Annotated in this window: 49 protein-coding genes, 1 tRNA gene and 2 pseudogenes (1 of these 52 running past the window's edge); 24 read left to right on the top strand and 28 right to left on the bottom strand. The window is 59.3% G+C overall.

Annotated elements, in window-relative coordinates; translation table 11 throughout:
* The 10 genes and pseudogenes from ACR0AI_RS07740 to regB form a co-directional block, all read right to left on the bottom strand.
* Positions 1-7 carry the start of a Lin0512 family protein gene (locus ACR0AI_RS07740; protein ID WP_480672954.1) on the bottom strand. The gene continues 356 nt to the left of window position 1, outside the view, so 7 of the gene's 363 nt are visible here — the first part of the coding sequence; the start codon lies at positions 5-7; the stop codon falls past the left edge of the window.
* Positions 4-354 (bottom strand): Lin0512 family protein, encoded by a 351-nt coding sequence (locus ACR0AI_RS07735; protein WP_480672952.1) that lies wholly within the window; start codon positions 352-354, stop codon positions 4-6. Before ACR0AI_RS07735 ends, ACR0AI_RS07740 begins: the two co-directional genes overlap by 4 nt.
* 70 nt (positions 355-424) lie before the next feature.
* Positions 425-766: pseudogene (gene trxA / locus ACR0AI_RS07730) on the bottom strand (thioredoxin); the annotation flags it as partial.
* Between the two features lie 39 nt (positions 767-805).
* Positions 806-4,165, bottom strand: a complete 3,360-nt coding sequence (gene addA / locus ACR0AI_RS07725) for a double-strand break repair helicase AddA (protein ID WP_480672950.1) — start codon at positions 4,163-4,165, stop codon at positions 806-808.
* A complete protein-coding gene (gene addB, locus ACR0AI_RS07720) occupies positions 4,162-7,086 on the bottom strand; it encodes a double-strand break repair protein AddB (RefSeq protein WP_480672948.1) in 2,925 nt (974 codons plus the stop codon). Before addB ends, addA begins: the two co-directional genes overlap by 4 nt.
* A complete protein-coding gene (locus ACR0AI_RS07715) occupies positions 7,079-7,765 on the bottom strand; it encodes a nucleotidyltransferase family protein (RefSeq protein WP_480672946.1) in 687 nt (228 codons plus the stop codon). The genes addB and ACR0AI_RS07715 overlap by 8 nt, the downstream gene beginning before the upstream one ends.
* On the bottom strand, positions 7,762-8,766 hold the full coding sequence (locus ACR0AI_RS07710; protein ID WP_480672944.1) for an aminoglycoside phosphotransferase family protein: 1,005 nt from the start codon (positions 8,764-8,766) through the stop codon (positions 7,762-7,764). The genes ACR0AI_RS07715 and ACR0AI_RS07710 overlap by 4 nt, the downstream gene beginning before the upstream one ends.
* The gene (tsaE, locus tag ACR0AI_RS07705) at positions 8,763-9,236 is read right to left on the bottom strand and encodes a tRNA (adenosine(37)-N6)-threonylcarbamoyltransferase complex ATPase subunit type 1 TsaE (RefSeq protein ID WP_480672942.1); all 474 of its coding nucleotides are present in this window, start codon (positions 9,234-9,236) and stop codon (positions 8,763-8,765) included. Before tsaE ends, ACR0AI_RS07710 begins: the two co-directional genes overlap by 4 nt.
* A gap of 41 nt (positions 9,237-9,277) precedes the next feature.
* On the bottom strand, positions 9,278-10,786 hold the full coding sequence (locus ACR0AI_RS07700; RefSeq protein WP_480672940.1) for a PAS-domain containing protein: 1,509 nt from the start codon (positions 10,784-10,786) through the stop codon (positions 9,278-9,280).
* Between the two features lie 66 nt (positions 10,787-10,852).
* A complete protein-coding gene (regB, locus tag ACR0AI_RS07695) occupies positions 10,853-12,250 on the bottom strand; it encodes a sensor histidine kinase RegB (RefSeq protein ID WP_480672938.1) in 1,398 nt (465 codons plus the stop codon).
* A gap of 90 nt (positions 12,251-12,340) precedes the next feature.
* Here regB and ACR0AI_RS07690 point away from each other — a divergent pair, with 90 nt between their 5' ends.
* Positions 12,341-12,967 (top strand): SCO family protein, encoded by a 627-nt coding sequence (locus ACR0AI_RS07690; RefSeq protein ID WP_480672936.1) that lies wholly within the window; start codon positions 12,341-12,343, stop codon positions 12,965-12,967.
* Between the two features lie 81 nt (positions 12,968-13,048).
* The gene (locus ACR0AI_RS07685; RefSeq protein ID WP_050604676.1) at positions 13,049-13,603 is read left to right on the top strand and encodes an ActR/PrrA/RegA family redox response regulator transcription factor; all 555 of its coding nucleotides are present in this window, start codon (positions 13,049-13,051) and stop codon (positions 13,601-13,603) included.
* Between the two features lie 44 nt (positions 13,604-13,647).
* Here the strand turns inward: ACR0AI_RS07685 and ACR0AI_RS07680 are convergent, their stop codons facing one another.
* The gene (locus tag ACR0AI_RS07680) at positions 13,648-14,136 is read right to left on the bottom strand and encodes a CHAP domain-containing protein (RefSeq protein WP_480672934.1); all 489 of its coding nucleotides are present in this window, start codon (positions 14,134-14,136) and stop codon (positions 13,648-13,650) included.
* Between the two features lie 197 nt (positions 14,137-14,333).
* Between ACR0AI_RS07680 and ACR0AI_RS07675 the strand changes: the two are divergent.
* Positions 14,334-14,438 (top strand): annotated as a pseudogene (locus tag ACR0AI_RS07675) (two-component system response regulator); the annotation flags it as partial.
* 527 nt (positions 14,439-14,965) lie between these two features.
* Here the strand turns inward: ACR0AI_RS07675 and ACR0AI_RS07670 are convergent.
* Positions 14,966-15,562 (bottom strand): HD domain-containing protein, encoded by a 597-nt coding sequence (locus ACR0AI_RS07670; protein WP_480672932.1) that lies wholly within the window; start codon positions 15,560-15,562, stop codon positions 14,966-14,968.
* A 201-nt stretch (positions 15,563-15,763) separates the two neighbouring features.
* Here ACR0AI_RS07670 and ACR0AI_RS07665 point away from each other — a divergent pair, with 201 nt between their 5' ends.
* The 3 genes from ACR0AI_RS07665 to ACR0AI_RS07655 all read left to right on the top strand — a co-directional run bounded on the left by ACR0AI_RS07665 (position 15,764) and on the right by ACR0AI_RS07655 (position 18,332).
* Positions 15,764-16,078, top strand: a complete 315-nt coding sequence (locus ACR0AI_RS07665) for a hypothetical protein (protein WP_480672930.1) — start codon at positions 15,764-15,766, stop codon at positions 16,076-16,078.
* 105 nt (positions 16,079-16,183) lie between these two features.
* Positions 16,184-17,572 (top strand): adenosylhomocysteinase, encoded by a 1,389-nt coding sequence (ahcY, locus tag ACR0AI_RS07660; RefSeq protein WP_480673343.1) that lies wholly within the window; start codon positions 16,184-16,186, stop codon positions 17,570-17,572.
* Between the two features lie 13 nt (positions 17,573-17,585).
* Positions 17,586-18,332, top strand: a complete 747-nt coding sequence (locus ACR0AI_RS07655; RefSeq protein ID WP_480672928.1) for an extensin-like domain-containing protein — start codon at positions 17,586-17,588, stop codon at positions 18,330-18,332.
* Between the two features lie 35 nt (positions 18,333-18,367).
* Here ACR0AI_RS07655 and ACR0AI_RS07650 read toward each other — a convergent pair whose 3' ends face one another.
* Positions 18,368-19,444, bottom strand: coding sequence for an L-dopachrome tautomerase-related protein (locus ACR0AI_RS07650; protein ID WP_480672926.1), 1,077 nt, complete (start codon positions 19,442-19,444; stop codon positions 18,368-18,370).
* Positions 19,445-19,535: 91 nt separating this feature from the next.
* Between ACR0AI_RS07650 and ACR0AI_RS07645 the strand changes: the two genes are divergently transcribed.
* Together ACR0AI_RS07645 and ACR0AI_RS07640 are read left to right on the top strand one after the other, a co-directional pair.
* Positions 19,536-20,426 (top strand): LysR family transcriptional regulator, encoded by an 891-nt coding sequence (locus ACR0AI_RS07645; RefSeq protein WP_170643396.1) that lies wholly within the window; start codon positions 19,536-19,538, stop codon positions 20,424-20,426.
* A 115-nt stretch (positions 20,427-20,541) separates the two neighbouring features.
* A complete protein-coding gene (locus tag ACR0AI_RS07640; protein ID WP_170380170.1) occupies positions 20,542-20,883 on the top strand; it encodes a DUF2853 family protein in 342 nt (113 codons plus the stop codon).
* 219 nt (positions 20,884-21,102) lie between these two features.
* Here ACR0AI_RS07640 and ACR0AI_RS07635 read toward each other — a convergent pair whose 3' ends face one another.
* Genes ACR0AI_RS07635 through tsaD form a run of 4 tightly spaced genes read right to left on the bottom strand, consistent with a single transcriptional unit; the run spans position 21,103 to position 23,852 of the window.
* A complete protein-coding gene (locus ACR0AI_RS07635) occupies positions 21,103-21,525 on the bottom strand; it encodes an EVE domain-containing protein (protein WP_170667519.1) in 423 nt (140 codons plus the stop codon).
* On the bottom strand, positions 21,525-21,794 hold the full coding sequence (locus ACR0AI_RS07630; protein ID WP_170667517.1) for a YciI family protein: 270 nt from the start codon (positions 21,792-21,794) through the stop codon (positions 21,525-21,527). The genes ACR0AI_RS07635 and ACR0AI_RS07630 overlap by 1 nt, the downstream gene beginning before the upstream one ends.
* 1 nt (position 21,795) lies before the next feature.
* Complete coding sequence (locus ACR0AI_RS07625) at positions 21,796-22,758, bottom strand: NAD(P)H-dependent glycerol-3-phosphate dehydrogenase (protein WP_480672923.1); 963 nt, start codon at positions 22,756-22,758, stop codon at positions 21,796-21,798.
* On the bottom strand, positions 22,755-23,852 hold the full coding sequence (tsaD, locus tag ACR0AI_RS07620; RefSeq protein ID WP_480673341.1) for a tRNA (adenosine(37)-N6)-threonylcarbamoyltransferase complex transferase subunit TsaD: 1,098 nt from the start codon (positions 23,850-23,852) through the stop codon (positions 22,755-22,757). Before tsaD ends, ACR0AI_RS07625 begins: the two co-directional genes overlap by 4 nt.
* Before the next feature lie 97 nt (positions 23,853-23,949).
* Between tsaD and ACR0AI_RS07615 the strand changes: the two genes are divergently transcribed.
* The 4 genes from ACR0AI_RS07615 (at position 23,950) to ACR0AI_RS07600 (ending at position 28,108) form a co-directional block, all read left to right on the top strand.
* Complete coding sequence (locus ACR0AI_RS07615; protein WP_480672921.1) at positions 23,950-24,663, top strand: uroporphyrinogen-III synthase; 714 nt, start codon at positions 23,950-23,952, stop codon at positions 24,661-24,663.
* A gap of 54 nt (positions 24,664-24,717) precedes the next feature.
* Positions 24,718-26,001, top strand: a complete 1,284-nt coding sequence (locus ACR0AI_RS07610) for a COG4223 family protein (RefSeq protein ID WP_480672919.1) — start codon at positions 24,718-24,720, stop codon at positions 25,999-26,001.
* Between the two features lie 10 nt (positions 26,002-26,011).
* Complete coding sequence (locus ACR0AI_RS07605; RefSeq protein WP_480672917.1) at positions 26,012-27,499, top strand: heme biosynthesis HemY N-terminal domain-containing protein; 1,488 nt, start codon at positions 26,012-26,014, stop codon at positions 27,497-27,499.
* Between the two features lie 192 nt (positions 27,500-27,691).
* Positions 27,692-28,108 carry a hypothetical protein gene (locus tag ACR0AI_RS07600; RefSeq protein WP_170470608.1) on the top strand — a complete coding sequence of 139 codons (417 nt, stop codon included), beginning with the start codon at positions 27,692-27,694 and terminating at the stop codon, positions 28,106-28,108.
* Between the two features lie 170 nt (positions 28,109-28,278).
* Here the strand turns inward: ACR0AI_RS07600 and ACR0AI_RS07595 are convergent.
* A tRNA-Leu gene (locus ACR0AI_RS07595) sits at positions 28,279-28,365 on the bottom strand.
* A gap of 201 nt (positions 28,366-28,566) precedes the next feature.
* On the opposite strand from ACR0AI_RS07595, the gene ACR0AI_RS07590 reads away from it, so the two are divergent.
* The gene (locus tag ACR0AI_RS07590) at positions 28,567-29,550 is read left to right on the top strand and encodes a complex I NDUFA9 subunit family protein (RefSeq protein WP_480672915.1); all 984 of its coding nucleotides are present in this window, start codon (positions 28,567-28,569) and stop codon (positions 29,548-29,550) included.
* Here ACR0AI_RS07590 and ACR0AI_RS07585 read toward each other — a convergent pair whose 3' ends face one another.
* Positions 29,551-30,354: an undecaprenyl-diphosphate phosphatase gene (locus ACR0AI_RS07585; RefSeq protein WP_480672913.1), complete on the bottom strand. Its 804-nt coding sequence runs from the start codon at positions 30,352-30,354 to the stop codon at positions 29,551-29,553.
* A gap of 228 nt (positions 30,355-30,582) precedes the next feature.
* Between ACR0AI_RS07585 and ACR0AI_RS07580 the strand changes: the two genes are divergently transcribed.
* From ACR0AI_RS07580 to ACR0AI_RS07555, 6 genes are all read left to right on the top strand, one after another.
* The gene (locus ACR0AI_RS07580) at positions 30,583-32,016 is read left to right on the top strand and encodes an NAD(P)-dependent oxidoreductase (protein WP_170720426.1); all 1,434 of its coding nucleotides are present in this window, start codon (positions 30,583-30,585) and stop codon (positions 32,014-32,016) included.
* A gap of 120 nt (positions 32,017-32,136) precedes the next feature.
* On the top strand, positions 32,137-36,669 hold the full coding sequence (gene gltB / locus ACR0AI_RS07575) for a glutamate synthase large subunit (protein WP_480672911.1): 4,533 nt from the start codon (positions 32,137-32,139) through the stop codon (positions 36,667-36,669).
* A 152-nt stretch (positions 36,670-36,821) separates the two neighbouring features.
* Positions 36,822-37,562, top strand: a complete 741-nt coding sequence (gene mtgA / locus ACR0AI_RS07570) for a monofunctional biosynthetic peptidoglycan transglycosylase (protein WP_480672909.1) — start codon at positions 36,822-36,824, stop codon at positions 37,560-37,562.
* 58 nt (positions 37,563-37,620) lie between these two features.
* A complete protein-coding gene (gene fzlA / locus ACR0AI_RS07565) occupies positions 37,621-38,286 on the top strand; it encodes an FtsZ-binding protein FzlA (protein WP_170380156.1) in 666 nt (221 codons plus the stop codon).
* A 75-nt stretch (positions 38,287-38,361) separates the two neighbouring features.
* Complete coding sequence (gene queG / locus ACR0AI_RS07560) at positions 38,362-39,399, top strand: tRNA epoxyqueuosine(34) reductase QueG (RefSeq protein ID WP_480672907.1); 1,038 nt, start codon at positions 38,362-38,364, stop codon at positions 39,397-39,399.
* Positions 39,400-39,470: 71 nt separating this feature from the next.
* Positions 39,471-41,474 (top strand): hydantoinase/oxoprolinase N-terminal domain-containing protein, encoded by a 2,004-nt coding sequence (locus tag ACR0AI_RS07555; protein ID WP_480673340.1) that lies wholly within the window; start codon positions 39,471-39,473, stop codon positions 41,472-41,474.
* A gap of 31 nt (positions 41,475-41,505) precedes the next feature.
* On the opposite strand, the gene msrA is transcribed toward ACR0AI_RS07555, so the two are convergent.
* Both msrA and msrB read right to left on the bottom strand, forming a co-directional pair.
* Positions 41,506-42,015: a peptide-methionine (S)-S-oxide reductase MsrA gene (msrA, locus tag ACR0AI_RS07550; RefSeq protein ID WP_480672905.1), complete on the bottom strand. Its 510-nt coding sequence runs from the start codon at positions 42,013-42,015 to the stop codon at positions 41,506-41,508.
* Positions 42,012-42,461, bottom strand: a complete 450-nt coding sequence (gene msrB, locus ACR0AI_RS07545; RefSeq protein ID WP_170380153.1) for a peptide-methionine (R)-S-oxide reductase MsrB — start codon at positions 42,459-42,461, stop codon at positions 42,012-42,014. Before msrB ends, msrA begins: the two co-directional genes overlap by 4 nt.
* 146 nt (positions 42,462-42,607) lie before the next feature.
* Here msrB and ACR0AI_RS07540 point away from each other — a divergent pair, with 146 nt between their 5' ends.
* Positions 42,608-43,129, top strand: a complete 522-nt coding sequence (locus ACR0AI_RS07540) for a glutathione peroxidase (protein ID WP_480672902.1) — start codon at positions 42,608-42,610, stop codon at positions 43,127-43,129.
* On the opposite strand, the gene ACR0AI_RS07535 is transcribed toward ACR0AI_RS07540, so the two are convergent.
* From ACR0AI_RS07535 to ACR0AI_RS07515, 5 genes are all read right to left on the bottom strand, one after another.
* Positions 43,105-43,992: a DMT family transporter gene (locus ACR0AI_RS07535; protein WP_170462798.1), complete on the bottom strand. Its 888-nt coding sequence runs from the start codon at positions 43,990-43,992 to the stop codon at positions 43,105-43,107. The genes ACR0AI_RS07540 and ACR0AI_RS07535 overlap by 25 nt on opposite strands.
* Positions 43,993-44,199: 207 nt before the next feature.
* Positions 44,200-44,487, bottom strand: coding sequence for an HU family DNA-binding protein (locus ACR0AI_RS07530; protein ID WP_050605937.1), 288 nt, complete (start codon positions 44,485-44,487; stop codon positions 44,200-44,202).
* Between the two features lie 130 nt (positions 44,488-44,617).
* On the bottom strand, positions 44,618-46,078 hold the full coding sequence (locus ACR0AI_RS07525) for an AMP nucleosidase (RefSeq protein WP_480672900.1): 1,461 nt from the start codon (positions 46,076-46,078) through the stop codon (positions 44,618-44,620).
* Positions 46,075-47,877 (bottom strand): adenine deaminase, encoded by a 1,803-nt coding sequence (gene ade, locus ACR0AI_RS07520; RefSeq protein ID WP_480672898.1) that lies wholly within the window; start codon positions 47,875-47,877, stop codon positions 46,075-46,077. Before ade ends, ACR0AI_RS07525 begins: the two co-directional genes overlap by 4 nt.
* Before the next feature lie 153 nt (positions 47,878-48,030).
* Positions 48,031-48,891, bottom strand: coding sequence for a LysR family transcriptional regulator (locus tag ACR0AI_RS07515; protein WP_480672896.1), 861 nt, complete (start codon positions 48,889-48,891; stop codon positions 48,031-48,033).
* Between the two features lie 114 nt (positions 48,892-49,005).
* Between ACR0AI_RS07515 and ACR0AI_RS07510 the strand changes: the two genes are divergently transcribed.
* Positions 49,006-49,761, top strand: a complete 756-nt coding sequence (locus tag ACR0AI_RS07510; protein WP_170765320.1) for a class II aldolase and adducin N-terminal domain-containing protein — start codon at positions 49,006-49,008, stop codon at positions 49,759-49,761.
* A 23-nt stretch (positions 49,762-49,784) separates the two neighbouring features.
* On the top strand, positions 49,785-50,774 hold the full coding sequence (locus ACR0AI_RS07505; RefSeq protein ID WP_480672894.1) for a sterol desaturase family protein: 990 nt from the start codon (positions 49,785-49,787) through the stop codon (positions 50,772-50,774).
* A 21-nt stretch (positions 50,775-50,795) separates the two neighbouring features.
* Here ACR0AI_RS07505 and ACR0AI_RS07500 read toward each other — a convergent pair whose 3' ends face one another.
* Complete coding sequence (locus ACR0AI_RS07500; RefSeq protein WP_480672892.1) at positions 50,796-51,428, bottom strand: class I SAM-dependent DNA methyltransferase; 633 nt, start codon at positions 51,426-51,428, stop codon at positions 50,796-50,798.
* 88 nt (positions 51,429-51,516) lie between these two features.
* Here ACR0AI_RS07500 and ACR0AI_RS07495 point away from each other — a divergent pair, with 88 nt between their 5' ends.
* A complete protein-coding gene (locus ACR0AI_RS07495) occupies positions 51,517-52,371 on the top strand; it encodes an SDR family oxidoreductase (RefSeq protein ID WP_480672890.1) in 855 nt (284 codons plus the stop codon).
* Here ACR0AI_RS07495 and ACR0AI_RS07490 read toward each other — a convergent pair.
* Positions 52,355-53,971, bottom strand: a complete 1,617-nt coding sequence (locus ACR0AI_RS07490) for a GMC family oxidoreductase (protein WP_480672888.1) — start codon at positions 53,969-53,971, stop codon at positions 52,355-52,357. The genes ACR0AI_RS07495 and ACR0AI_RS07490 overlap by 17 nt on opposite strands.
* Positions 53,972-54,329: 358 nt before the next feature.
* Between ACR0AI_RS07490 and katG the strand changes: the two genes are divergently transcribed.
* Complete coding sequence (gene katG / locus ACR0AI_RS07485; protein WP_480672886.1) at positions 54,330-56,531, top strand: catalase/peroxidase HPI; 2,202 nt, start codon at positions 54,330-54,332, stop codon at positions 56,529-56,531.
* The last annotated feature ends 354 nt before the right edge of the window (positions 56,532-56,885 follow it).

Genomic DNA, 56,885 nt, shown 5'->3' with positions numbered 1-56,885 from the left:
CACTCATAGCGCGGGCTCCATGTCGAAAGAGACGATGATGGCGGCGTTTGCGATCACTGTGTGGCCATCGGCGTGCGGTTTTTCGATGTCTAGCCCACCGCGGGTGACCGTGATGTTCGGCTGACCATATGGGAACACGGCCTTCAACGCCTCACGGTCCACTTTATCGGGTTGCTGCACGCCGATCTCGGCATCAATGATCATCGCCTCTTTGGGAAAATCGAACAGCTCAGCCATATTGACCGAGTTGTGCCACAGCGCATCCTTGATCGCGCGCAAGGCGGCCTCGGTATAGTCCTCACGCCGCAGGGACGTGCCCATACCAAATTCCACAAGTACTCGTGTTTTTGCCATCAAAATTCTCCGGGTCATAAAAAAGGCGCCCGGTTCGGGGCGCCTTTGATCATTCGCATTCCAATCCGGATCAGATGGATTCGTCGATCCAGCTTTGCAGCGCAGCTTTGGGTGCCGCGCCCGCGCGGTTCGAGACAACCTGGCCGTCCTTGAAGATGAACAGAGCCGGAATACCGCGCACGCCCATCGCAGCGGCTGCGTTCGGGTTGCTGTCCACGTCCACCTTGGCGATTTTTACCTTGTCACCATACTCAGCGGCCAGTTCTTCCAGTGCGGGGCCGATCTGTTTGCAAGGACCACACCATTCCGCCCAGAAGTCCACAACCACGGGAACGGTCGAGTTCTTGACTTCGGCATCAAAGGTATCGTCGGTAACGGCTACGGTCGACATATTCTGTCTCCTGAATGGGGTAAACTCGGGAAAGGAACGTAGGTGCCGCGTCGGGTAAGGTCAAGATATCTGAGCGCGGGTCAGCGATTGCGTCACAAGATCGTGTGGCAGCCACATCAACGCAGCCGTCCGCGTCCACAGGATGGCGGTACGGATGGTCTTGTCCGGGTAAATCTGACTTAGCGCCTGCGCATAGGCTCCCATCTGCCGCAGCAAGCCTTCCGGGCAGGCTTCAGTCTCGTCGGGCACCGTGGCATTTGTTTTAAAATCAACCACATGCACCTCGGTATCCGTTATGATCAGCCGGTCGATGACACCATGCATCCGCCGCCCGTTCAGTTTGGCTGAAACAGGGACCTCGGCCAACGCATCCGACCCGAAGACTGGTTGCAGGTGATCCGCTGTCAGGACCTTGGTGACCTCAGACAACAACTCGGCCCTAGTCTGATCTTGCATATCGGGTAGAACCCGCGCGCACAGCATGGGCCAGTCATCCTGGGGCGCGGTGGGAAGATGTTCCAGCAGCAGGTGCAATCGGGTGCCGCGCAGCTTTGCGGCCTCTTCATCCTGCCCCGCATCACCGGGCAACGCTTTTGCCCCGCCAAGATCTGAGGGGCTGAGGGTTTCTGGTTCCGAGGGTGGATCCTCGACGGGATGCAGGAAGTACGCAGGCAGGTCCTGACTTGGCTCGGCGTGTTCGCTGCGTTCGACCAGCGGCAACCCCTGCCAATCGCCATGGGCCAGTCGCCGTGTCAGCGATCCCTCCATCAGTGTCGCGCCCGCGTGCTCCATCGCGGCCTCGACCATCTGATACCAGCTGGTTCCATCCTTTCCAACATCCCCAGCAGCGGCCACGATTAACCACTTTTCCGCACGTGTTAGAGCCACATAGAGCAATCGAAGGCGTTCATTCTCCTCACGGTTTCGGGCCTCCTCGCGGGCGCTGGAGATCAGCTTGGGCGAGACATCGGCGGGAACCTTCCACAGGGGCGTTCCATCAGACACCATGATCTCGGCATCGCGCGGGGCCTGCCGTTTGCCGGTATCCGGCAGGATCACGATCGGCGCTTCCAACCCTTTTGAGCCATGCACGGTCATCACGCGGATCATGTTGCCCACGCCGCTCATCTGGCGTTTGATCTCCAGATCGTCGGTCTGCATCCAGACCAGAAAGCCGGTCAGGCTGGGAATATCGGTCCGCTCATAAGCCAAAGCCTGCGAGAGCAGCGCGTTGATCCCATCCTCGGCCTCGGCCCCCAGCCGACTCAGCAGTTTTCGCCTCCCGTCATGACGGGTCAGGATACGCTCGATCAGGTCAAACGGCCTCAGAAAGTCGATCTGTCCACGCAGATCGTTAAGGATTGCAAGCGTCTCGGGAAACTCGTCCGAGCGATTGCGCAGCGCGGCCCACAGGAATTTCTCTTGCCGGCGATGGGCCAGATCGAACAGCGCCTGCTCGGACCAGCCGAACAGCGGGGATTTCAGGACCGTCGCCAGCGACAGGCTGTCTTCGGGCGTGGCCAGAAAGCTCAGCAATGCCGCGAGATCCTTGACCGCCAGCTCGGCTCCGACTTTCAAACGGTCGGCCCCGGCGATGGGCAGATGCAGGGCTTTGCAGGCGCGGATGATCTCAGCAAACAGGTCCGAGCGGCGCTGGACCAGGATCAGGAAATCCCCCGGCTGAACTTTGCTGCGCACGAATGTGCCGGGCGTTTCGCCATCTTCGGGAATTGTGGCCCCAGTGTCGATCATGTGCTTGATCGACTGCGCCACCTGCTCGGCCAGAATGACGGTGTGGTGGCGCGACCCGGGCCGATCCACCGGATCAGTCCAATCGCCATCCTCGTCATCCTCGACCTTTTCCACCACGGGCCAGAGGTCTACGCGTCCCGGCAGGTCTGCCTTGAAAGCACGGTGCTGGCTTTCCTTGTGAAACCCGGCCTCGGCCTGATTTTCGAACAGAAGATCAACCAATGACAGGATCGCACTGGAGGATCGGAATGAGTATTCAAGCGTCGAATCCCACAGTTTAGAGCCTGATTCATCAAGCTTTCGCCCAAACTCGGCCTGCATCCGGTCAAAGGCCTGCGGGTCGGCGCCCTGGAAGGAATAGATCGACTGTTTCTTGTCGCCGACCACAAAGATCGTGCGTTCAACCTCGGATCGGGCCCCTTCCCCGCTGGTAAATTCTTGCGCCAGCTTCTCGACCACGTCCCATTGGTCCGGGCTGGTGTCTTGCGCCTCGTCCACCAGAATGTGGTCGATGCCGCCGTCCAACCGGTACAGAACCCATTCCGCGACCGCCGGGTCGTTCAAAACCTGTCGCGCGCGCAGGATCAGATCGTCAAAGTCCAGCCATCCGCGCAGCTGCTTACGGCGTTCATATTCCGGCAGGAAAGCTGCAGCGAAGCGATGCAAAACAGTGGTTTTTTGCGCAGCGACCAGAGCCAGCCGTTGTTCGCGCGCAACCTCAACCCGCAACATCAGCGATTCCAGCTGTGGCATGCGATCCGCCAGAACCCCTTCGCGCAAGGCTTTGGTCGGGAAGCCGTTGATCTTGGCGGTGAACGGCTCCTTCGCGCCCTTGCCCGTCAGCAAGACGCCTTCCAGCGTAGGTAGATGAGCCAGTTTTGCCTCAGTGAACGCTGCGAGTTTTGCGGCGGCCTTGGCGTTGTTGCCGCCGCTTTCGATCAGCGCAGGCAACATGGATTGGATCAGATCAACCTCACCGCCCAGAAACACCTGCCCCGCAAGGGTGTCGTCGTCAAAGCCCTCTGGCAGGCCAAATCGCTGCAGCAGGTCCGAGCGCTGCAAGGGCTGCGCGAACAGGTTCCGCTTTTGAGTCACTGCTGCGGTCAGCCTGTCGAACCCGGTATCAGTGATGAACCGCGCAATATCCTCGATCAAACCGGCCTGAGGGCCCTCGGCGAAATCCTCGATGATCTCTTCGCGCAGCAATGCGGCGGCGCGGTCCTCCATCTCGGCAAATTGAGGGCTGACACCGGCCTCAAGCGGGAAGCGGCGCAGCAGTGAGGCGCAGAAAGAGTGGATGGTTTGGATTTTTAGCCCGCCCGGGGTCTCAATCGCGCGGGCAAACAGGGTGCGGGCCTGCGCAAGACGGTCCGAATCGATTGCGCCTTCTACGCCCAAATCCGTCAGTTGAGCCAGCAACGGCGCGTCCCCCAGCATCGCCCATTCCCCAAGCCGCTTGAACAGCCGGTTCTGCATCTCGCTGGCGGCGGCCTTGGTGTAGGTCAGGCAGAGGATGTGCTGCGGCTGCACTCCGCTCAGCAACAGACGCGCCACGCGGTCGGTCAGCACGCGGGTCTTGCCCGACCCGGCATTCGCCGCCAACCAGGTCGAGGCATCGGGACGCGCGGCCTGCACTTGCCGCTCGGTGGCGTCGTTGCGGGCGGTCATGTCAGGTCCTCAGGGAGGGTTTCGGCGGTGCGGTCCCACTCCCCGAACCGGGCCAGATGATCGTAGTCGCCGATATCGGTGTCCTTGTGTAGCATGCGGCGCGAAGAGAAGCCCTGATCAGGCTCTAAATAAGCAGAAACCAGCTCTTTCAGCTCAGCCAACACCTTGTCCGTGGGTTCTTTGGCAAGCGGAGCCGCGACCTCTTTGTAACTGCCGCCCATACCGATGAAGATCGCCTCGGCCACGTCGGTGGGGTCGATCCCTTCGATAGCGCCCTGCTCGGCCATGGCGGCTTCGATCAGCAGCTGTTTGTCGAACTTTGCCTGTTGGCTTTCGGTCGGAGGCGCGCCGGTTTTGTAGTCCACAATCCTCAGCGCCCCTCGGCTGTTGCAATCGATCCGGTCGGCACGTCCGGCGATGGTGAAATCCAGAGGCTCCAACACCAGTTTCATCGCGGCTTCAAAGGCCACCGGGCCACCGTCGCCCCGGCGATTGAGCTCGGCACTCAGAAAGTCGTCGGCGATCCGTTCCAACCGCGCCAGCCACAGTTTGCGGGCGGTCGGCCATGCGACGTGTGTTTCTAGCAGGTCATGTGCGCGTTTCAGGAAGTTCTCGCGGGTTAGCAAGGCGGTATCCAGCACGCTGTCCTTGACGAAATGCTCCAGAATTTCATGGATCACGATTCCGCGCAGCAACGCATCCGGAGCCTGCACAAGTGGATCAATCGGTTTCAGACGCAGCACATGTTTGGCGTAAATCGCATAAGGGTCGCGGATCAGGCGTTTGATCTCGGTGACTGAAAGGCGGCGCGGTCGGGCGGCAACCGGAGGTTTGGGCGAGGGGCGATGCGCTGCCTCAATCCGAGGGGCTTGCTCCAGTGTTTTGGCCCATTTCAGATAGGTCCGACCCCGCGCGCGCATATCTGATAGCGCCGTTTGGCCGCCTTGGTCAGGCAGGCCTTGCAACAGGTTCGTCAGACGGTTCAGCCAACGCGAGGGCACGGTTTCCGCATCGTCCGAGCGGGTGGCGCGGGTCAGCCAGACCTCGGGCGCGCCGATGGCCTGTTGGAAGTCATGCGCCGAAAGCCCAATCCGCCGCTCGGGCAGCAACAACCCCGCCTTGTCGCGCATCTGGCGGTTCAGCCATGGGTCCGGCGCTGGGGCTTCGGGCCAGCTGCCCTCGTTCAACCCGCCGAGGATCAACAGATCCGCACCCTGCACGCGGGCCTCGAGCGTACCCCAGATCATGATATGCGGGTGCGGAGCGTCGCGGTCGCGGACCTCTTCTCCGGCCAGAAGCGCGCCTAGCAGATCGGCGAAGTCATGGGCGGTCATGGGGCCGCCGTGATGCGCTTCATCCCGCAGATTGGTCAACACCGACAGGGCCTTTTGGCCCGCGTTCTTGTCCCACAGGGTGCCTTGGTCACCCGCATGTCCGGCCGAGATCGACTCGGCCAGAGACAGCAATCGGTCGACCCATTCGGACAGGAGGAGTTCCCCGGTGATTTGCTGATCGCAGAAATGTGCGCTGACCCAGCTCACCCATCCCTCGGGCGCTTCGGTGCGGTTCGCGGATGCGGTAAGGCTGGCTTGGTCCGGGAATGGAGGGCCATGCCGGCGCAGGTCCAACTCCAAATCGCGGGTATGCAGCAGGTGGGCCCCCCGTTCACCCCCGTCATGGCACAGAGGATGTTTCAGCAGCGTCAGCAGCGCCTCACCCTCCAGACGGCGCGCAAACAGGCTCGCCACATGACGCAGAAACCGGCCGGGCGGAGACAGTTGCAGCGGCAGACCGGCACTATCATCGGGTAGGATGTTCCAGCGATCCAATGCCGCGCTGACCTGCCGGGTCAGCATCCGGTCAGGCGTGATCATGGCGGCGGTCTGGCCCGTTTCAGCCGCCTGCCGTAGTCGAAGAGCGATGGCAAGGGCCTCGGATCGGGGCGAGTCTGCCTCGACCAGTGTCAGGTCACGCGTGGCCTGGTCCAACTCGGTCAGACGTGGACCTTCGGACATCCACGCGTCGGTGATGGGGGCAGGGCGCAAAGCCAGCGAAACCAATCGGTTACGCGCGGGTGAGGGTGGTTGTTCGTCCGTCCAGGGCAGGATCTGATCATGCTCTAACCCCAGCTCTCGCATCAATTTGCGGAACCGATATTGCGGGTGATCCTCAGAGGTCAGCGCCTCGTCCAGACGGTCCCAAACGGCGCGCGGCTGGTCGAAATCATAGCCCGGCAGGATCAAGGCCCCTTGCGGCAGGCGCGCGACGGCTTGCATCAGCATCAGCGTGGTGCCGCGTGATCCCGTCGAGCCGGCCAAAATGACGGGATGTTGCGGCGGAGCCTCCTGCCAGCGGTCGATCAGGTTCTCGACCACGCGACGTTGCCGCGCCTGTGCATCCATCGCCTGATCGCTTGCATCAACAAAATGATCCGCGATGCCGATAAACGCCTGTGCGCGGGCCCAATGGCCGGACATATCGCTGACATCCAGTTGGCGGATCGCCTCTGGCGACACGCCCTCGCCCTGCATCTCATCAATCAAGGCGGCCAGGCTGTCGGACAGGTCGAACAGGGAGGCCCTTGCAGCCAGATCAGGCTGCTGGTCCAGCAGTTTTGAGATCAGCTGGGTCAGCTCCAACCGCCGCCTCAGCGGGGGGATTGCGGGCGGAATCTGCGCCAGATCAACGCTTTCGCCCAGACCGGTGACCAGAGAAAGCCGAGGCAACAGGCAGGGCGGCCCCTGATCGAACAGGTCACGCACCCGCCGGGCCATGCGGCGTGTGTTGACCACCAATTGCACGCGGGCCAACGCCTCGGGCGGGCCGGAGGCGCGCTGCCGCAGCCCGGCAACCAGCGCTTTGGGGAAATCCGTACCCGGCGGAACGGCGAAAACCCGTGGATGCGCGCTGGGGTCAAACATCCGCCAGCATCCCCTCAGCCAGAGCGATCCCGTCGGGGCGTCCGACATCACACCAACGGCCGGGATATTCCAGTGCGAACAGGCGTTGCCGGTCGTGCATCTGGTTCCACAACAGATTTAGCGAGAAAGCCTTCTGCGGAATGTGCTGCAGCCCGTCGGTTTTGAGAATCTGCACGCCGCCATACACCAGACCTGGCCCGCGCGTGATCCGACCATCGGCATCGGCGGTAAAATCCCCTTCGCCCGCATGCCCGATGGTTTGACCAATCGGGACGCACATCAAAAGAGCATCCATCCGGTCCGGGTCCCATGCCTCTTGCAGCAGGCTCAGCGGGTTGGGTCCGGCCCAGATTGCATCGGTGTTCATGGTGAAAACCGGGCCTGCGCCCAGTAGAGGCAAAGCCGCCCGCAAACCGCCGCCGGTTTCCAGAATCTCGGGCGTTTCATGTGAGAGCAGAATGCCTTTAGGCGCTAAATGCGCCTGCAACTGATCGGCGTGATAGTGCAGGTTTGCAACCACACGGGCTGGTTGAACGGCATCCACTAGCGCAAGCGCGTGGTCGATCAGCGGGCGTCCGGCGACCTCGATCAGAGGTTTTGGCAAGTCCTTCGTCAACGCACCCATCCGGGTGCCGAACCCGGCGGCAAACAGCATCACGGCGTCGGGAGATTGGCTCATGACGCTTTCAGCCTTGCAAGGTTTTCTGCGGTTGGTTCAGGCAGGGCGTCGCGCAGGATACCGGCAACCGGGATCAGCGCGGGATGCTCCAGATCGCGCATCAGATGCGCCCATGTGGCAGGGATCAGATCGACGTAATGTGGCTTGCCGTAATCCGTGGCCAGTCGGGCAAAAACACCCAGAATACGTAGGTTTCGCTGCGCGCCGAGAACGCTGTAGGCGGTGCGGAAGTCATGGTCATCCATGCCGGAGGCCACGATATAGCGATTGACCATTTGCATTTCGATCCCGGTCGGCACGGTCCTACGCACATCTTGCAACAGCGACACCAGATCGTAAGCCGGGTGCCCCAGCATCGCCAGTTGGAAATCCAGAAGCCCAACGCGCTGCACGCCTTCACGTTCCGGCAGCCAGATCAGGTTTTCGGCGTGGTAGTCCCGCTGCACGACGACTTTGGTGCCCGAGGTCTCCTGCAGCAGGATATCGGCAAAGCGTAGCTCGAACCTCTCTCTCGCGTCTGCATCGTGGTCGCCCAGAATGGCCTGCGCGTATTTAGTAAAGGCCAGAGCGGCCAGCTCGGTCATCAATGTGGGATCGTATGAGGGCAGGGTTAGGATCGGGGCCTCATGCAGGTGCAAAAGAACATCCGTTGCCGCTTCATATAAGAGGCGTTCCTGGCTCGGGTCCTTGGTCAGAACGCGTGAAAATAGATCATCGCCCAGATCCTCCAGAACCAGAAACCCGTTCTGATTGTCTTCGGCGTAAATCTCGGGTGCGCTGAGGCCCACCGCGCGCAGATGGTTCGCGATCCGGACGAAGGGTTCGACATCCTCTCCCCGATCCGGCGGCGCATCCATCAGAACCGCCGTGCGACCGGTCGCCGGATCTGTCAGACGCTCATACCTGCGGTTCGAGGCGTCCCCGGCCAAGGGCGCGCGCGTGGCATTGGCCCAAGGCGTCTGTGCAATCAGGGCCTCGGCCAGCACAGTACGATCTTTCATAGGGTATTCTCCAGTTTCCCAAGCCATTTCGGATCAGACCAAGACAGGGTCAGATGGCGTGTCTCGGTTTCGACTGGGTCGGTTTGAAAGGCAAGCGTCAATGCAGTGTCGGGGGTCAGCGGCCCAAGTTTGTCGGGCCATTCCACAAGACATAGCGCGGAGTCGAAGGCTTCGGTCAGGCCCAGCTCGTCAACCTCATCCACCGAGGTCAGCCGGTAAAGGTCGCAATGCCAGATCTCGCCGATCTGCGTGTCATAAGCCTGCACCAGTGTGAAGGTCGGTGAGGGCACATCCTCAGGCGGGTTCATCAGAGACTGGATGAGGCTACGGGCAAAGTGGGTCTTGCCGCTGCCGATCTCACCTTGCAGCAGCAACACATCCGCAGGTCTCAGGGTCGCGCCAAGACGCGCCGCAAAACCTGCGGTGTCCTGAGGGCTTTGCAGGGTGAGAGAAACAGGTGCCGAAGTCATGGCGCCACAATGGACCTGCGCCCAAGCGGCTGCAACCCGGTTCAGGCGCTGATCTGGGCCATGGGTTCGGCGGTCAGAGAATTGCTTGCCGTCGCAAAGCGCACGATTGTGGCACCGTTCTGCATGGGCATAACGGTACAATCCAGCGCGGTGCCGTTGCGCATCTGCATCTCGGCGCTCCATTCGGTGCGGTCATCACGCATATCCACGAAATCGCGGATCTCGCCCAAGACCGGGGTGGCGACGCAATGATCCTGCCAGATGCGCGTGACCTCGGTCACTGTCTCACTGTGAAATCCGGCCTCGTCCTGCGTTCCCCAAAGCCGCTGGTAGGCGTAGTTGGTCAGAGCCAATGTGCCGTCTTCCGAAAAAACCGCGATTGCGTCGGCCAGCTTGTCGAGGATGGATTGCATCAGGTCCATCTCGGACCGAAAGCGCCGGGTCAGGGTGATTTCGGCGGTGATGTCTTCGAATAGAAACGCCACGGCGCCATCGGGATGCGGGCGGCCGCTGACCGAATAGACCGAGCCCGAGGGCAGGGACCACGTTTCCTGATAGTTCCCGTCCTCAGCCGCCTCGAGCAGATCGTTCATCTGATTGCGCCATGACCGGTAGTTTTTAGGCTCGGGCATCATGTGCTGATCCCGCAGCCGGTCAAAAAAGCTGGAAATATTGGGGCGGCAGCTGAGGAAATCCGGCGGCAGGGTGGTCAGGTCGATCAGTGCCGGGTTAAACAGGGCCAGTTGACGGTTGCGGTCGAAAATAGCCAAGCCGATCGACAGCTGCGCAAAGGTCTTGGTCATCGTCTGCACGAATTTGCGCTGGGCGGTTTCGGCTTGCACAATCGCATTGATATCAACCGCATAGAACAGGCGGCCTTCCGTGTGATCCACCTGAGTAAGGTCGAACCACAATTTGCTGTCGCTTCCGGCCACGTCGATCGAGACGCGGGATTTCCCGCCGCGTAGCGGCTCGGCCCCGATGTCCGGGAACAGCGATAGGGTCAAGTCAACATCCAGCCCGCGCGCCTTGCGAACAAGGGCGACATAGGCCGCGTTGCACCAGCGCACGCTTGCGTTCTGATCCAGCAGCCAGACCGGATAGGGTGCCTGATCCATCGCCAGCCGGATCGGATCATTCGGATCCCGCAGCTTGGTTTTCTTTTCTCTCGTCGGTTCGTGCAGTTGGATTCGAACGATCCCATCAATCCATTCGCATAGAACCTCACGCTCAACCGTGCAGTCGATGGCCGAGACAACCAGATTGCCCTGATCGCGCACGAGGTCAGGCGTTTCCGGGAAGGTCGGAAAGTCGCGCTGCAACAAGCGTCGAAGATCGCTCCAATCTGCAACATGTTCGAAACCGGCCAACGCTATATCAGAGTGGCTGATCAGGCGGTCGCCATCGAACAGAAAAACCGCGTCGAACAGGGAGCTTGCAGTGAACATGCCATAGCTGTTGTCCCGCCGGGCACGACGGGGCAGTAGCCACATGACCGCAAAACAGCACGAGACCAAGCTGATCGCGGCCAGAATGATCCAGTCTGCCATCTTCTCCCCTTGCGACTACGGAACCCCGACGCAAACTATGGCGAAAATGGTTAACGGTGTCTTAACTCAGACCTGGATAGGCTGGTTGCGCCCGGATGGTACCGGGGTATCGCCCTGTTGCGCGTCGATGCGATTGCGCGGCCATTCGACCTTGACGATAGCACCCCGGCGGTCAGGCTTGTCGGAGAGGTGCTGATACGGGTCTGAGCCGTTGGCAAATTCCAGATCCGCCCCGCTGCGTTCCAATAGGGTTTTGGCGATGAAAAGGCCCAGACCCATACCCTCATACTCGGGGCGCGCGCGCTGGTCTGTTTCGGCCCGTCTGCGCCGCATCAAGGGGTCACCAATCCGCCCAATCAGATGCGAGGGGTAACCGCGCCCGTCATCCATGATACAGACGGTGATCTTGTCCGAGGTCCATTCCGCCTCGACCCAGACATTCGCGCGCGAGAAATCCACCGCATTCTGGATCAGGTTGCGCAGCCCGTGAATGATCTCGGGTTTGCGCAGGATCGAAGGTTGTTGCACATCGCCATCCTGCACTGGGCCTTCGGCGAAATGCACGGTTTTGCCCCGGTCGATATGTGGCTCGGCCGCTTCATGGACCACTGTGGACAAGGGCGCCTGACGCAGATGCAGATCGTCTTTGCCAGCGCGTCCCATATCGCGCAGGATGTCCCGGCACCTGTCCGCCTGCTCGCGGATCAGGGCGGCGTCTTCTTTCAGTTCGGGGCGGTCGTCGAGTTCCTCGATCAACTCGGAACTGGCCAGTTTGATCGTCGCCAGAGGGGTCCCCAGCTCATGCGCGGCGGCGGCGACAACTCCTCCCAGATCGGTCAGCTTCTGTTCGCGAGCCAGTGCCATATGCGTGGCCGCCAGCGCCTCGGACATTGAGCGTGCCTCGGAGCTGACCCTGTGTGAGTAGGCCCCGATAAAGACAATGGCGATGATGATCGCGGCCCAGTTGCCGAACAGAAGTATGTCGGGGATCTGTAGGACCAGGCCAATCTCGGTCCGCAAGGGCAGGTGAAACTCAGCCAGAAGCGTGGCCAGCGCAATTGCCACGGCCCCCACGATCAGCGTTGAGCGGGTACTCATGACATTTGCCGAGATCGTGACCGGACCAAGCAACAGCAGGGCAAAGGGATTGTTCAATCCGCCGGTCAGATACAGCAGGATCGCCAGTTGAAACAGGTCGAATAGCACCATCAAGAAGTTCTGGAACTCAGTCAGGCGTTTGTTTTGTGGGAACAGGAAGCTGGCAGTCAGGTTGCCGATCACCGAAACGCCGATCGCCAAGTAACACAGGGTGACCTCAAGCTGCACATGATAACTGTGCTGAGCCACCGTAATAGCCGTGATCTGGCCAAAGATGGCCACCCAGCGCAGTAGGATAAGGGTGCGCAGCCTGATCCAGCTGCTTCGTTCCTGACCGCCCCATAAACTCTGGTTGGATTCTGCCATTGGTCACTTATGTCCTGTTGCATCGGCTGATCATCTTGATAGGTGTCCCGGCTGATACGATCAACAACCCCTTGCACACGGAAAACGATCATGACCCGCCTGTTTGCTATTCTCGCAGCTGTCGTTCTTGCTATCAGCCTTGGCGCCATGTGGCTTTTGACAATGGGGTCAGGGTCAGATGACAAATACGCCCAATGCCGGTCCAGCCAGATCGCGGGCGGAACGGCGGCGATTGGCGGTCCGTTCGAACTGGTCAATGGTAAAGGCGAGACGGTCACAGACAAGGATGTGATCACCGAGCCGACACTCGTCTATTTCGGCTATACGTTCTGCCCTGATGTCTGCCCGTTTGACATGTCCCGCAATGCCGAGGCCGTGGACATTCTGGCCGAGCGTGGGCAATCCGTGACACCGCTGTTCATCTCGATCGACCCCGATCGCGACACGCCTGAAGTGGTCGGAGACTACGCCTTCAACCTGCATGAACGTCTGATCGCCCTGACCGGTTCACCCGAGCAGGTCAAGGCCGCCAGCCAGGCCTATAAAACCTACTACAAGGCCCATGACAAAAGCGACGAATACTATCTGGTCGACCATTCCACCTTCACCTATCTGGTCACACCCGAAGATGGGTTTCTTGAGTTCTTCAAACGTGAAGACACAGCGCAGCAAATGGCTGACAAGGTCGGCTGCTTTTTGGACCAAGCCGGGTCCTGACAAGCCGGTTTGACCTTTGGCCCCGCGCTGCTATTACTTCTAGTTAAAGCCAAAGGCATGAAATAGCGGAAAGACTCAACGATGGCAGACAGTTCCCAGCTTGATATCGGCCCCGATAAATCTCTGCTTCTGGTGGATGATGACGAGCCGTTCCTGAGACGCCTTGCCAAAGCCATGGAAAAACGCGGTTTCGAGGTTGAAACCGCCGGCTCCGTCGCCGCAGGCCGTGCCATTTCCACAGCGCGTCCGCCAGCCTATGCGGTTGTCGATCTCCGGCTAGAGGATGGCAACGGTTTGGACGTAGTCGAAGTGCTGCGCGAAAAGCGCCCGGACAGTCGTGTCGTTGTGCTGACCGGCTACGGGGCCATCGCCACAGCCGTCGCTGCCGTCAAGATTGGCGCGACAGACTACCTGTCCAAACCCGCTGATGCCACAGACATCACCAATGCACTGCTGGCCAAAGGCGACGAACTGCCCCCGCCGCCGGAAAACCCCATGAGTGCCGACCGTGTGCGCTGGGAACACATCCAGCGGGTCTATGAGCTGTGCGACCGCAATGTCTCGGAAACCGCACGGCGGCTGAACATGCACCGTCGGACGTTGCAGCGTATCTTGGCGAAACGTAGCCCGCGCTAAAAAGCAGAGCTTTCACTCGTCTGATCAGAGAGTCGTCTTTCAGGCTACTCGCCAGACTTAGGATAGATGAACCCGTTCACCGGGTACAAACTGCCATATTGCCCCGGAACGCTCTCGACCCGAACCAGTGTCCAGTCATTGTTCTTGGAGACATCTTTGACGCCCATTTTCAACGACACTTTGTTGCGGTGCCAATTGGCGTGGTTCACGATAACGACCCGGTCGCTAACAACATCAGACACGACAGCCACATGGCCCAGAGGCATTCCCCGCGTTGCCCGAAATGACATTACGGAACCGACAGCCGGTTCGTTGCCTCGCTCAAACGCACTGCGCGCCTTGCCCCACCAGTCCTTGGCATTGCCGCGAATTTCAATACCGCTGAGGCTACGAGCGTAGGGCACGCACCATACCCGTTGCCCTCGAGCCTGCTTTTGCGAGACTTCCTGCAGCGCCATTGACTGACGTTCCGGATCAAGTTGCGCGTCGGTCGGGCCATGGGCGCAGGCAGAGACCAGACTCAAAAGTCCCACCGCAATTGCGGTTCGCGCGCCGCCGGATAAGCGCGGCCAATTGGTGTCCGTTTTGCGTTTGCCCGTATTCAAGAATCTTCACTGCCCATTTTGAAGACACGCAAGTTTTAGGGTGACCTGATGTGTTGTGAAAAGAGGCTTGTCAGCGTGCGGCAAGATTTCGCCGGTTCCCCGCTACATCGCTAGGACAATTGGGTGAGATTGTAGACGCATCTGCAACCGAAGTTTTGATCACTGGACGCTGCCTGAACATGCACCGCCGAACACTGCGGCGGGTTTTGGCGAAGCGCAACTCGCGCTAGTGGTTGCAACTTGGACTTGCTGTCAGTCTGCGAGCTTACTTGATTGCGACATATGGGTTACTCAATTGCCTTTTCTTTTAAGCAGCAGGCAACCAACCCCACCAGACCTATGAAGAACCCCCAATGGCCTGCCGTTTCAAATACATATGCCAGCCTATGCGGCGGAAAGCAGTCCTTGCCGCAGCGCAAAGCGATTCCGGCCCAAACTAGCCAAGTACTCGAGTAAACTACGAAGCCGAAGAAAAAGGCAGCCAAGAGCGGCAGCAGGGGTCTGTTCTTGCATCGCGCAGAGTAAGCTTTGGTGCCGATCCAAATAGTCAAGAACAGATACGGCCACACCCAAATGGTGATCGCTGTAACTGCCATCGACCATCGCTCTGCGTTTGAGTCCACATAGCACTTGGTGCAACCATCAAACAGAACAGATGAAATGATAAAGCAACAGAAATTCAACGCTATGAAGGACCCGTAGACTAAGAGGCGTCGAACTAAAGCCAGCATTCTCCAACTTTCTACTTAGCCTTCAATCAGCAAAACAAATTGAGTAATTCGCAATGCCGCTCAGTATAGGCCTTTCGCACGTCCACAGGCGGCCTTAGCCTGATCTCCAACCCCTCCACAACCGCCCGATCCGGACGACCGAAGAACTTCGTCGCCTCAGTCTCGGAAAACCCCGCGATCTGGGTGGCTTCCATCCAGGCGCTTATCTTGTCGGCCTTTTTGATCTGCCGTTTCACCGTTTTCGGCACCTCGGCAGGAAGCCCAAAGCGAATATGGATCGCTGCCGCCAGACGGTCATCCAGCGCGCCATAGTCCGGCCCGACGGCGGATTTGACGGGTGAGATCATGTCTCCGATTACGTATTCCGGCGCGTCGTGCAGCAAAGCTGCCAGCCGCCATTTCACGGGCGCTTTGGGTGCAATGCGGCCAAAAAGTTCTTCGACCAGCAGGGAATGCTCAGCCACGGAATAGGCGAAATCGCCGGCTGTTTGTCCGTTCCAGCGCGCCACAAAGGCCAGACCATGGGCGATATCCTCGATCTCGATATCCACCGGGGTCGGGTCCAGCAGGTCCAGCCTGCGGCCCGACAGCATCCTCTGCCATGCGCGGGGTTGTGTTGCCATTATGCCATGCCTTGTGAAGTGGGACACAATAAAACCAAATTGTTTCTGCTATGATGTACCTGTCAGGATCACCAGCTGCCAACGTTTTCTTGAGCATTCGTGCTTTGAAACCACACCAACTGATCCCGACATTTAAACCGAGGGGGGCACTGGCTTCTCCCGGTGCGCTCCTCTCAAAAAGTGAAACAAAAGGAGTTTGCTATGTTCAAACGAATATTCGCAGTCGCCCTGACCTTTGGCATGGCCGCCACGGCCCCGCCCGCCTTTGCCCAGAATTGTGCAGAGCGCGAGCATGTGATTGATAAACTGCAGAAAAGCTACTCGGAAGAGCTGGTTTTCGGAGGTTTGCAGAAAACACGCGGCGCGCAGTCGGTCATGGAGGTCTGGACCTCACGAGAAACGGGTAGCTACACCGTTTTGGTGACCCACGCGAACGGCTTAAGTTGTATTGTCGCCGTTGGCACCGATTTTTTCGAAGCGATTCCGAAGGTCAAGGTTGACGGCACGCCCAGCTGATTTTTGCGGCGTATAACCCCGTTTTCGGTCATCCACATTGCCACCTGCCCCCAGGGATGCTAGGGGCAGCCGGAACTGTGATTGACCGCAAAAATGGAGCGCCTTATGGCCGGGGACTATATCGTCAAAGACATTTCGCTGGCCGGGTTTGGCCGCAAGGAACTGGATATCGCCGAAACTGAAATGCCGGGCCTGATGGCGCTGCGTTCGGAATATGGTGAAAGCAAGCCTCTGAGCGGTGCGCGGATCGTCGGGTCGCTGCACATGACCATCCAGACCGCCGTTCTGATCGAAACGCTGGTTGCCCTGGGCGCGGATGTGCGCTGGGCGTCGTGTAACATCTTCTCGACTCAGGACCACGCAGCCGCTGCGATTGCCGAGGCGGGTATCCCTGTCTTCGCCATCAAAGGCCAGACGCTGGAAGAGCATTGGGATTACCTGGACAAATCCTTCCTGTTCGAAGACGGCCCGAACATGATCCTGGACGATGGCGGCGACGCGACGCTCTACATCCTGCTGGGCGCACGCGCTGAGGCGGGTGAAGACATCATCCCTGTTCCGGGTTCGGAAGAGGAAGAGGTGATCAAGAAGCAGATCGCCAAGCGTATGGCGGCCTCGCCCGGTTGGTTCACCAAGATGCGGGATCAGATCCAGGGTGTGTCCGAGGAAACCACCACCGGTGTGAACCGTCTGTATCAGCTGGTGAAAGACGGTCACCTGCCGTTCCCGGCGATCAACGTGAACGACTCGGTGACCAAGTCGAAGTTCGACAACAAATACGGCTGCAAGGAATCGCTGGTTGATGGCATTCGCCGCGCCACCGACACCATGATGGCTGGTAAGGTTGCAGTAGTGTGCGGCTATGGCGATGTGGGCAAAGGCTCGGCTGCTTCGCTGCGTGGCGCAGGTGCCCGCGTGAAAGTGACCGAGGTCGACCCGATCTGCGCGCTGCAAGCCGCGATGGACGGGTTCGAAGTCACCCTGCTGGAAGACGAAGTCGCGACAGCCGATATCTTCATCACCACCACCGGCAACAAGGACGTGATCCGCATCGAGCATATGCGCGCGATGAAGGACATGGCCATCGTTGGCAACATCGGTCACTTCGACAACGAAATTCAGGTGGCCAGCCTGAAGAACCACAAGTGGACCAACATCAAGGAACAGGTGGACATGATCGAGATGCCCTCGGGCAACCGCATCATCCTGCTGTCCGAAGGCCGTCTGCTGAACCTCGGTAACGCCACCGGTCACCCGTCCTTCGTGATGTCGGCCTCCTTCACCAACCAGGTTCTGGCGCAGATCGAGCTGTTCACTAAGGGTGACCAGTACGAAAACAAAGTCTACATCCTGCCCAAGCATCTGGATGAGAAAGTGGCCCGCCTGCATCTGGATCGTATCGGCGTGAAGCTGACCAAGATGGACAATGAACAAGCGGCTTATATCGGTGTTGCGCCGGAAGGCCCCTACAAGCCCGAGCATTACCGCTACTGATCGCGGACCGGGTATGACCAAACGTTCAGGACGCCGCCGGATCTTGTATCTGGCGGCGTCTTTCTTTTCGATCATCGTATTTCTATTTCTTGTTGGATCGGCCGGGTATGTGTTGCTGTCGCATCCCAAGTCACCGCTGCCCGATCACTGGAATCCTTTGCGGGATCTGACCCTGACCGCGCCGGTCACGCCCATTACCAAGTATCAGTTGAATCGGGCATTGGCGGATGAGGCGCAATGCCGGGCGACGCTGTCTGAGGCCGGTGTTGCGTTCTCAGAGATGGAGGATTTGGTGGTTGACCAGAACTGCGGCATCTCCGGGCGGGGTGAGCTCTCCCACTTGGTCAGTGCCCAAGTAGGCGGGGTCGAAACCCGCTGCACGACGGCCCTGCGTTTGGCAATGTGGGAGCATCACGTGGTTCAACCCTCCGCGCAGGAGCTGTTGGGTACTCATGTGCGCGCCTTGCGCCATCTTGGCAGCTACAATTGCCGTCGCATGCGGACCGCGCAGGGTGAAAACAGCGGTTGGAGCAGCCACGCCACGGCGGATTCGATTGATATCACCGGGGTGGAACTGGCGGATGGGCGGACGCTCAGCCTGTTGCAGGATTGGTCTGCGCCGGGACCCGAGGCTGTGTTTTTGCAGCGGATCGGGAAGGGGGCATGTGACTGGTTCCGCGTGGTTTTAGGCCCCAATTTCAATCGTTTGCACGCGGACCATTTTCACCTACAAGGCCCCGGCTGGGGCTATTGTCGATAGGTATCCCGGCCCCGCTGAACAGGGCCGGGCCAGGATCAGCGTCCGCTGACCGCGTCGGAAAGCGATTTGAACCGGACGATCTTGTAGATCCCCTTGGAGGCATCCTCGCCATTGTTCAAAACGGGTGAGCGGTGCAACTCGTTAATCGTGGCATAGACATACCCATCCGCACCGATCGAGAACCCGTCTGGCCACGGCAATTCATCATCCGACTGGAACAGCACCTCATAGCTGCCGTCCGGCTTGGTCACACCCAGCGCGTTGTCCGTCATCGCAGTGATATAGACATTGCCGCCGGTATCGACGGTCGAGCCGTCCGAGATCGGTTTGTCGCCATAACGTTCGACCTGCGCCTCAAGATCAGCATCCGACAGGCTTTCATCCAGCAATGCCGCCGTGGGGATGCGGTACATCGCACTTGCCGTCATCGGGGCGAAATAGACCCACGTATTGGTCGGATCGACGGTGATCGGGTTGATGCCGATCTTGGCCGGATTGCCGCCCAGCGTGATCTCACGCCCGTCGATCACCATCGGAGTATCCTCGGGGATCGTGTATTGGGACCCTTCCAGAACGCGCCGCGCGCGGCCGGTCTCAAGATCAACCACGATGATGGCCGAGTTCTGACCGTCGCCCGTATCCGAGATGTAAATCGCCCCATGATCACGGTCCACGGCCAGATCATTCAGGAACGAGGTCGGCCGCGCGACCGGGGCGCCGATATAGTGGATCGCGTGCAGCGTCTCGGTCTTGGTGTCCCAACCGACAATGCGCCCGGTCTGGTTTTCACCCTGTCCGTCCAGCATCCACAGAATACCATCGCGATCTGCCCGCAGGCCCAGAACGCCGTTCAATCCATCCGCATCGTCTTGCGGGGCGCGGGCCCAGTCCTCGGTCGGGTAGGGCTTGGTTGACCCGTCGGGCATCACTTCGACCACGCGCAACTCGGGCCCGTAGAATTCATGCACCGACATGAACATGCGCCCATCCGGTCCAATCGCCAGATTGCCCGGAGGCATGGCCTTCTCGAACTCAAGATACGTTTCCAATTCGGCTGCCGCTGCGGGCAAAGCCAGCGCCAAAGCGCATGTAGCTGCATAGAGCGATTTCATCGGGTCCTCCTCTGATGTGCCCGATCAGATACCATTTGAAATTTTCGCGGATAACTGGCTCAATTACGAAACCAGTGTTAGGAATTTTCGAATGTACCATGTGAATGACCTGCTGACCTTTGTCTCTGTCGCCAAAACCGGAGGGGTCGGATCGGCTGCAAAGGCGCTGGGCATTTCGGCGGCGACGGTCAGCCACCGGATTGCGAAACTAGAAGAGGTGCTGAACCTCAAACTCTTTCACCGCAACAGCCGCCGGGTGCAGCTGACCAATGAAGGTCTGATCTTTCTGGATCGGATCGAGCCTGTGCTGTCCGATCTGCGCGAGGCCGAGTTGGAGGCCGGAAGCGGCAAGGGCGCGCTGCGCGGCCATCTGCGTGTGACCCTGTCGCCGTGGATTTTGTCCAGGTTCATCATGCCGTTGATGGACAGCTTTCAGGAGGATCACCCGGACCTGACGATCGAGTTTCTGGCCGTCGACCGCTATGTCTCTCTCGTCGATGAGGGCGTCGATTGCGCCATTCGCGTCGGTCAGTTGGCGGACAGTACCCTGAAGGCGCGCAAGCTTTGCGACAACGACCGGATCATCTGCGCCGCGCCGGGTTTCATTGCACGATACGAGATGCCCAAATCCGTCGAAGACCTGCGCAAGATGCGCTGGGCGTGTTTGCCTTGGCAGACGCGGTTCGACACCCATGAGGGGCAATTGTCCGTCACGCGACGTATTGCCGTTTCCAACTCGGACATGCTGACCGAAGCCGCAGTGCAGGGGTTGGGGCTGGCGGTCAAGTCCCGTCTGGCCGTTCAGCGAGAGTTGCAGCAGGGTACGCTGGTCGAGGTTTTGCCGGGTGCGTTGAAATCCCCATCTGCACCAATTGCCTTTGTTCACGCGGGCAGCAGCACGCCGGGGCGCAAGGTTCGCGTGTTTTCGGACCTTGCAGATCGAGCCTTTCAAGGCGCGCGGCAAAGGCGCTCCTCCGCTTAGGGGGAAAGCACGGAATTTTTCCCTTTGTGGGAATAGGAGGAATGGCTAGGCTTCCGACACCTGTTTTTAGGATTTGAGTAACCGCAGCCAGGACTGCTGATAGGGAGACTGTTTTATGGGAAAACGCGACGATCTGATCGCCAAATACGCCGATGATCTGAAAAACAAATGCGGCATGGATGCCGATATGGACCTGCTGACCAAGGTCACCATCGGGTGCGGTCCGGCGATCTATGACGCCGACGCGTCGACCGTGGCAGCCAGCCAGGACGGTGAGCTGGAGACCGTCAAAAATAATTTCCTCATCAAAAAGCTGGGTCTGGCCGACGGGCCCGAGCTGATGGAGGCCATCAACTCGGTTCTGGAAACCTATGGCATGTCTGAGCGCAACAAGTACCGCGCGGTGGTCTACTACATGCTGACCAAGCATTTCGGCAAAGAATCGGTTTACGGCTAAACGTTACGTTTTCCACCCAAACGCCCGCCTCCCCATCGGCGGGCGTTTTTGTTTTGAGTTATATTTTAAGGACTTGGTGTTTGAAGCTGCCTGAGAAAACAGGCTATGGTCCTTATGTGGCCAGGACGGTCAGAACCAACAGATTCCAATACGCGTGTGGTGAGTAGGGAGCACGTGGGGTAGGGAAGGTTCTGCAGCGTGCAGGGCCTTCCCTCTGTTTTACTCGGCCTCAGTCGAGCCCAGGGCGCAGATCACCTGCCATTCGGCTTCAGTGACCGGCTGCACCGACAGACGAGAGTTTTTGACCAGCACCATCTCACCCAGACGTTCATCCGCTTTGATCTGGTCCAGCGTCACGTGAACTTCAAACGGCCTTACCGCCTTGATGTCCACGCATTCCCAGCGTTCATCATCGGTGGTGCTGTCGGGATGGGCCTCGGCGCAGACCTCAACGATTCCGACGATCGCCTTGTCCTTTTGCGAGTGATAAAAGAACCCGCGATCACCGATTGCCATTTGCCGCATGAAATTGCGCGCCTGATAGTTGCGCACGCCGTCCCATTCTTCGCCCGCATCGCCTTTGGCAACCTGCTGGTCCCAACTCCACGTCGATGGCTCGGATTTGAACAGCCAGTTTGCCATCAGCCAATCACCTTTTTCCAAGGGATCAGTTCGACAGACTGGAACAGGCCTGCCTTGGCATAGGGATCATTGTCGGCCCAGCTTTGTGCAGCGGCTAGATCTTCGACATCGAGGATCACCAGCGAGCCGACCATAGCGTCTCCGTCCAGCAGCGGGCCGGCCTGCGATACAACGCCGGTTTCCTCGATATACGCCAAATGGGCCGAGCGGTTGTCCAGACGAGTTTGCAGCGCGCCGGGTTTGTCACGGGCGATTAGGGCGATCAGCATGTTATTCCTCCTTGAGGGGTCGGTTGAGCAGGGTTTCGATGGCTTGAGTAACACTGTAGGCGCCTTGGCTCAGGTCGGCCACAGTGGCGCTGATAGGCATATCCAGACCTTCGGTCTTGGCGATATCGGCCATGGCGCGGGCGGTGGCGACACCTTCGACGGTTGTTGTGGTGTCGAAGGGCTCATTTCGACCCAAACACAGGCCAAAACGATAGTTTCGGGACAGCTCCGACGAGCAGGTCAACACCAGATCACCTAGGCCAGAGAGCCCCATCAACGTCTCTGGCTGTGCGCCGCGCATGAGGGCAAAGCGCTGCATCTCAGCAAAGCCGCGGGTCATCAGGGCAGCACGGGCGCTGTCGCCTAGACCGGCACCGATGGCAGCGCCACATCCGATGGCCATAACGTTTTTCAATGCGCCGCCGAGTTCCGCTCCGATCACATCGGTGGTGCGGTAGAGGCGTAGATTGGCGGTGGTCAGTTCGGATTGCAGTGTTTCGAGCAGATCGGCATCTGCACAGGCCAGGGTCAGCGCTGTCGGCAGGCCACGCGCGATGTCATCCGCAAAGCTGGGGCCCGTCAGAAGCGCTGGTCGTGCATCCGGAATGGTTTCGCGGATCACGGAAATTGGACCGAGGCCCGAGGACAGTTCAATCCCCTTGCAGCACGCAACCAACGGTTTCCCAGCCAGCACCGCTGCGTGTTCCTGCAGTGCATGGCGCAATTGTTGCATCGGCACAGACACCAGAAGGACATCCTTTGCCCCAGCTGTTTCGATATCATGAGTGATGGTGATGGCATCGGGCAAAATCACATCGGGCAATCGGCTCTTGTTGATCCGACTATCCTGCATGGCTTTCGCCTGCTCGGCGCTGCGCGACCACAGGGTGACCGGACCGTTACCGGCCAGTGAGATCGCCAGAGCCGTACCGAACGCCCCTGATCCGAGAACCGAAACGCTCATGCCTTTGCACCCTTCTTACCGCTACCCAGCATGGCGGGGCTGGTCTGATCCAAAGGCCAACGGGGTCGCGCTGTAAGATCCAAACCGTCGCGCGCGCCGGTGCGAAAACGTTCCATCCCCGCATAGGCGATCATGGCGGCATTGTCGGTGCAAAGTGCAAGGGGCGGGGCCGTGAAACGCGCGCCTTTTTCGGTACAAACAGACTCTAACGCAATGCGAATAGCGGAGTTTGCAGCCACACCGCCCGCAACGGCAATGACCGGGTCCGATGGGGTCTCGGCCAGATACAAATCCATAGCGCGTCGTGTTTTCTCGGCCAAAGTGTCCACGACAGCCTGCTGAAACCCGGCACATAGATCGGCTCGATCCTGACGGGTCAGGCCGCCTTTTTCGGCGACGATCTGATCCCGCATCCGCATCAGCGCGGTTTTCAGCCCCGAGAAGGACAGGTCACATCCGGGCCGGTCCAACAGCGGCCGAGGGAAACGGAACCGCTTGGGATCACCCTGGCGCGCCTCGGCCTCAACCGAGGGTCCACCGGGTTGCGGCAGGCCCAGAAGACGGGCGGTTTTGTCAAAAGCCTCACCGGGGGCGTCGTCGATGGTGCCGCCCAAACGCGTGAACTGCTCGGGTCCGTGGGCGATCAGATATTGGCAGTGCCCGCCCGAGACCAGCAGCATCAGGTACGGAAAGGCTATTCCATCTGTCAGGCGCGGGGTCAGAGCGTGACCGGCCAGATGGTTTACCCCGATCAGAGGTAGGCCGGTCGCAGCACTGATCCCCTTGGCGCACATGACGCCGGACATGACTCCTCCGATCAGGCCGGGCCCGGCGGTCACGGCGATGGCGTCTATATCAGCCAGTGTTAGACCCGAATCTTTTAGCGCCTGTAAGACGCAGCTATCCAGTTTCTCGGCATGGGCGCGCGCGGCGATTTCGGGGACGACACCCCCATAAGCGCTGTGCAGCTCGGTTTGGCCATGGACAATCGACGACAGCACTTCGGCCTCTTCGCCGTCGGTTTGGCGCACGACGGCGGCGGCTGTGTCGTCACAGCTGCTTTCCAATCCAAGGACGGTAAGTGTTTGCACCATTGGCCTGATCCGTTGCATCATGATTGCCAAGCGGGGTACCACCCTGCGCGGACGCAAACAATCCCAAGGCCGAAGGCGCCGATAGTTGTATTTGTTGATGACCCGCCCTCGCGCCGCCTCGGAGAGGTTTGTTGCGCAGCTTCCGACCCGCGTCAGATCGCGTGTTGAGGTCATCCATTCCCCCATTCTGGAAATTAGGCCGCTGGCGGCTCCGATTTGTACGGCCGAGACGCAGGGGATAATCTTCACGTCATCCAATGCGGTGAATGCGGCAGCCTCGGCGGGTGTGCGCCGGGATTTGCCTGCCTATTGCGTGGGTCCGACCACGACTGCGACCGCCGAAGGCGCGGGCTGGGATGCGCGTATGGTCGGTGGCACGGCAGAAGAGCTTGTGGCCGGTCTTTTGCAGATCAGACCAACAAGCCCGCTGTTGCATCTGCGCGGCGAACACAGCCGGGGCAACATCGCCGAGCGTCTGACCGAGATGGGCGTAACCACGCGCGAACAGGCGGTGTACCAGCAACTTCTGCTGCCGCTCAGCCCCGAGGCAAAGGCCGCATCCGAGGGCGACAGGCCAGTGATCGCGCCTATTTTCTCACCCCGCACCGCGCGACAATTTGCCGACATTTGGGCGGGCACTGCCCCGCTATGGCTGGCCGCAATCAGCGAGGCAACGGCGGAACCCCTTAAATCCTTGGGTTATGAGCGCCTGAGGATCGCCAAGGAACCGACACCCAAAAAGATGCGTAAGGCCGTTAAAAAGCTTGTGAAACACGCGATGCGGGTTGAGAGAGAGCCGGGTGCAGATTAACTTGGAACAGTCTGTAGTTCTGGTGATTTTAGAATCGATAAGGGGAATTTGACGGTGGCGGGCAAAAAGAAATCCGATCAGGAACCGGTGGAAACCCCGAAAACAGACGATGTGGTCGAAGTGGTCGAAGATGTAAGCGTTGAACCCAATGGTGAGACTGAAGCGTCGCCTGTTGACGAAGATGCGCCGAAAGAGGACCTGATTTCCGAAGCCGAAGCCGAAGCCGAAGCCGAAGCCGAAGCCGAAGCCGAAGCCGAAGCCGAAGCCGAAGCCGAAGCCGAAGCCGAAGCCGAAGCCGAAGCGTCCGTCGAGCCGTCGGAACCTATGCAGGCCGATGAGAAACCCGCTGAACCAACCCAGGAACAACGGGGCGGATTTGTTCCGGCCCTGATAGGTGGTGTGATTGCCGCGGGCCTTGGCTTCGCGGCGGCTCAAACGGGGCTGATCTCGTCTGGTGGGTCGGATAACTCGGACGTGATTGCGGCGCTTGAATCGAAGCTCTCGGAACAATCCGATCAGATCGAAGCGCTGACGAAGCAACTCTCGGATGCGCCAGACGTGTCGGGCCTGACGGATCAGGTTCAGGCGCTATCGCAAAAGCTGGACCCTGTTGACGCAGATCTGACCGCCGTAAAATCCAGCGTCGAATCTCTGACCGGCCAGATCGCGCCCCTGGCCGACCGACTGACCGAGCTTGAGAAGGCGCCCATTGCTGCAAATACCTCGACCGAAGCGACCGCTGCTTTTGAAGCCGAACTGAAAAAGCTGCAGGACTCACTGGCGGCGCAGCGCGGAGAGGTCGAAAAAATGGTCGCCGATGCACAGGCGCTTGAGGCGAAAGCAACGGCCGAAGCGCAAGCCGCGACCAATCTCGCCATTCTGTCCCGCCTGCATGGACAGTTGGATGCCGGTCAGCCCTACTCGGACCTTTTGGGCGAACTGCAAGCGGGGGGCGTGACGGTGCCGGATGCGCTCTCAACGCCCGCAGATAAAGGGGTTGAGACGCTGTCGTCCTTGCGGGCTTCATTCCCGGCTGCGGCGCGTACCGCTTTGGCGGATGCGCGGGATGCGGATAAAGGCACCGGCGTGATCGCCTTTTTGCAACGCCAGACCGGCGCGCGATCGGTGACGCCTCAGGATGGAGATGGTCCGGATGCGGTGCTGTCGCGTGCGCAGGCGGCCTTAGCCGATGGTGATGTCGCCTCTGCCCTGACTGAATTGAAATCCCTGCCAGAGGCGGCGCAGACCGCAATGGCCGATTGGGAACAAGCCGCCCAGACCCGGGTCGCGGCGGTTGAAGCCGCCGATACGCTTGCTTCCGACCTGAACTCGAACTGAAGGACCTGCCATGCTGTGGTCATTGTTTAAGATCCTTGTTTTTGTTGCGATTATCGGCCTTCTGGCTTTGGGTGGTCACTTCCTGATGCAAACCAGCGGCGGGGTTCAGATCACCGTCGCCGGGGTTGAATATACGCTGGGGCCGCTGCAATCGGTGATCGCGCTGGGCGTTCTGGTCTTTGGCGTCTGGTTGTTCTTCAAACTGCTGGGCCTGCTGATCGCGACGCTGAAGTTCCTCAACGGTGATGAAACCGCCCTGTCGCGCCATTTCGACCGCAGCCGCGAACGGCGCGGGTATGAGGCACTGTCCGACGGTCTCATGGCGTTGGCATCGGGCGAGGGTCGCATGGCGATGGCCAAGGCCTCTAAGGCCGAGAAACTGCTGAACAAGCCGGAACTGACTAACTTGCTGGTCGCGCAAGCGGCCGAGATGACGGGCGATACCAAAAAGGCCTCGGAGACTTACAAAAAGTTGGTGACCAATAGCGCCACGCGGTTTGTCGGTGTGCGCGGTATCATGAAACAGAAGCTGGCCGAGGGCGATGACGAAACCGCGCGCAAACTGGCTGAGAAAGCTCTGGCGCTGAAACCGCGTCATGAGGAAACGCAAGATGTATTGCTGAACCTACAGACTAAAGCGCATGATTGGGCCGGAGCGCGGTCGACTCTGACGTCGAAGCTGAAGGCCGGGTACCTGCCGCGCGATGTGTTCAAACGGCGCGACGCGGTTCTGGCCCTGTCCGAGGCCAATGGCATTCTGGACGACGGAGCAAGCGTCGAGCAACAAGAGCAAGCCATTGAGGCCAACCGCCTGTCACCCGATCTGGTGCCTGCCGCCGCCATGGCAGCGCGGGCCTATATCGAAAAGGGTAAACCGCGCGCGGCCACCAAGATCCTCAAGAAAGCGTGGGAGGTTCAGCCCCACCCCGACCTCGCCCATGCCTTTGCCGAGATTGCACCGGACGAGTCGGCTCAGGACCGTATCAAGCGGTTCACCGCGCTGACCCGTATCCACCCTGAGAACATGGAAACCCGTCTGATTCTGGCCGAATTGAACATCGTCGCCGAGGACTTTCCCGAAGCGCGTCGCGCGCTGGGCGATGTGGTGGAAAAACAGGCCGATGCTCGTGGTTACACGTTGATGGCGGCCATCGAGCGCGGCGAAGGTGCATCGGACGCCGTTGTTCAGGGTTGGCTGGCCAAGGCCTTGACCGCACCGCGTGGGCCGCAATGGGTGTGCGAGAACTGTCACGACATTCAGCCCGAATGGGGCCCGGTCTGCCAGAATTGCGGCAGCTTCGATACGCTCAGCTGGCAGACGCCTCAGACGCCCGAGATCGCCACGGCTACAGGTGTGCATATGTTGCCTTTGATTGTGGGCGTGCTGGAAGACAAAGCCTCTGCCGAAGAAGAACCCGAGACCGAAGAGGATGTCCCTGCTGAGGTGATCGAGCTGAACGCCGATACGGTCGATGAGACCGCAGAGAAGCAGGCCTGACCCAAACGGCCTGGTCTTTTCCGGCCCGCAGCAGCTTTGCAAAAGATGAAAGTGTAAGTCTGTGGCGCCCCTCAAAAGGGCGCAGTTCTGGGGAATTTAACACCAGTGTGACGGGTTTCACTGACTCTCCGGCAGCATTTGCTGCATTCTCTCCATGAATCGACCAAGCGTCTTAGATTGAGGAGAAACCAAATGAAAATTGATGAAAAAGGCCTGGATAAATTTGAGAAAGAAGCGGACAAACTCGCGGCGGCGATTGTCCAGCAGTCCAAAATTATTGATCAGGCGGAAAAGGCGTCTCCGGTCGCGAAGAAAACACTGGCACCGTTGAAAAAGGCAATTGCAGTGGCGATGAAGCAAGGCAAAGCTGCGCAGAAGGCCATTTCGACTGCCAAGAAGAAAAAATGCATGGACGAAAAGGCCAACAAAGACCTTCTGGTTCAGGTGTCTAAAGCTGCCAAGACTGCATCGGCGGCCAAGAAATTGATCGGTCACGAGGCAACGCATGTGGTGCAACAGGCCGTCCCGAAAGCGAAGCCGAAGCAGATGGAAAAGACCTTCGACGAAAAGCTGAAGTTCTGGCAAAACCTTGAAAAGAAAGCCAAGTAAGTCTGGGACAAAGTCCGGGGCCTACGCAGAGAAGTGCTTTGCAGGCCCTGACGTCATCGCTCAAGGCATGAAATGCTGTGCGTGTGATTGGAATCTGAGACTGAATTCCCCAAACACACGGGCTATTTCCACGCCTCAAATGCAAGTAATCAATACAATTTAGGGGGATTTGGTGCCCAGGAGAGGACTCGAACCTCCACGTCCATACGGACACTAGCACCTGAAGCTAGCGCGTCTACCAATTCCGCCACCTGGGCAGGTGTCGTGAGGGGGCGTTTAAGCCCAGCGGCAGGGAGGGTCAACCAGATTCGCACAGATTTTCGAAAGTTTTTTGAACCACGCCGCTCCGACCCTTTTCACAGTGGGCCTCGATGCAGGACACGCGGCGATTTGATGCCTTGTTTCTAAGGGGTTCGGACGCTACTTCTACGTCAGAGCCACGCAGCAGGAGCCATCGAATGTCGAAACTGGTCACGATCTACGGAGGGTCTGGGTTTGTCGGGCGCTATATTGCGCGCCGTATGGCGGCCAAGGGATGGCGTGTCCGAGTCGCCGTGCGACGCCCGAACGAGGCCATGTTCGTGAAACCCTATGGCGTTGTGGGTCAGGTTGAGCCGGTGTTTTGCAACATCCGAGACGACGCCTCGGTGCAGTTGGCCATGCAGGGTGCAGATGCGGTTGTGAATTGCGTGGGTGTTCTGAACGAACTGGGCAAGAACGGGTTTGATGCAGTGCAGGCCGAAGGGGCCGAACGCATCGCGCGTCTTGCGTCCGAGAATGGCGTGGAGCGGATGGTTCATATCTCGGCCATTGGAGCGGATGCCGAGTCGTCCAGCGCCTATTCCCGCACCAAAGCTGCGGGTGAGGCCGGAGTTCTGGCTCATATGCCAGATGCAATGATCCTGCGCCCCTCGATTGTTTTCGGGACCGAGGATCAGTTCTTCAACCGTTTCGCCGCGATGACACGGTTCGGGCCGTTTCTGCCTCTGGTCGGGGCTGAGACGCGGTTTCAGCCGGTCTATGTGGATGATGTGGCGCAAGCGGCCGAGCAGGGTGTCTTGGGGAAAGCGGCCTCGGGCATCTATGAGCTGGGCGGTCCTGAGGTGAAAACCTTCCGGGCTTTGATGCAGCAAATGCTGGAGGTCATTCATCGACGCCGGGTGATTCTGGGTGTTCCGTTCTTTGCCGCCAAGATCATGGCCGGCGTGTTGGATATTTTGAAGTTCGTCAGCTTCCAGCTGTTCTCGAACCCGATCCTGACGCGGGATCAGCTCAAGAACCTTCGACAGGAGAATGTGGTCGGCGACAGCGCCAAGGGCTTTGCGGATCTGGGGATTGTGCCAACCACGCTGGACGCTGTTCTGCCGGAATATCTGTGGAAATTCCGCCCCTCAGGTCAGTATGACGACATTCAGAACTCGGCCAAAAACCTGCGGACCTGATCAGCTATAGGCGATCACCAGCAGGATCGTGCCCAGAATGACGCGATAGATGACATAGGGCGTGAAGCTGACACTGCGCAGCAGGCGCATCATCAGGCTTAGGGCCAGCAAGGCCGACACAAATGCAAAGAGGGCGGCGATCGCTCCGTCTTTGGCCAGTTGCGCGTCGGCCTGGTGGACCACGTCAATGGACAGCAACACACCTGAGGCGATGATAGTCGGGATCGACATCAGCATGGCGAGGCGCGCGCCTTCTTCCCTTGTATAGCCCAGTTGCCGTGCCCCGGTAATGGTGATGCCTGACCGGGATGTGCCGGGAATCAGTGCGATGGCCTGCCAAAGCCCCATGATGGCCGCGTCACGCAAGCTCCAATCGGCGGCGATCTTGGTCTGGGAGCTTTTCTGGTCCATCCAATAGAGCAGTAGCCCAAACAGCAGCATGGTCCAGCCGATGACGGCGATGGATCGCAGCGCCTCGGTCAGGCCGGTCAGGTAAAGGACCAGCCCAGCGAGGACTGTCGGAATCGTTGCCACTATCAACCCCAGCGCCAACCGTGCTTGCGCCGTGTCGGTGCGCCCAGACAGCGCGGCGGGCAACCCGAGGATTGCTTGTTTGACGTCGGACCAGAAGTACAAAACAACCGCGCCAAGCGTGCCTACATGAACGGCTACGTCGATGGTTTGGCCCTGATCCTGCATCCCGGTCAGGTTGGGCAGCAAGATCAGATGGCCGGACGAGGAGACAGGCAGAAATTCAGTAAGCCCCTGAATGATCGCCACGAGAATCAAGTGAAAGAGACTCATTTACCCTGCCGCACTGCCATCAAATTGCTTTGGGTTTATGGGTATTCTGGTGGTGTCGAAAAGGAAAGATGATAGATAGGTCCGTATCGGACATAAAAATAGAAAAAAAAAGCAAATATTTTGCGCGCCAGACGAGATTTTTCTTAATTAGGTCAACATATATGACTTTTCATATCCGGGGCGATCTCATAAAGAGATGCTTCCTAGCCAATTCATGGAGTCGGACCCGTGGCAAAGCAACCGATGTTGAAATTTGTGCAGATTGACCGTGTCATGCCTGAAAAGCGTGCCGCCGATGACCGCAAAGAAGACTTTGACGAAATCTACGCGGAATTCGCATCGGCCAAGGCTGCAGAGCAAGCCAGCCGCTGCAGCCAATGTGGTGTGCCCTATTGCCAGTCGCATTGCCCGCTGCACAACAACATCCCCGATTGGCTGCGTCTGACGGCGACAGGTCGTCTGGAAGAGGCCTACGCGACAAGCCAAGCCACCAACACATTCCCCGAGATCTGTGGCCGTATCTGCCCTCAGGATCGCTTGTGCGAGGGCAATTGTGTGATTGAACAGTCGGGTCACGGTACGGTCACCATCGGGACGATTGAAAAATACATCACTGACACCGCATGGGACAAAGGCTGGGTGAAGCCCGTCGTTCCGACCGCTGAACGCAGCGAAAGTGTGGGCATCATCGGCGGAGGCCCGGGTGGCCTGGCGGCAGCCGACATGCTGCGCCGTGCTGGTATCCAAGTCACAGTCTATGACCGCTATGACCGTGCGGGCGGCCTGTTGATGTACGGTATCCCCGGCTTCAAGCTCGAGAAAGACATCGTCCAGCGCCGCAATGACCTGCTGGCCGATGGCGGGGTAGAGTTCGTTCTGAACTGCGACGTGGACGCCGCCAAATTTGACGAAATTCGCGCCAAGCATGACGCCGTGATTATCGCAACCGGCGTTTACAAGTCGCGCGATCTGTCCATGCCGGGCAGCGGATTGACGGGTATCGAGAAAGCGATCGACTTCTTAACCGCCTCGAACCGCAAAAGCTTTGGGGACGCGGTCGAAGATTTCGACAATGGCCGCCTGAATGCCGAAGGTAAAAAGGTTGTCGTTATCGGCGGTGGCGACACGGCGATGGACTGTGTGCGCACCTCGATCCGTCAGGGCGCGACCTCGGTCAAATGTCTGTACCGCCGTGACCGTGCCAACATGCCAGGCTCGCAGCGAGAAACGCAGAATGCCGAGGAAGAAGGCGTGGTGTTCGAATGGCTCAGCGCGCCAAAGGGTTTCGTCGGCGATGACAAGGTGTCCGGCGTGATGGTGCAGAAGATGCGCCTGGGACAACCGGATGCGTCGGGTCGTCAGGCCCCTGAGGTGATCGAAGGCGCCGACTATGTCGAGGACGCCGATCTGGTGATCAAGGCGCTGGGTTTTGAGCCCGAAGACCTGCCCACCCTGTTCGGCCAGCCCGATCTGCCGGTCACGCGCTGGGGCACCATCAAAGCGGCCTTCCAGACCGGTGAGACCGAGATGGATGGCGTGTACGCCATTGGTGACATCGTGCGCGGTGCCTCTCTGGTCGTTTGGGCGATCCGGGATGGGCGCGACTGTGCCGACGCCATCATCGAGCGGCTCAATGCCAAGGCGGTGGTCGCGGCTGAATAACCGCCCATCGTCGAAGTTCAACATTTTCCCTACGGGATACGCGTTCGATCCAGAACGCCAGCCAAAGACCAAAACCAGGGATCCGGCAATCCGTGCCCCCTTGGAAGCAGGAGACAGCAAATGACCAAATTTGATGCCGATTGGGTGCGCGCCGAGGAAACCAAGCGCAAGTGGATGGCGGAAAACGGTCTTTATTCCGAAGAGGAAGAGCATTCCTCATGCGGTGTGGGCCTTGTGGTGTCCGTCGACGGTAAGCCATCACGCAAGGTCGTGGATGCGGGGATCGATGCCCTCAAGGCGATCTGGCACCGCGGCGCTGTCGATGCGGATGGCAAGACAGGTGACGGCGCGGGTATCCACGTTCAGATCCCGGTTCCGTTCTTCTACGACCAGATCCGTCGCACCGGTCACGAACCCAAACTGGACGAGCTTATTGCGGTTGGACAGGTTTTCCTGCCCCGCACCGATTTTGGCGCGCAGGAAAGCTGCCGGACCATCGTGGAAACCGAAGTTTTGCGGATGGGGTATTACATCTACGGTTGGCGTCACGTGCCGGTTGATGTCACCTGTCTGGGCGACAAAGCCAACGCGACCCGTCCTGAGATCGAGCAAATCTTGATCTCGAACAGCAAAGGCGTGGACGAAGAGACGTTCGAGCGTGAGCTGTATGTCATCCGTCGTCGCATCGAAAAAGCGGCTGCGGCTGCTGGGATTTCTGGGCTTTATCTAGCGTCGCTCTCCTGCCGCTCGATCATCTACAAGGGCATGATGCTGGCCGAACAGGTTGCGGTTTTCTACCCCGACCTGATGGACGAACGCTTTGAGTCGGCCTTTGCGATCTATCACCAGCGCTATTCGACCAACACCTTCCCGCAATGGTGGTTGGCCCAGCCCTTTCGCATGCTGGCGCACAATGGCGAGATCAACACGCTGAAGGGCAACATCAACTGGATGAAGAGCCATGAGATCCGCATGGCGTCCTCGACCTTTGGTGACTATGCCGAAGATATCAAGCCGATCATTGCAGGTGGATCGTCGGATTCGGCCGCATTAGACTCGGTTTTTGAGGTTCTGGTGCGCGCAGGCCGCTCGGCGCCCATGGCGAAAACCATGCTGGTTCCGGAAAGCTGGTCCAAGCAGGCAGTTGAGCTGCCGCAGGCGTGGCGCGATATGTATTCCTACTGCAACTCGGTGATGGAACCATGGGATGGCCCCGCCGCTCTGGCCATGACTGATGGCCGCTGGGTCTGTGCCGGTCTCGACCGGAATGGTCTGCGCCCGATGCGCTATGTGGTGACGGGCGATGGTCTGGTCATCGCGGGCTCTGAGGCCGGAATGGTGCCGATTGATGAGGCCTCCGTGACCGAAAAAGGCGCTCTGGGTCCGGGTCAGATGCTGGCTGTCGACATGAAGCGCGGCAAGCTCTACCGCGACAAACAGATCAAGGACAAATTGGCCCGCGCCCTGCCGTTTGGTGAGTGGGTCAACAAGATCAACGATCTGGATGACGCCCTGGCCGGCGTGACCGAGACAGCCATGTTCCGCGGAGAAGAGCTGCGCAAGCGTCAGATCGCGGCTGGCTACTCGATAGAAGAGCTTGAGCAGATTCTCGCGCCGATGGCCGAGGACGGTAAGGAGTCACTGGCTTCGATGGGGGATGACACGCCCTCGGCTGTACTATCCAAGCAGTACCGCCCGCTGAGCCATTTCTTCCGCCAGAACTTTAGCCAGGTGACAAACCCGCCCATCGACAGCTTGCGCGAATACCGCGTGATGTCGCTGAAAACGCGGTTCGGTAACCTGAAAAACGTGCTGGACGAAGACAGCAGCCAAACCGAAATCGTTGTGCTGGGCAGCCCATTTGTTGGCAACGCGCAGTGGGACAAACTGGTTGAGACCTTCGGCTCTCCTCTTGCGGAAATCGACTGTAGCTTTGAGCCTGGTCGTGGCGCGCTGAGCGCCGCTTTGGCCCGTGTTAGAGCCGAAGCAGAGGAGGCTGTGCGCTCGGGCGCGGGGCATCTGGTGCTGTCCGACATGAACTCGGGGCAGGGCCGTGTGGCCATGCCGATGATCTTGGCGACCAGCGCGGTGCATTCGCATCTGACGCGGCAAGGGCTTCGGACCTTCTGCTCGCTGAACGTGCGTTCGGCCGAATGTGTTGATCCGCATTATTTTGCGGTTCTGATCGGCTGTGGTGCAACCGTTGTGAACGCCTATCTGGCCGAGGATTCGCTGGCCGATCGGATTGACCGTGGTCTGCTGGAAGGCACGCTGACCGAGAACGTCGCGCGCTATCGCGAGGCCATCGATCAGGGTCTGCTGAAGATCATGGCCAAGATGGGCATCTCGGTGATCTCATCCTATCGAGGCGGTCTGAACTTTGAGGCCGTGGGTCTTAGCCGTGCCATGGTTGCCGAATACTTCCCCGGTATGACCAGCCGGATTTCCGGCATCGGTGTCACGGGTATTCAGGCCAAGGTCGAGGAAATCCATTCCAAGGCGTGGGACAACGGCTTGGACGTGCTGCCCATCGGTGGGTTCTATAAAGCCCGGCAGTCGGGCGAGACCCATGCGTGGGAAGCAACCTCGATGCATATGATGCAGATGGCATGCAACAAGGCGTCCTACGAGCTGTGGAAGCAGTATTCGGCCAAGATGCAGTCGAACCCGCCGATCCACCTTCGCGATCTGATGGATTTCAAACCGCTGGGCAAACCAGTGCCGATCGAAGAGGTCGAATCGATCACCTCGATCCGCAAACGCTTTGTCACGCCGGGCATGTCGCTGGGCGCGCTGTCGCCCGAGGCGCACAAGACGCTGAACGTGGCGATGAACCGGATTGGTGCGAAATCCGACTCGGGTGAAGGTGGTGAAGACCCGGCACACTTTGTGCCGGAACCCAATGGCGACAACCCGTCGGCCAAGATCAAACAGGTGGCTTCGGGCCGGTTCGGCGTGACCGCCGAGTACCTGAACCAATGTGAAGAGCTTGAGATCAAAGTCGCCCAGGGTGCGAAACCCGGTGAGGGTGGCCAGCTGCCGGGTATGAAGGTCACCGACCTGATCGCGCGTCTGCGTCACTCGACCAAAGGCGTGACGCTGATTTCGCCGCCGCCGCACCATGACATCTACTCGATCGAGGATCTGGCGCAGCTGATCTATGATCTCAAGCAGATCAACCCGCGCTGCAAGGTGACGGTGAAGCTGGTGGCGTCCTCTGGCGTGGGCACGATTGCTGCCGGTGTGGCCAAGGCGAAGGCGGATATCATCCTGATTTCGGGCCACAATGGCGGCACAGGCGCATCGCCTGCGACCTCGATCAAATATGCCGGTCTTCCGTGGGAGATGGGCCTGACCGAGGCGCATCAGGTTCTGGCGATGAACAACCTGCGTGACCGTGTGACCCTGCGGACCGATGGTGGCCTGCGGACCGGTCGTGACATCGTCATGGCCGCGATGATGGGGGCCGAGGAATATGGCATCGGCACCGCAGCCCTAATCGCGATGGGCTGTATCATGGTGCGTCAGTGCCAGTCGAACACCTGCCCGGTCGGCGTCTGTACGCAAGACGAAAGCCTGCGCGCCAAGTTCACCGGCAACGCGGATAAGGTCGTCAACCTGATCACCTTCTACGCGCAGGAAGTGCGTGAGCTGCTGGCCAGCCTCGGCGCGCGTTCGATTGATGAGATCATCGGCCGGGCCGATCTGCTGGATCAGGTCAGCCGGGGCTCGGCGCATCTGGATGATCTGGACCTGAACCCGCTGCTGATCACCGTCGATGGTGCGCATGACATCGTCTACAACCGCGACAAGGACCGCAATGCGGTGCCGGATACGCTGGACGCCGAGATCGTTCGCGACGCGGCGCGGTTCCTGAAAGACGGTGAAAAGATGCAGCTGTCTTACGCGATCCAGAACACGCACCGGACCGTGGGTACACGCGTCTCCAGCCATATCGTCCAGAACTTCGGTATGAGAAACACGTTCCAGGACGACCACCTGCATGTGAAACTGCAGGGCTCGGCAGGTCAGTCGCTGGGGGCCTTTGCGGCACCGGGTCTGAAGCTGGAAGTGTCTGGCGACGCCAACGACTATGTCGGCAAAGGTCTGTCAGGTGGCATGATCGTTGTCCGCCCACCGCAGGTCAGCCCGCTGAAGGCAGATGACAACACGATCATCGGCAACACCGTTCTCTACGGCGCAACCGACGGGCAGTTGTTTGCCGCCGGTCGCGCGGGTGAGCGGTTCGCGGTGCGAAACTCGGGCGCCAAAGTGGTGATCGAGGGTTGTGGCTCGAACGGGTGTGAATACATGACTGGCGGGGTCGCTGTGATCCTGGGTGATATCGGGGCCAACTTTGGTGCAGGTATGACAGGCGGCATGGCCTATCTGTATGATCCGGAGGGCAAGGCGCAAGCGTTGATGAACATGGAAACGCTGGTGACCTGCCCGGTGACCATCGACCATTGGGAAGATCAGTTGAAATCCCTGATCGAGCGTCACGCGGCGGAAACCTTCAGCCGGAAGGCCTCGGACATCCTTCAGCATTGGGATGTGGAAAAGGCGAATTTCCTGCAGGTCTGCCCGAAAGAGATGCTGAACAAGCTCAGCCATCCTCTGACAAACGAAGTGGCTGCTGTTCCGGCCGAATAAGTCGGGTGCAGAGATAAATAAGAAGGACCCGCGTTTCTGAGGTGGAGTGCGGGTCTTTTTTGTATTTCGCGGCGGACACAGTCGCGCGGTCCAATCCGCCGATCCGGAATTCCGCCGTTCCCAAGACCGGCGCGGCGGCGTATAGCAAAACCATGGCAAAGAAAGCAGCCCGCAGTAAAAGCGGCAGAAAAAGTAAGGCAGGCAAGGGGCAAAAGACACGGTCGCTCTGGTCCCGTATCCGGCGATGGATGATCTATTCCGCGCTGGGCGTTGCGGCGTTTCTGGTGGCTTTGGTGGTTCTGTACTCGGTCGTGAACCCTCCGATCACGCATACGATCTGGTCTGAGTGGCGTCGCCTTGGAAAGGTCGAGCGCGAGTGGATCACGATGGATGAGATCGCTCCAATCATGGCGCGTTCGGTCGTTGCGGCTGAAGATGCGAATTTCTGTCTGCACTGGGGTTTTGACGTCGAAGCTATTCGTGACGCTTTGGAGGGGGGCGGGACCCGAGGGGCCTCAACCATCACGCAGCAGGTGGTGAAGAATGTCTTTCTGTGGCAGGGGCGCAGCTGGGTGCGAAAGGCGATGGAAACCACGATCACGCCAGTGGTCGAGATTTTCTGGAGCAAACAGCGCATTCTTGAGGTCTATCTAAACGTCGCGGAAACCGGGACGGGCCTATTTGGGGTTGAGGCCGCGGCGCAGCGGAACTTTGGTGTCAGCGCGGCGCAACTGAACCCAACGCAGGCGGCGCGGCTTGCGGCGATTCTGCCCTCGCCGCGCAAGCGCTCGGTGACGGACCCGTCGGTTTTCACACGCAGGCGGGCGGCGGCTATCCTGCAAGGGGCGGCTACCATCCGCGCAGATGGTCGCGCGGATTGTTTCGAGGATTGAATCCCACGCCCTGCCAAGGCTAAAGCTGAGGGGTACTCATTGGTTTGATTGGAAGTCCATGGCGCGTTTGTTTCACGTTCCCCTCTCTCCCTACTGTCGTAAGGTTCGGCTGTCACTGGCCGAGAAGAAGATCGAAGTTGAGCTGGTCGAAGAGCGGTATTGGGAGCAAGATCCGGATTTCCTGCGTCGGAACCCGGCTGGCAAAGTGCCGGTGTTGCGGTTGGACGGGCAGATCATGTCTGAGAGCGCGGCGATTTGTGAGTATATCGAGGACACGCGCCCAGAACCGCCCTTGATGCCCAAGACCGCCGAGGCGCGCTATGAGGTGCGGCGATTGGTGGGCTGGTTCGATGACAAGTTTCATCACGAGGTGACTTCGAAACTTCTGTATGAGCGGGTCAACAAGAAGATGACCGGGCAGGGCTATCCGGACAGCAAGAATGTCAAGGAAGGCGCGCGCGCGATCAAGTACCACTTGGACTACATGGCCTGGTTGCTGGATCATCGTCGCTGGTTGGCCGGGGATCAGATGACGCTGGCGGATTTCGCGGCGGCGGCGCATTTGTCGGCGCTGGACTATATCTCGGACGTGGATTGGAATCGCAGCGCGGCGGTGAAGGATTGGTACGCCAAGATCAAATCGCGGCCGGCGTTCCGGTCGATTCTGGCGGACCAGGTGCCGGGGTTTCGGCCTCCGCCCCATTACGCCGATCTGGATTTCTGATAGGGTGGCAAAGGGGGGCTGTCTGCCCCCCATCGCGCCAGAGGCGCGATTCCCCCCGAGGATATTTTTGGCCAGATGAAGAGCGGATCGGGTTTAAAGGAAAAACTGGTGGCGCAGGCTTTGGCCGAGGGGTTTGTCTCGTGCCGGGTGTGTCGGCCATGGGATGTGCCGCAGGTGCCTGCGCGCTTGGAAGCCTTTTTGCAGGCCGGGTATCACGGGCAGATGGGGTGGATGGCCGAACGGACCCATTGGCGCGGAGATCCGGCGGCACTGTGGCCCGAGGCGCGGTCGGTGATCATGTTGGCCGAGAGTTACACGCCCGAGCATGATCCGACCGAAGTTTTGCAGCATCCGGACCGCGCGGCGATTTCGGTCTATGCGCAGAACAAGGATTATCATGACCTGGTCAAAAAGCGGCTCAAGCGGCTGGCGCGGTGGCTGATTGCCGAGGCCGGGGGCGAGGTGAAGGTATTCGTCGATACCGCGCCGGTGCCGGAAAAGGCGTTGGGCCATGCGGCGGGGTTGGGCTGGCAGGGGAAGCACACCAATCTGGTCAGCCGAGAGTGGGGCAATTGGTGCTTTATAGGGTCTGTTTTTACGACTTTGGACCTTCCGGCGGATATGGCGGAAGTCGACCATTGTGGGTCGTGCCGTGCCTGTTTGGACAGTTGTCCGACAGATGCCTTTCCCGCCCCGTATCAGCTGGATGCGCGTCGGTGTATCTCCTACTTGACGATCGAGTACAAAGGCCCGGTTGAGGAAGAACTGCGTGGCAAGATGGGCAATCGGATTTACGGCTGCGATGATTGTTTGGCTGCGTGCCCTTGGAACAAGTTTGCCGTGGCTGCCAGCGACATTCGATATGCAGCGCGGGAGGATCTGAAAGCTCCGGCCCTTGCGGATCTTGCAATGTTGGATGATGCCGCGTTTCGGGCGAAATTCTCGGGCTCTCCGATCAAGAGGATCGGGCGCGACCGGTTTGTGCGCAATGTTCTCTATGCCATTGGCAACTCGGGCCGGGCCGAATTGCGGGCTGTGGCGCAGGGCTTGGCGGATGATCCCGATCCGACTGTTGCTGATGCCGCGCGCTGGGCGGTGGAACAGCTGGGTTAAATGCCGCAAACAGGCTGGACGTGTCGGTCCAAACCGCTACACCCATCTGCAGCGAACAGATGGAGGACCCGATGGCGCTGGCTTTGGGGGTAGATACAGGCGGAACCTATACCGATGCGGTGTTGATCCGGGATGAGCGTGAGGTGATCGCCTCGGCCAAGTCCCTGACCACGCGGGCGGATCTGGCGATTGGGGTCGGCAAGGCGATCTCGGCCGTTTTGGACGAGGCGCAGGTGACACCGGATCAGATCTCGATGGCGTCTCTGTCGACGACGCTTGCCACTAATGCTCTGGTCGAGGGGCAGGGTGGTCGCGTGGCCTTGATCTATATCGGGTTCAAGGAAAGCGATCTTGAAAAGCATGGTCTGAGGGATGCTTTGAAAGGCGACCCGGCGCTTGTCGTGGCAGGTGGACACAGCCATGCGGGTGGTGAGGTCGCAAAGCTGAATGTTGAAGCCCTAGAGGCGTTTTTAGACTCTCACACAGGGGTTTCCGGCTTTGCCGTGGCGGCTCAGTTCGCAACGCGCAACCCGACGCATGAGCTGGAAGCGGCGCGGATCATAGCTGAGAAGACCGGGGCGCCGGTCACCTGTTCGCATCAATTGTCGGCCAAGTTGAACGGGCCAAAGCGCGCCGTCACGGCTGTTTTGAATGCACGGTTGATCGGGATGATCGATCGCCTGATCGGGCGGGCCCAGGATCAGTTGCTGGCTTTGGACATTACCGCTCCGATGATGGTCGTGCGCGGGGATGGCGCGTTGATGAGCGCGGAACAGGCGCGTGGGCGGCCGATTGAAACGATTCTGAGCGGCCCTGCGGCCTCGATCGTCGGGGCGCGGTGGCTGACGGGGGCCGAGAATGCTCTGGTCTCGGATATTGGCGGTACCACGACGGACGTGGCACTGATCCGCGATGGGAAACCCGCGATTGATCCGGCGGGCGCGCAGGTGGGTGGGTTCCGCACAATGGTTGAGGCCGTCGCGATGCGGACTCACGGTTTGGGCGGCGACAGTCAGGTACATGTCATGACCGAAGGCTTGAAGGGCGGCGTTTTCCTTGGGCCGCGACGGGTGCTGCCGGTTTCACTGATCGCGTCCGAGGCGCCTGAAGTGGTGCATGCGATGCTGGACGAACAGCTGCGCTCAACCACAGTGGGCGAGCATGACACACGATTTGCTCGCTGTGTTCCGGGGGTGCGTGCCGACGGGATCGGCGCGCGGGAAGAGGCGTTGCTGGACAGGCTGGGCGATCAGGTCCTGCCCCTCAGCGGCTTGTTACGGACGCGGATGGAGAACGGTGCGCTGAACCGTTTGGTGGATCGCGGAATCGTTCAGGTTTCGGGGATCACTCCGTCTGATGCCAGCCATGTTCTGGACCGGGTCGAGGCGTGGGACGCAGATGCCGCACGCAAGGCGCTGGAACTGGTTGCGCGCAAACGGGTCGGGTCGGGTGACATGCTTGCGGCGACACCGGAACACCTGGCGCATATGATCATCGACCAACTGACCGAACAGACCAGTTTAACCTTATTAGAGACTGCTTTTGCCGAAGAGTCCGAAGATTTCGGTCTGCCCCCGAAGGAGCTTGCCCGGCATGTCCTGACCCAACGCGGATTGGCACAGCACCGAGGCTTGCTGGCGCTGGATGCGGCGTTGAATGTGGATGTGGTGGGTCTGGGTGCCTCGGCCCCCAGCTACTATCCAGCGGTCGGGGAGCGGTTGCGTTGCAAAATGGTTCTGCCCGAACATGCTGGTGTGGCCAACGCTATCGGGGCGGTGGTTGGGCGGCTGACTTTGCGACGGTCGGGGACCATTACGTCGCCTGCCGAAGGGCAGTACCGTGTTCATCTGGAGGACGGCCCGAAGGACTTCAACGCCTCGGATGAGGCTTTGGCGTTGCTGGAAAAGACTCTGCGAGATGAGGCGGAAGGTGCCGTGCGCGAGGCGGGTGCTGAAGATATCCGAGTGGTTGTCGACCGCGATATCCGAACCGCCCGCGTGGAAGAGCGCGAAGTGTTTGTCGAGGCGATGTTGACCGTCGAGGCCAGCGGGAGACCCCGGGTCGCCACGGGTTAACCCCCCTTCGAAACCCGAAGGGGACCAAGCGTTATTCAGCCGCGTCGCGTTTGGGCAGGACCCAATCGGGGCGCGGGAAGTGGCAGGTATAGCCGTTGGGGATGCGTTCCAGATAGTCCTGATGTTCGGGTTCGGCGTCCCAGAAATCGCCCACGGGTTCAAGTTCGGTGACGACCTTGCCGGGCCACAATCCACTGGCGTTCACATCCGCGATTGTTTCCAGAGCCACCTGCTTTTGCGCGTCATCCACATAGTAGATCGCTGAACGGTAGCTCATGCCAAGATCATTGCCCTGACGATTCGGTGTAGTCGGGTCGTGGATCTGAAAGAAGAACTCCAGCAGATCGCGGTAGGTGATCTGAGAAGGATCAAAGAAAATCTCGATCCCTTCGGCATGGGTTCCGTGGTTGCGATAAGTGGCGTTTGGCACGTCGCCGCCGGTATATCCGACACGCGTGCGGGACACGCCGGGCAGTTTGCGGATCAGGTCCTGCATGCCCCAAAAGCAGCCACCGGCCAGAACAGCGCGTTCGATACTCATTGGATGTCCTCCACATGGATCAAGTATTCGCCGTAACCTTCGTCCTCCATCTCGTCGCGATGGATGAACCGCAGGGCGGCAGAGTTAATGCAATAGCGCAGACCACCATGTTCGCGCGGGCCGTCCGGGAAGACGTGGCCAAGATGGCTATCGCCGTGTTTTGAGCGGACCTCGGTGCGGATCATACCATGGGTGGTGTCACGAAACTCTTCCACATGCTCATGGATGATTGGCTTCGTGAAACTGGGCCAGCCGCAGCCGGATTCGTATTTGTGCGTCGAGGCAAATAGCGGCTCGCCCGATACAATATCCACGTAGATGCCGGGCTCTTTATTGCCCAGATATGCGCCGGTTCCGGGGCGTTCGGTGCCGCTGCGCTGGGTGACGTGAAACGCCTCGGGGGACAGAGCGGCAACGACCGCGGGGTCCTTGGTGTAGCGGGACATGGCTCCTCCGATCAATTGGAATGGTTGAGTAGTATTTGGGCATAAAATTTCGGAAATCAAAATCATATTTCAAACCCCTCGCGCGCATGTGCGGTTGATCCGGATGGCGGTTTTGACCGTATCCTTAGTACCAAGGAGGTTTTGCCATGTTTCGTGTGTTGCTGCTGAGCGTTCTTTTGTTGATCGGCCGTGCTGTGCAAGCGGCGCCCTTGACGGCTGAGTTTGCGTCGATCGACGGGGGTGTTTTGTCCCTTGAGGCATGGCGTGGTCAGCCGGTTCTGGTGGTCAATACCGCATCGCAATGCGGCTTCACCGGTCAATACGCGGATTTGCAGAAGATGCATGAAACCTATGGCAAACGCGGTTTGGTGGTGCTTGCGATCCCGTCGGATTCCTTCAATCAGGAATTGGAAACAGCAAGCGAAGTCAAAGCCTTCTGCGAGATGAACTACGGCCTGACACTGCCGATGGCCGATATCACTCCGGTCAAGGGCCCAAAGGCGCATGCGTTCTACAAGGCCGTTGCGGACCAAACCGGTTTTGTGCCGCAGTGGAACTTCAACAAAATCCTGTTGGATTCAGAAGGTGAGGTCGTGGCTACTTTTGGTTCAAGCGTCAAGCCGACATCGCCGAAACTAACCCGTCAGGTCGAGGCACTGCTACCCTGACCAGGCTGACGCGACAGTTGCACCGCGAGAATGCCCAGCGTCGTGATCACAACACCCAGCGCATCCAGTGGCCCCAGCTTCTCACCCAGCAGAACGGCCGCGATGGCGACGCCGAACACGGGGTTGAGGAAGTGGAACGTGGCCGCGCGAGTCGCCCCGATCCGGTTGAGCAGCATGAACCAGATCAACGTCGCCAGAAGGCCGGGGAACAGCGTTGTGTAGCTAAACGCCAAAACCAGCGGCACTGTCAGGTGAATGCGGATCGTTTCAAATATCGGGGCGGCGACGAATAGAACCGCGGCACCCACGAACATCTGCAAGCCGACCACCATCATGAAATTGCCGCCCGACGTGGCCCCGCGCACCGATAGAGTAGCGAAGGTCAGGGCGAGGGCTGCGATTCCACAAAGGGCCACTCCGAACAGATCGACACCTGCGCCGATGCGGTTGCCCATGATGAGGGCAACGCCAACAAATCCAGCCAGTAGCCCTACAATCCCCAAGGGGCGCAAACGCTCACCCAGGAATGCCCAGCCCGCCAGTGCAACAAGCAGCGGCATGGTGGATGCGATTATCGCCGCGACCGAGGCCTCGACCGTTTGCATCGCATAAAAATTCAGACCCAAATAAAGGGCATTTTGGCAAACTCCGAACAGTATGGTCGCGCGCCACTGCTCACGTGTGAGGTGCCAGGATTGGCCCATGGCCCGCGCGATCGCGACGCCGATGATGCCGGAAATCAAAAAGCGCAACGCCAGCGAAAACAGAGGCGATGCATCCGCAACGATGATCCGAGCCGACGTAAAAGCCGACGACCAGATCAGGGCAAAGGTCAGCCCCATTGCGATGGCGCGCAGATCCATTTCCATCTCCTTGGGTGGGCGGTGTGCTTTTCTTAGATCGCTTTGCGTTTGATTTGAATCGAAATACGCTGCCTCTCCCTGCGGTCGAACGCGCATTTCGATAGCTTTGTTTCAGATAAAACGCAAAACGCTTTGAACGGGTCGCCTAGCAAGAAAAAAGGGGCCACCTTCCGGCAGCCCCACATTCTGTCAACATGACGTCGCGGCTTAGCCGTTCACGCTGTCTTTCAGAGCTTTTGCGATGGTCATCTTCACAACCTTGTCGGCTTCTTTGGTGAAGGTCTCACCAGTGGCCGGGTTGCGAACCTGACGCTCGGGGCGTTCGCGGCAGTAGATTTTGCCGACGCCGGGAAGGGTTACTGCGCCACCGGCCGAAACTTCGCGGGTGATCAGGCCGGTCACAGCCTCCAGCGCCGCATTCGCGGATTTCTTGTCGGTTCCCATTTCCTCAGCGAGAGCAGCCACCAGCTGAGTCTTTGTCATAGGCTTTGCCATTTCTTGGTCTCCTTAACGTGCCCGATCTATAGGGCCTCACCGCGTAACTGTAACGGGATATTGTGGACGAACACAACGAATAGTAGCGCGGAAAACCCTAAAAATATGGGGAAAACGTTGCTTTTTTACGTCAGAGGAAGGCCGTTTCGTCAAATGAACGCAATTTCCGGCTGTGCAAGCGTTCTAACGGCATGCCGCGCAGATGTTCCATCGCCTTTATTCCGATCGCCAGATGACGGCTGACCTGAGTTGTATAAAAGGACGACGCCATACCGGGAAGCTTCAATTCTCCATGCAGTGGTTTGTCGGAGACGCAGAGCAAAGTCCCGTAGGGGACCCTGAATCTGTAGCCATTTGCAGCGATCGTTGCGCTTTCCATATCCAGCGCAATCGCACGGGATTGGCTGAGCCGCTGCACAGGGCCGGATTGATCGCGCAGTTCCCAATTGCGGTTGTCGACCGAGGCGACAGTGCCCGTTCGCATGATCCGCTTCAGCTCATACCCTTCAAGTTCGGTGACCTCGGCCACTGCGCGTTCCAACGCCACCTGAATCTCGGCCAGCGGTGGGATCGGGACCCAGACTGGCAGATCATCGTCCAGCACCTTGTCTTCGCGCAGATAGGCATGGGCCAGTACGAAATCGCCCAAGGCTTGGGTATTGCGCAGGCCGGCGCAGTGCCCGACCATCAACCAGGCATGTGGGCGCAGAACCGCGATATGGTCGGTGGCGGTTTTGGCGTTCGACGGCCCGACGCCGATATTGACTAGAGTGATACCGGACCCATCCGCCCGCTTCAGGTGATAAGTCGGCATCTGAGGCAGCTTTATCGGCTGCTCAAGCGCTGCATCTGCCTCGGTGATCTCGATATTCCCGGTCGAGACAAAGCTGGTGTAGCCGCTATCTGAGTCGGCGAGTTGTTCACGCGCGTAGTTTTCGAACTCGGACACGTAGAACTGGTAGTTGGTGAACAGAACGTGGTTCTGGAAGTGCCCCGCATCCGTCGCGGTATAGTGCGCCAGCCGCGCCAAAGAGTAATCGACGCGCTGAGCGGTGAACAAAGCAAGTGGCCCGACCTCAGTATGATCATGTACGCCATTTACGATATCGTCATTGGTTGTTGTCAGATCGGGCACGTCGAACACATCGCGCAGGGTGAAACCCGCAGCACCTTGATGCGGCACCACCAGATCTGGGTTGTTGGCGACGGCAAAATGAACCGGAATCGGCGTATCGGAGGCAACGATGGTCACCGGCTGGTCGTGGTTCTTGATCAGCAACGCGATCTGCTGCGTCAGGTAAGAGCGGAAGAGGTCAGGTCGCGTTACGGTGGTTGCATGGATGCCAGGTTCCGAGACATGCCCGAAACTCAGGCGGCTATCGACCTGCGCGTAGCTTGAGGTCTTGATGCGAATTTCCGGGTAGTAGGCTCTAATGCGGGCCGAAGGGGCCCCCTCCTGCATGGCCGCCGAGAAGCCCTCGCATAAGAAATCCGTGGCTTGATTGTAGAGAAGTTCAAGCCGCGCGACGGCGGCCTCGGGGTCAGTGAAGTCTTCTGCAGCAGGTGTGTCAGGTGTTTTTATTATTGTCATGCCAGGGGTTCCAGAAGGTCTATCTTTTCAAACGTGCGGACATCCACCAGCCCAAGGTCCGAGATCCGCAATTCGGGGATCACAACGAGGGCCAGCAGAGAGTGTTGCATATAGGCGTTGTTCAGTTGACAGCCGCAGGCCTCCATCGCCTCGACCATTTTTTCGGCTTTGGCCGCGACCTCGGCGGCAGGGCTGTCGGACATCAGGCCAGCAATGGGCAGTTCCACCAGCGCCAGTTCCCGACCGTCCCGGAACAGGGTGATACCACCACCGACCTCGGCCAGGCGGTTGGCGGCCAGCGCCATCTGTGAGCGGTCGGTGCCGACGACGATCATGTGGTGGCTGTCATGGGCCACGGTTGAGGCCATCGCCATGTTGCCCTGATAGCCAAAGCCCGAGACGAACGCGTTCGTAACCCCTCCGGTCGCGCGATGGCGTTCCACCAGCGCGATCTGGCAGACCTCGCCCTCCCCCTCGACCAGACCGCCGATGATGGGCAATTCGGCCTTGAGCGCCTTGGTCGGGGCCTGGTTTTCGACAACACCGATGACATTGGCCTGAACCCGGTTCGCGCCTGCGGGGGCCTGGATTTCAAAGTCGCTTTCCGTCAGCTCATGCCCCAGATGCACCGTATTGCGTGCGTTGTTCGGCCAGTTCAGATGCGGGCATTCGACGGTGATGGCGCCGTTCTCAGCAACCACCTGCCCACGCGCAATAACCGTCTCGATCGGCAAATCGATCAAATCCGAGCTGAGGATGATATCCGCGCGCCGCCCCGGCGTGACCGAGCCGATCTCACGCTCCAGCCCGAAATGCGTTGCTGTGTTGATCGTGGCCATCTGCAACGCAACCAGAGGTTTGCACCCACAGGCGATGGCATGGCGCACCACGCGGTTCATGTGGCCTTCGTTGACCAAAGTGCCTGAGTGGCAGTCATCGGTGCATAAAATGAAGTTCCGCGGGTCCAGACCTTTCTCAGTGACAGCCGGGATCTGGGTCTCCACATCGTACCAAGCAGACCCCAGCCGCATCATCGAGCGCATCCCCTGCCGCACCCGCGCGATGGCGTCGGCCTCGCAAGTGCCTTCATGGTCATCCGCCGGGCCGCCAGCAACATAAGCCGCAAAATCAGACCCTAAATCAGGCGAAGCATAGTGTCCGCCGACCGTTTTTCCGGCCCGTTGAGTGGCTGCAATCTCGGCCAGCATCTTCGGATCGCCGTTGATCACACCGGGGAAATTCATCATCTCACCCAGCCCGATGATACCCGGCCAGCTCATCGCCTGTGCTACATCCTCGGGCGAGATTTCATAGCCGGTGGTCTCCAATCCCGGGGCCGATGGCGCGCAGGAAGGCATCTGAGTGAAGATATTCACCGGCTGCATCATCGCCTCGTCATGCATCATGCGCACGCCGTCGAGGCCCAGCACATTTGCGATCTCATGCGGGTCGGTGAACATCGAAGTTGTGCCATGCGGGATCACGGCCCGCGCGAATTCAGCGGGGGTCAGCATGCCCGATTCGATGTGCATATGTGCGTCGCATAGGCCGGGCAGAATGTAGCGCCCGTTGGCGTCGATGACCTGCGTGTCGGGACCGATACAGTGGCTGGCATCAGGCCCGACAAAGGCAATCCGCCCCTCGGCAATGGCGACGGAGTGATCGGGCAGCAGCTCTCGGCTGTGAACATTGACCCAGATACCACCGCGGATCACCAAATCCGCGGGTTCGCGACCTGCGGCAACGGCGATTAAACGGGGGGCGACATCGGGCCAGCTTGGGAAGGGTGTGTATTCCATGGCTCAACTTTCCTGAATGTGTTGTCAGGTGCAACCCCGGTAATCCCGTATCATGAAATCATCACAAATCCCGCCCGCAGCGCGCCAGCGCTGCCCGGCCCAACCAGAGAAGCTGCCCCGTAGGGGCCGCGACGAAGGGCGGGAGAGATTCCCTCACCCGATCTCGCGACGTATCCAATTGGCAAAGGCCACCGCTCCGGGCGTTTCCTCGGCTTGGGGGGAAAGCAGCAGGTAATAGGCCTCGGGCATCTCCGCTCGATGTTCAAAAGGGGCCACCAGCAAGCCCTGCTCAATCAACCGGTCTGCGATCGTATCATGCGCAAGGCACAAGCCACCTCCGGCCATCGCCGCTGATAAACAAACCAGATAGGTCGTGGCGTAAGTAATGTACGGTTTGCGCCATGTTAGAGCCTGATCATCCGCCCAACTGGCCCAATTTGAAAGCAGGTTTGAACAGTCATACAGTGGCTTTTCCTGCAGTGTCTCGAGGTCCACACTGAAACCGGGCGCGCAGACAGGAAAATAGTGTTCACGCCGCAGCAGCTCGGTTCGGACCGTATCGGCGGGCCTCAGGGAAAAGCGAATCTCGACCGCAGCGCCTTCGGCCATTTCCTGCGGCTCCCAGAGCTCTGTGAAGATGTTTAGTTGGACATCCGGGTGCTCGGCCCGAAAGGCGGGCAGGCGCGGGGCCAGCCAATTCACGGCAAAGGTGATGTTGCACTGAACCTGAACCGCGTTTTGCTGAGCGCCCGTTACGGCCTGTGTGCCGCGCACCAGCGTGCGAAATGCCTCTCGCACGACGGGCAGGTAGGTGATTCCGGCCTCGGTCAGTTCCAGCGCCTTAGGGCGTCGCAGGAACAAGGGCTGGCCCAGATGCCCCTCGAGCGACTTGATCTGCTGGCTTACCGCGCTTTGCGTCATGTTCAGATCGCGGGCGGCGCCGGTGAATGATAGGTGGCGTGCCGCCGCCTCGAATGTGCGCAGCCAGCCCAGAGGAGGCAGGGAATTCTGCATATGTATAACCTCACCATAAGTTTTGCTAATGAGATATATGCGTTTTTTTCGTTGGTCAAACTCAAGGACCCAAGGCAGGCTTTGTTAAAACCAATTGCCCTAAGGAGCGTTCCCATGAGTGTCGCCAATCTTCGCCCCAATATCGACCATTGGTCCGAGCGTGTGGACATGGCCGCGACGTTCCGCTGGACCGAGCGTCTGAACCTTCACGAGGCCGTTGCCAACCATTTCAGCCTTGCGGTGAACGAGGACGGCACGCAGTTCCTGATGAACCCCAATCAGATGTATTTCGGGCGTATCCGGGCCTCGGACCTGTTGTTGCTGGATGCCAATGATCCGGATGTCATGAGCCAACCCGGCGCGCCGGACCCGACCGCTTGGGGGCTTCACGGGTCGATCCATCGCCACTGCCCGCATGCACGGTGTGTCATGCATGTACATTCGATCTTTGCCACTGTGCTGGCATCGCTGGCGGACAGCAACATGCCCCCTATCGACCAGAACACGGCCACTTTCTACAACCGCTATGTGATTGATGAGGAATTCGGTGGTCTGGCGTTTGAGAGCGAGGGGGAACGCTGCGCCTCAATGCTGTCGGACCCGAAAAAGAAGGTCATGATCATGGGCAACCATGGTGTTCTGATCATCGGCAGCGACCCGGCAGATACCTTTAATAGACTCTATTATTTCGAGCGCGCCGCCGAAACCTACATCCGTGCGCTGCAAACGGGCCAACCGTTGCGCGTGCTATCCGATGAGATCGCCGAGAAGACTGCGCAAGAGCTGGACGACTACCCCGATCAAGCCCAGGCGCATCTGCGCGAGATCAAAGCCCTGCTCGACGCCGAAGGCTCGGACTACGCAACCTGACCAAATAGACAGAAGTGACTACCATGACCGACACCGCTCAGGACCCGGAAGCCGCCCGTTGGAATTATCACCCCGAAGGACCGGTGGGATTGAACCCTCTATTCACTTGGCCGCTCCGCCCGGCGGCGGTCCTAAAATGGTATGGCGGGGCGTGGTTGCAGATCACCTCGCTGACCCTGTGCATGACACTGGCCGTGATCGCCTATGTCCTGTTCTTCCCCGGATTGGACGCAATGAAGAGCTTTTCGGCGGGGTGGATGTTCCGGATTTGGCTGCTGAATATGGTGCCTCAGACTATGGTCGCGGGCGGTTTGCATTGGTGGCTTTACATGCGCAAAGGGCAGGGCATGTACAAAAAGTTCGATCGCCGTGATCTGACCCGGGACAACGGCAACTTCACCTTCCGCAATCAGGTCCTCGACAATATTTGGTGGACCTTGGGCAGCGCGATGACAGTGGCGACCGTTTATCAATGGGTGATCTTTTGGGCGATGGCCAATGGTTATGTGCCGACTGTGACATGGGCCAGCGCGCCGGTATGGTTTGTTCTGTGGATGTTGCTGATCCCCATGTGGTCCGGCCTGCATTTCTATTGGGTGCACCGGTTGGAGCATCACCCGAAGCTCTATAAACATGTCCACGCGGTGCACCACCGCAATGTCAATATCGGGCCCTGGTCGGGAATCTCAAACCATTGGTATGAGAACATCCTCTACTTCACGACCTATTTCATTCACCTTATCATCCCATCGCACCCGCTGCACCTTCTATTCCATACCTACTTTCAGCAGATCAGCCCGGTTCTATCCCATTCCGGTTTCGAAAAGCTGAGGGCGAAAGAAACGGATGCCGCCCGCGCTGGCGATTTCTTCCATCAGCTGCACCACCGCTATTTCGAGTGCAACTACGGCACCTCGGAAATCCCGTTCGACAAGTGGTTCGGCACCTATCACGACGGCTCGGCCGAGGCGACGACGCGCACGCGGGCGTTCAAGAAACAGATGTACACCTAGCGTTTCAGGTCAAAGACCTGATCAGGTCCTCTCGAACAGGGCGACATAGGCCGTGTCGTCCTTGTTCGGACCGGCGGCGAGATCTCCGTAGATGCGGACCTCAGGCAGGGACAGGTTGATGATCTGACCCTGCTCAAGCTGCCTGAAGGCGTCGGCAAAGCCCAGTTTCTCATAGTGCTTGGCGTTGATTGAGATGGCAAATTGCGCACCCGGGCGCGCGACGCGCAGCAAGGCGGGCAGCACCTCGGGGCCCAGATGGCCATGGGTGAACGTGCCAGAAGACACGATACCCGAATAGCTGTGGCGCGGGACCGGGATACCTTGGGTCAGGTCGGCCTCGATCGCGTCGCGATAGGTGTCCTTGCGCATGGCCTGATCCAGCATTTCGGCGCTGATATCCGTGGCGTCGATCGGCCCAACCCCCAAACTGGCCAGAACCGCGCCACACAGACCGGTGCCTGCGCCGACATCCAGCACCGGGCCTTGCCCCCCGGCCCGCACAAAGGCGCGGGCGGTGTGGATATGCAGCTGATAGTCCTCGCGCGCGGCAAAACCGTCATCATAATCGCCCGCCCACTCGGCATAGAGGCGCTTGTTGTCGTCCGGCGAAGTCAGCGCGTAGGCCGCGTGCAGGTCTGGGGTTTTCTCGCTCATGCCTAAAAGAAAGGCGCATCGCGAGATTCGAATCAAGTGTGTCGACGTGCCGCTTGCATCCCCGGTCTGCTCGGATCATCTAGAGGGCATGACGAACACACTGTTTTCCTTTGGTCACGGATACTCTGCCCAAGCCCTGTCGCGCCGCCTTACGCCCGAGGGCTGGCGCGTTGTCGGTACCACGCGGGATGCCGAGGGGACTGACGCAATTCGCGCCTCGGGTGCTGAGCCGTTGATTTGGCCCGGGGATGTGCCGGATCTGGATGGGGTCTCGCATTTGCTGATCTCCACCGCGCCGAAGGAGGATGGCGATCCGGTTCTGGCGGCGCTGAGCGCCGAGATCGCCGCGCGCGCGGAGCAGTTCAAATGGGTTGGGTATCTGTCGACCACGGCGATCTATGGCGATCATCAGGGCAACTGGGTGGATGAGACCACGCCACCCGCGCCGACAGCCAAGCGCGGGCGCTGGCGTCTGCTGGCCGAGGAGCAATGGTCGGCCATTCCTAACCTGCCGATCCATATCTTCAGGCTCGCCGGTATCTACGGGCCCGGTCGAGGGCCGTTTTCCAAGCTCAAGGGCGGTGGGACCCGGCGGATCATCAAACCGGGTCAGGTGTTCTCGCGCATCCATGTGGAGGATATCGCGCAGGTTCTGGCAGCTTCGATGGCGGCCCCCAATCCCGGCGCTGTTTATAATGTTTGCGATGATGAGCCGGTGCCGCCACAGGACGTAATCGGCTACGCAGCTGAGTTGCAGGGCCTGCCGCTACCGCCCGCCGTTCCGTTTGAAGAGACCGAAATGACGCCTATGGCGCGCAGTTTCTACAGTGAGAACAAGCGGGTTCGAAACAACCGGATCAAGGATGAGCTTGGGGTCAAACTGCTCTACCCCAATTACCGCGTTGGGCTTGAGGCCCTGATGAAGGTCACTGAGCAGCCTTAATCATGTCCGCCGCTTTCTCGGCGATCATGATCGTGGGCGCATTGGTGTTGCCCGAGGTCAGCGTTGGCATGATCGACGCATCGACGACGCGCAGCCCTTGGATTCCGTGAACCTTTAGCTCTGGGTCGACCACAGCCATCTCATCCAGCCCCATCTTGCAGGTGCCGACGGGGTGATAGATCGTATCGGCGCGGGCGCGGATATGGCGTTCCCAATCCGCGTCGGTTTCGGCGGTCTCAGTCCCGAACATCTCTTTATGACGGTAAGGGGCAAGGGCGGGGGCCTGCATGATGTCGCGCATCATCCGCGCACCTTTGATCATGGTTTGCAGATCGCGGTCATCCGACAGAAAGTTGGGATCAATGGCGGGCGCGGCAAAGGGATCGGCACTATGCAGACCGACGGCGCCCCGGCTTTCGGGCCTTAGCTTGCAGATGTGGCAACTGTAGCCATGGCCATAGTGCAGCTTGCGGGCGTGATCATCGACCAGCGCAATGGCGAAATGGAGCTGAATGTCGGGACGATCAAGCTCAGCGGAGGTCTTCAGGAACGCAGCCCCTTCGGCAAAGGGAGTTGAGGCCATCGACGACCCGGTTTTGCGCCAACGCAACAGGTGCCCCATCAGACGCATGCCTGCCGTCAGGCCGATGCCGAAATTGTCTGTGTCCTTGGTTTTGTAGGCCAGAATGAAATCCAGATGATCTTGCAGGTTCTTGCCGACCCCGGGCAAGTCATGACGGACTGCGATTCCGTGTTGGCGCAACTCTTCCCTGTCGCCGATACCGGACAGCTGCAAAATTTGCGGTGATTGAAGCGCGCCCGCACAGATCAATACCTCTCGTCTGGCCGTGACCGAGATATCTGCGCCTTTTGCTCTCTTTTTATAGATCACTCCGGTCGCGCGTTTGCCGTCGAAGGTCAGCTCCTTGGCATGGGCATGAGTGATGACGGTCAGGTTCGGACGATCCATGACCGGATGCACATAGGCCGCTGCGGCTGAACATCTTTCCCCGTTGCGGGCTTGGTCGTGGAATTGCGTCACCTGATAGAGACCGACGCCCTCGTTATCGCCGCGATTGAAATCCTCGACGCGGCGGTGCTGCATTTGGCTGGCGGCATCAATGAAGGCATGGGTGATTGGGCGCGGCTCTTTCTGATCCGACACCTGCAGGGGGCCACTATCGCCATGTAGCTCATCTGCGCCCTGCTCGTTGTTCTCGGAGCGTTTGAAGTAAGGCAGAACGCTGTCCCAATCCCAACCCGCGCAGCCCAGATCGGCCCAACCGTCATAGTCCTGTCGCTGCCCGCGTATATAGAGCATGGCATTGATCGCGCTGGAGCCTCCCAAGGCTTTGCCGCGCGGCTGATATCCTTTCCGCCCGTTCAGGCCCGGTTGCGGGACTGTCTCGAACGCCCAATTGCTGATCTTGGGGCGTCCGGGAAGCGTCGACACTACGGCGGCGGGCATACGGATGGCGATATGTTTTCCGGGACCACCGGCCTCAAGCAGGCAGACGCTGATGTTCGGGTCCTCGCTCAGGCGACCGGCCAGAACCGATCCTGCCGAGCCTCCGCCGACGATCACATAGTCAAACTCCATCCTGCTGTCCTTATGTCCTGCTCGGGGTCCTTGGCCGCATACTCGGGCCAGACTGAAAGCGAACAGGGAAGAAGACAATCTGCCTGTGGGGGTTGTGACCCAAGGTTACGAGTCGGAGGATCTGTGTATCATAGGATTTGGTTATGGTTATTATGAGAAAACAAAACTTATATCTATGTCTTTGGTTTGCTAAATTTCCCTCGACACAAGGGCGCAGAGTCGCCCTGATGAGTGGGGGCTGCGCCAATTTCGGCGAGCGACCCTTGAAATCCATCAGGGCTACATCTTTCTGTAATCTTGTTCGTTACAGTTAATACCGCGCTGAGCCGCAAGACCTGAGCCAGGATTGGAGATCGATATGGACGGAAGTGATAACCCCAAAGCAGGCGGTTGCCCTGTGATGCATGGCGCTGGCACGCGGTCGAACCGCGACTGGTGGCCCAACCAGCTGAAACTTTCGATCCTGCACCAGCATGCACCGGCATCGAACCCGATGGGCGCAGATTTCGACTATGCGGAAGAGTTCAAGAAGCTGGACTACAAAGCGCTGAAAGAGGACCTTTATGCGCTGATGACGGATTCGCAGGACTGGTGGCCGGCGGATTACGGTCACTATGGTGGTTTCTTCATTCGTATGGCCTGGCACAGCGCCGGCACATACCGGACTGCGGATGGCCGTGGCGGCGCCTCGACCGGCAACCAGCGCTTCGCTCCGCTGAACAGCTGGCCGGATAACGGAAACCTCGACAAGGCCCGCCGCTTGCTCTGGCCGATCAAGCAGAAATACGGCAACCAGATTTCCTGGGCCGACCTGATGATTCTGGCGGGCAACTGCGCCATCGAGTCGATGGGCGGAAAGACCTTCGGTTTCGCCGGTGGTCGCGAAGACATCTGGGCCCCAGAGGAGGACATCTATTGGGGGTCGGAAACCGAATGGCTGGCCCCGACGGACAACCCGCATAGCCGTTACTCGGGCGAGCGTGATCTGGAAAACCCACTGGCCGCCGTGCAGATGGGTCTGATCTACGTGAACCCAGAAGGTCCGGACGGACAGCCCGACGCGCTGGCCTCGGGCCGTGATATCCGTGACACCTTCGGTCGTATGGCGATGAATGACGAGGAAACAGTCGCCCTGGTCGCAGGTGGCCACACCTTTGGTAAGGCGCATGGTGCGGGTGATCCCGATCTGGTTGGTCCCGATCCAGAGGCCGCTCCGATTGAAGAAATGGGCTTTGGCTGGATCAACAAGTTCGGCTCGGGCAAGGGTGACGACACCACCACCTCGGGGATCGAGGGCGCGTGGACGGCTAACCCAACGAAGTGGGACAATGGTTATTTCGACCTACTGTTCGGCTATGACTGGAACCTGACCAAAAGCCCCTCGGGCGCGTGGATCTGGGAGCCGGTGAATGTCAAAGAAGAAGACATGGCCCCGCAGGCGCATGATCCGTCGAAAAAGGTCAAAACCATGATGACCACCGCCGACATGGCGATGCGTATGGATCCGATCTACGGCCCGATCTCGAAGCGGTTCCACGAGAACCCGGAAGAGTTCGCCGATGCGTTCGCACGCGCCTGGTTCAAGCTGACTCACCGCGACATGGGTCCGCGCTCGGCCTATATTGGCGAAGAAGCCCCTGCTGAAGAGCTGATCTGGCAGGACAACGTCCCCGCAGTGGATCACGATCTGATTGACGATGCGGATGTTGCCGACCTGAAAGCCAAGATCGCTGCGACTGGCCTGTCTGTGTCCGAGTTGGTCTCGACTGCTTGGGCCTCGGCTTCGACTTACCGTGGGTCGGACAAGCGGGGCGGTGCCAATGGTGCGCGTATCCGTCTTGCGCCGCAGAAAGATTGGGACGTCAACGAACCTATGAAGCTGTCCAAGGCACTGGGCGCGTTGGAAGGCGTTCAGGCCGCGTTTAACGACGCTCAATCTGGTGGCAAGAAAGTGTCCTTGGCCGATGTGATCGTTCTGGCCGGTGCTGTTGGTATCGAACAGGCGGCCAAAGCAGGCGGTCAGGATGTTGAAGTTCCGTTCACCCCGGGCCGGACCGACGCGTCGCAAGATCAGACCGATGTGGACAGCTTTGCAGTTATGGAGCCAATCGCAGATGGGTTCCGTAATTACCAGAAGGCCGACTATACCGTCTCGCCCGAAGAGCTGTTAGTCGACCGGGCGCAGCTGCTGACACTGTCAGCCCCGGAGATGACGGCCCTTGTTGGCGGTCTGCGCGTCTTGGGTGCGAATTTCGGCGACAGCAAGCACGGTGTGTTCACAGATCGCGTCGGGGTTCTGAGCAACGACTTCTTCACCAACATTCTGGACATGAGCACCGAATGGAAGCCGTCGGGTAAAGGCGTCTATGAAGGTCGTGATCGTTCCAGCGGTGCGGTCAAATGGACGGGCACCCGTGTCGATCTGGTCTTCGGTTCGAACTCGCAACTGCGGGCATTGGCCGAGGTGTATGGTCAGGCAGATGCCGAGGGCAAATTCGTCTGTGACTTCGTGTCGGCCTGGAACAAGGTGATGAACGTGGATCGTTTTGATTTGAAGTGATTGCCTACACCGCTCACGAAAAAGCGCCGTCCGAGGAGACTCGGGCGGCGTTTTTGTTGGCCTGTCCTGAACGCATACCAAGCATTGGGTACGATTCAGGTGTTTGGCTGTTCGTTGTCAGCTACCTGTGGGGATATAGGCGGAAAAACCGCCAGTAAAATGAAGCTAACCTGTTGCTTTAATTAAGGTAGGAAACTTTCTGCCGAGAAATTTGAAGTTTTTGCAAAATGGGGGTTGCAGGTCCCAGACCTAATCCGTAAATACCCCTTCACCGGCGCTGCTGAGGCGCTGGGGCGCTGCGGAAGCGGCGGGGACGCTCAGGATAGACTGGGGGCATCTGAGGTTGAGTTTTAG

The organism is Ruegeria sp. BG3 (assembly GCF_056538485.1).
This window is presented reverse-complemented; position numbering and strand designations above follow the sequence as displayed.

Bases quoted from the DNA above. Each gene is read 5' to 3' on its own strand.
- ACR0AI_RS07735 (WP_480672952.1), bottom strand. From the start codon at position 354: ATGGCAAAAACACGAGTACTTGTGGAATTTGGTATGGGCACGTCCCTG.
- addA (WP_480672950.1), bottom strand. From the start codon at position 4,165: ATGACCGCCCGCAACGACGCCACCGAGCGGCAAGTGCAGGCCGCGCGT.
- addB (WP_480672948.1), bottom strand. From the start codon at position 7,086: ATGTTTGACCCCAGCGCGCATCCACGGGTTTTCGCCGTTCCGCCGGGT.
- ACR0AI_RS07715 (WP_480672946.1), bottom strand. From the start codon at position 7,765: ATGAGCCAATCTCCCGACGCCGTGATGCTGTTTGCCGCCGGGTTCGGC.
- ACR0AI_RS07710 (WP_480672944.1), bottom strand. From the start codon at position 8,766: ATGAAAGATCGTACTGTGCTGGCCGAGGCCCTGATTGCACAGACGCCT.
- tsaE (WP_480672942.1), bottom strand. From the start codon at position 9,236: ATGACTTCGGCACCTGTTTCTCTCACCCTGCAAAGCCCTCAGGACACC.
- ACR0AI_RS07700 (WP_480672940.1), bottom strand. From the start codon at position 10,786: ATGGCAGACTGGATCATTCTGGCCGCGATCAGCTTGGTCTCGTGCTGT.
- regB (WP_480672938.1), bottom strand. From the start codon at position 12,250: ATGGCAGAATCCAACCAGAGTTTATGGGGCGGTCAGGAACGAAGCAGC.
- ACR0AI_RS07690 (WP_480672936.1), top strand. From the start codon at position 12,341: ATGACCCGCCTGTTTGCTATTCTCGCAGCTGTCGTTCTTGCTATCAGC.
- ACR0AI_RS07685 (WP_050604676.1), top strand. From the start codon at position 13,049: ATGGCAGACAGTTCCCAGCTTGATATCGGCCCCGATAAATCTCTGCTT.
- ACR0AI_RS07670 (WP_480672932.1), bottom strand. From the start codon at position 15,562: ATGGCAACACAACCCCGCGCATGGCAGAGGATGCTGTCGGGCCGCAGG.
- ACR0AI_RS07665 (WP_480672930.1), top strand. From the start codon at position 15,764: ATGTTCAAACGAATATTCGCAGTCGCCCTGACCTTTGGCATGGCCGCC.
- ahcY (WP_480673343.1), top strand. From the start codon at position 16,184: ATGGCCGGGGACTATATCGTCAAAGACATTTCGCTGGCCGGGTTTGGC.
- ACR0AI_RS07655 (WP_480672928.1), top strand. From the start codon at position 17,586: ATGACCAAACGTTCAGGACGCCGCCGGATCTTGTATCTGGCGGCGTCT.
- ACR0AI_RS07650 (WP_480672926.1), bottom strand. From the start codon at position 19,444: ATGAAATCGCTCTATGCAGCTACATGCGCTTTGGCGCTGGCTTTGCCC.
- ACR0AI_RS07645 (WP_170643396.1), top strand. From the start codon at position 19,536: ATGTACCATGTGAATGACCTGCTGACCTTTGTCTCTGTCGCCAAAACC.
- ACR0AI_RS07640 (WP_170380170.1), top strand. From the start codon at position 20,542: ATGGGAAAACGCGACGATCTGATCGCCAAATACGCCGATGATCTGAAA.
- ACR0AI_RS07635 (WP_170667519.1), bottom strand. From the start codon at position 21,525: ATGGCAAACTGGCTGTTCAAATCCGAGCCATCGACGTGGAGTTGGGAC.
- ACR0AI_RS07630 (WP_170667517.1), bottom strand. From the start codon at position 21,794: ATGCTGATCGCCCTAATCGCCCGTGACAAACCCGGCGCGCTGCAAACT.
- ACR0AI_RS07625 (WP_480672923.1), bottom strand. From the start codon at position 22,758: ATGAGCGTTTCGGTTCTCGGATCAGGGGCGTTCGGTACGGCTCTGGCG.
- tsaD (WP_480673341.1), bottom strand. From the start codon at position 23,852: ATGGTGCAAACACTTACCGTCCTTGGATTGGAAAGCAGCTGTGACGAC.
- ACR0AI_RS07615 (WP_480672921.1), top strand. From the start codon at position 23,950: ATGACCCGCCCTCGCGCCGCCTCGGAGAGGTTTGTTGCGCAGCTTCCG.
- ACR0AI_RS07605 (WP_480672917.1), top strand. From the start codon at position 26,012: ATGCTGTGGTCATTGTTTAAGATCCTTGTTTTTGTTGCGATTATCGGC.
- ACR0AI_RS07600 (WP_170470608.1), top strand. From the start codon at position 27,692: ATGAAAATTGATGAAAAAGGCCTGGATAAATTTGAGAAAGAAGCGGAC.
- ACR0AI_RS07590 (WP_480672915.1), top strand. From the start codon at position 28,567: ATGTCGAAACTGGTCACGATCTACGGAGGGTCTGGGTTTGTCGGGCGC.
- ACR0AI_RS07585 (WP_480672913.1), bottom strand. From the start codon at position 30,354: ATGAGTCTCTTTCACTTGATTCTCGTGGCGATCATTCAGGGGCTTACT.
- gltB (WP_480672911.1), top strand. From the start codon at position 32,137: ATGACCAAATTTGATGCCGATTGGGTGCGCGCCGAGGAAACCAAGCGC.
- mtgA (WP_480672909.1), top strand. From the start codon at position 36,822: ATGGCAAAGAAAGCAGCCCGCAGTAAAAGCGGCAGAAAAAGTAAGGCA.
- fzlA (WP_170380156.1), top strand. From the start codon at position 37,621: ATGGCGCGTTTGTTTCACGTTCCCCTCTCTCCCTACTGTCGTAAGGTT.
- queG (WP_480672907.1), top strand. From the start codon at position 38,362: ATGAAGAGCGGATCGGGTTTAAAGGAAAAACTGGTGGCGCAGGCTTTG.
- ACR0AI_RS07555 (WP_480673340.1), top strand. From the start codon at position 39,471: ATGGCGCTGGCTTTGGGGGTAGATACAGGCGGAACCTATACCGATGCG.
- msrA (WP_480672905.1), bottom strand. From the start codon at position 42,015: ATGAGTATCGAACGCGCTGTTCTGGCCGGTGGCTGCTTTTGGGGCATG.
- msrB (WP_170380153.1), bottom strand. From the start codon at position 42,461: ATGTCCCGCTACACCAAGGACCCCGCGGTCGTTGCCGCTCTGTCCCCC.
- ACR0AI_RS07540 (WP_480672902.1), top strand. From the start codon at position 42,608: ATGTTTCGTGTGTTGCTGCTGAGCGTTCTTTTGTTGATCGGCCGTGCT.
- ACR0AI_RS07535 (WP_170462798.1), bottom strand. From the start codon at position 43,992: ATGGATCTGCGCGCCATCGCAATGGGGCTGACCTTTGCCCTGATCTGG.
- ACR0AI_RS07530 (WP_050605937.1), bottom strand. From the start codon at position 44,487: ATGGCAAAGCCTATGACAAAGACTCAGCTGGTGGCTGCTCTCGCTGAG.
- ACR0AI_RS07525 (WP_480672900.1), bottom strand. From the start codon at position 46,078: ATGACAATAATAAAAACACCTGACACACCTGCTGCAGAAGACTTCACT.
- ade (WP_480672898.1), bottom strand. From the start codon at position 47,877: ATGGAATACACACCCTTCCCAAGCTGGCCCGATGTCGCCCCCCGTTTA.
- ACR0AI_RS07515 (WP_480672896.1), bottom strand. From the start codon at position 48,891: ATGCAGAATTCCCTGCCTCCTCTGGGCTGGCTGCGCACATTCGAGGCG.
- ACR0AI_RS07510 (WP_170765320.1), top strand. From the start codon at position 49,006: ATGAGTGTCGCCAATCTTCGCCCCAATATCGACCATTGGTCCGAGCGT.
- ACR0AI_RS07505 (WP_480672894.1), top strand. From the start codon at position 49,785: ATGACCGACACCGCTCAGGACCCGGAAGCCGCCCGTTGGAATTATCAC.
- ACR0AI_RS07500 (WP_480672892.1), bottom strand. From the start codon at position 51,428: ATGAGCGAGAAAACCCCAGACCTGCACGCGGCCTACGCGCTGACTTCG.
- ACR0AI_RS07495 (WP_480672890.1), top strand. From the start codon at position 51,517: ATGACGAACACACTGTTTTCCTTTGGTCACGGATACTCTGCCCAAGCC.
- ACR0AI_RS07490 (WP_480672888.1), bottom strand. From the start codon at position 53,971: ATGGAGTTTGACTATGTGATCGTCGGCGGAGGCTCGGCAGGATCGGTT.
- katG (WP_480672886.1), top strand. From the start codon at position 54,330: ATGGACGGAAGTGATAACCCCAAAGCAGGCGGTTGCCCTGTGATGCAT.